Below are 57,671 nucleotides of genomic sequence, written 5' to 3'. Positions count from 1 at the left end.
GGTGCTCCCGGAGAGTTCCCGCCGCCTCGCTGCGGGAATCCAGGGGGCCACGCTGATCGAACTGCCCGGAGCAGGGCACATCCTCGACGCGGACAACCGGGCGCTCTGGCTCGGCCACGTACGCCGTTTCCTCGCGTCTCTTGGCCCTATTTCCGCATGACCACTATGGACGCGCAGGGCCAGGCCGTTGCGCCGCATGGTCCCATGGGAAAGCACCGCGGCGGCCTGGCCGTCCTTGCCCTAGCCACCTTCATCGTGGTCACCACGGAGATGCTCCCTGTCGGTTTGCTGTCCGCGATCAGCACGAGTCTGGAGGTGTCCGAGTCCCAGACGGGGACGCTGCTCACGGCCTATGCCTTCACGGTGGCTATGACTGCGACCGCGTTGACTTCCTGGACCGCGAGCTGGCCGAGGAAGCGTCTTCTTCTCGCGGTCGTGGGGATCTTCGCCGCGGGTGCGGTCCTCTCCGGTGCGGCGACGAATTTTGCGCTGCTGGCTGTCGCCCGGCTCGCCTGCGGTGCCGCGCACGGCGTGTTCTGGTCCATCGTGGCCGGCTACGCCGCAGCCCTCGCCCCTCCGGAACGACCGGGCCGAGCAACGGCGGTCGTCTTCGCCGGAAACTCCGGAGCACTGGTCCTCGGCGTCCCCCTGACCGCTGCGTTGGGCGACGCCGTGGGCTGGCGAGCAGCCTTCTGGCTGGTGGCCTTCGCCGCGCTGCTGATGCTGACAGTGGCCATGAGGGTGCTTCCTCCGGTTCCAGGAAATCCACTAGGAGCCGGCCGAGGCCCTCATGCACTGCGCCTGCCTGGTCTCCTTCCGTCGGTGATGACCACGATGGTGCTCGTGCTTGGCCACTTCACGCTGTACAGCTATGTCACCCCACTGCTCCACAGCATGGGGATACCGGACGGCGCCGGAGTGAGCGCGCTCCTGGCGACGTACGGCGTGACAGGGCTCGGCGGCACGTGGCTTGCGGGTCTCTGGGTGGACCGCGCGCCGTCCGCCGCCATATTCGGAACCACTGGAGCGATGGCGCTGGCGATCGGCCTGTTGGCATTCGGAGCTTCGCTGACGCCCGTCGCCGTTGCGGCTGTCGCCGTCTGGGGGATGGCCTTCGCAGCCGCACCGGTGTGCTTGCAGGCGACAGTTCTGCGCATCGCCGGCACAGCTCACGACACAGCCTCGTCCTGGTACGTCGCCGCCTTCAATCTGGGAATCGGTGGAGGTGCCCTGGCCGGTGGCGCTGCGCTTGCCATCGCCGGAGTTCGAGCGCTCGGCTGGGTGGCGCTCGCAGCGGTCTCCACAGCCGCGGCGATAGCGTGGCGCTCAAGCAGACACTGGTGCATGCAGGACCGGAACGTCGCGCCCTGACGTCGACGAGACATAAGTTGCGCAGATAGGGGTGCTCATGGGCGGCGGTTCAGGCGTTCGTCCCAGCGGTGGGTGGTCCATGCCCGCCGGATCAGGCTGCGGACGGTGATGATGGTGTCGGCCAGGTCGAAGAAGGCGTCGATGACGGTGGTGCGCCGTTCGTAGCAGCGGGCGAGGCGGTGGAAGGCGTTCTGCCAGGCGTGGGTCCGTTCGACATGCCACCTCTGGCTTGCCTGGATCGGTACCTTCTTACCCTTGTGGGCGATGCGGCCATGCAGACCGCGTTCGTCGAGCAGGGCGCGGGTCTTGTCCGAGTCGTAGCCGGCGTCCAGGTGCACGATGATGTCGTCGGGCAGCGGTCCCAGGTCGTCCAGGCGGTCGAGGGTCGGGGCGAGCAGCGGGAAGTCGTGACGGTTCGCTCCAGCCAGCACGCGGCCCAGCGGGATGCCATAACCATCCGTCATGCCGGAACGCTTCAGGCCCTGTTTGCCGCGATCGACCGGTGATCGCCCTGCGACCTCTCCGCCGCCGGGGGCTTTGGTGATGGAGCCGTCGACGGCGATCTGGTCGAGGACGAGGCCGACAACCCTGTCGTAGGACTCCAGCGCGATCTGCTTGAGTCTCGCGAAGACGCCCAGCCGGATCCACTCGTCGCGACGGTTGCGGATCGTGGTGGCCGAGCAGGTCGTGTCAGCGATCGCCTGGTAGGAGCAGCCGAAGCGCAGCATCTGCAACATCTTGTCGAAGACGATCCGGTCGCCGATGCGCGGGCGGTGGCAGCCCAGCGGATGGGTCGGCGCGTAGGCCGACCGCTCAGGCAGCAGGGCGGCGAATTGGCCCCAGAGCGGTTCGATCAGCCATGATGGCAGTACAGGCACAGATCTCCCCAGTGATCACAGAGCGTCGCACCTCCATGATCACCAAGATCTGTGCCTGCATTGCTACCGGGATCTACAACCGCGCCTATGTGCGCGACCTCTAAGTCGTCCGGGGCCGGTTGAGGCGCATCGGCCACGTCCGCCTGTCGCCTCACCCCGCCAGGTGCCGGCCGCCCCCGCCGGCGGCAGTCACCCCGCCAGGTCCATCGCCTCCGCCGCTGCCTCCTCGGACCGCTGCTCGAACTGCGTCCGGTACAGCTGCGCGTAACGTCCCCCGGCGGCCAGCAGTTCTTCGTGTGTGCCACGTTCGACGATGTGGCCCGCCTCGACGACGAGGATGAGGTCGGCGGTGCGGACCGTGGAGAGGCGGTGGGCGATGACGACGGCGGTCCTGCCCTCCAGTGCCTCCGTGAGCGCCTCCTGGACGGCCGCCTCCGAGGTGTTGTCGAGGTGGGCGGTGGCCTCGTCGAGGATGACGACGCGCTGGCGGGCGAGGAGGAGGCGGGCGATGGTCATGCGCTGGCGCTCGCCGCCGGAGAGGCGGTAGCCGCGTTCGCCGACCACCGTGTCCAGGCCGTCGGGCAGGGAGCGCACGAGCTCGTCGAGACGGGCGCGGCGCAGGGCGTCCCACAGTTCGTCCTCGGTGGCGGTGGGGCGGGCGAGGAGCAGGTTGGCGCGGACGGTGTCGTGGAAGAGGTGGCCGTCCTGGGTGACCATGCCGAGGGTGGCGCGCAGCGAGGCCGCGCTCAGGTCGCGGACGTCGACGCCGCCGACGCGGACGGCACCCTCGTCGACGTCGTAGAGGCGCGGCAGCAACTGGGCCACGGTCGACTTGCCGGCGCCGGAGGAGCCGACGAGGGCGACGGTCTGGCCGGGTTCGGCGCGGAAGGAGACGCCGTGCAGGACCTCGGCGCCGCTCCGGGTGTCGAGGGAGGCGACCTCCTCCAGGGAGGCGAGGGAGACCTTGTCGGCGGCGGGGTAGCCGAAGCGGACGTCGTCGAACTCGACCGCCACCGGCCCCTCGGGCACCTCACGCGCGTCGGGCTTCTCCTCGATGAGCGGCTTGAGGTCGAGCACCTCGAAGACCCGCTCGAAGCTGACGAGGGCGCTCATCACCTCGACGCGCGCCCCGGCGAGTGCGGTGAGCGGCGCGTAGAGGCGGGTCAGCAGGAGTGCGAGGGAGACGACGGCGCCCGGCTCCAGGCTGCCGCGCAGGGCGAACCAGCCGCCGAGGCCGTAGACGAGGGCGAGGGCGAGCGCCGAGACGAGGGTCAGGGAGGTGATGAAGACGGACTGGGACGTCGCGGTACGGACGCCGATGTCACGGACGCGGCCGGCGCGGTCGGCGAACTCGGCCGCCTCCTCCTCCGGGCGCCCGAACAGCTTGATCAGGGTGGCGCCGGGTGCGGAGAACCGCTCGGTCATACGGGTGCCCATCGCCGCGTTGAGGGCGGCCGCCTCGCGCTGCATACGGGCCATGCGGGTGCCCATGCGCCGGGCCGGCACCACGAACACGGGCAGCAGCACCAGCGCGAGCAGGGTGATCTGCCAGGACAGGGTGAGCATGACGGCGAGCGTGAGGACGAGGGTGACGAGGTTGCTGACCACCCCGGACAGGGTGTTGCTGAAGGCCCGCTGAGCGCCGATGACGTCGTTGTTGAGACGACTGACCAGCGCTCCCGTACGAGTGCGTGTGAAGAACGCGACCGGCATGCGCTGCACATGATCGAACACAGCCGTCCGCAGATCGAGGATGAGCCCCTCCCCCAGGGTCGCCGACAGCCGCCGGGCCAGGACGCCGATCGCGGCCTCCGCGACGGCGATGAGCGCGATGAGAAGCGCCAGTCGTACGACGGTTCCCTCGTCGCCGTCCGACACGATCGCGTCGACGACGTGCCCGGCCAGCACCGGGGTGGCGACGGCCAGCAGGGCGGTCACCACCCCGAGCACGACGAAGAGTGCGATCCTGCGGCGGTGCGGGCGCGCGAACGCGCCGATGCGGCGCAGGGTCGCTGCGTTGAAGGGTCGGCGTTCACGCTCGGCGTTCATGACGCTGTGCAGCTGCGTCCACGCGGTGGTCTCCATGCTCATGGAGCAGAACTTAGGACCTCAAGCATCATTGAGGTCAATCCCCGCCGACCGTCCCCCCGCGCGAAGGACCCGATGACCGCACGCAATCAGCCGTCCCCGCTCCCGCAACCCGTCGTTGGCGTGATGCCGACACCCTGTCCTGATGTGACAGCGGTACCCCTCCCCGAACGGCGGCGCGTCCCCCTCCGCCAGATCCTCTGCCTGCTCCCGCTCCTGCTCGTCACCGCGGTCGCGGTCCAGCACCGGTCGGTGCTCGCCGAGGGCTTCGGTCATCTGCGGACGGCCGAGTGGCCGTGGCTGCTGGCCGCGGCCTGCGCGACCTGTCTGACCTGGGTCGCGGCGTCCTTCACCCGCCAGGGCGCCGTCATGGAGCGGCTCCCGAGACGCCGGCTGCTCGCCACGCAGTTCGCGGCCGGCGCGGCGAACCATCTCCTGCCCACCGGCCTGGGCGCGAGCGCGGTCAACCTACGGTTCATGACGATGTGCGGGGTGCCCCTGGCGCGCTCCTCGGCCGCCCTCGCCCTGTATCTGCTCGCGGAGAGCGTCGGCCGGGTCGGTCTGCTGGCCGTGCTGCTCATCGCCTTCCCCGACGCGCTGCGGCTCGGCACGCTCCTCCCCGACGACGCGCTCGGCCCCCTGCTGCTCGCCCTCGCCGTCGTCGCGGTCGTCGCGGTGACAGTCCTCACCCTCGTACGCCGTCTGCGCACGGCCCTGTGCTCCTTCCTGCGCACCGCCCTCTGCGAGGCCCGCTCGGTCCACACCCGCCCCTCCCGGGCACTCGCCCTGTGGGGCGGCTCCCTCGCCTTCCCCGCTCTCCAGGCCACCGGCCTCGCCGCGGTCGGCCAGGCCCTGGGCCTGCCGGTACCGCCCGCCCACATGGCGGTCGCGTACCTCGCCGCGACGGTCGCGGTCGCCCTCGTCCCCACCCCCGGCGGCATCGGCTCGGTGGAGGCGGCCCTGATCGTGGCCCTGGTCGCGGCGGGCGGCCCGGCCGCCGTCGCCACGGCGGTGGTGCTGGCGTACCGGATCATCACGGTGTGGGTGCCGTTGGTGCCGGGGGCGTTGACGCTGGGGGCGCTGGTGCGGTGGAAGGTGATCTGAGTCGCGCGAGACGTGCCCCAAAGGCGGGCCGGTGTCGTACGGATCCGGCCATGACCAGGCACAACGGACGGACGGCCGACGGCTGAAGGCGTTCGGGCGGTACGAACTCGCGTGCTGGATACGGCAGGATGAACGGTCACGTCGGTCGGTGGGCCGGCGTGACCGCACATCCCGGAATCGAGCAGGTGAGTACGTGACGAGACTTCACAACCGGCCGTCGGCGGATTTGTTGGCCGCGGATCGTCTTCCCGGAGGTGACCGGTGACGCGCGCGCTGACCCTGGACGATTTCATGCTCGCCGGAGTCGCCCTGGCGACGGGCCTGCTGAGCGCCTTCCTGCTGCGGACGCTGCTGCGCTGGCTGGGGAAGAAGGCCGACAGCACCCGCTGGAGCGGTGACGACGTCATCGTGGACGCGCTGCGCACGGTCGTGCCGTGGGGCGCCGTCCTCGGCGGTGCCGCGGCGGCGGGCGCGGTGCTGCCGCTGATGCGGACCGTTCAGCACAACGTCAACCAGATACTGACGGTGCTGTTCATCTTCGTGGTGACCGGGTCGGCGGCCCGGGTGATCGCAGGGCTGGTGCGGACGGTGACCCAGTCCCGCTCCGGTGTCGCGGGGTCGGCCACGATCTTCGTCAACATCACCCGGGTGCTGGTCCTGGCGATCGGCTTCCTGGTGGTGCTGCAGACGCTGGGCATCTCCATAGCGCCGATGCTCACCGCCCTCGGTGTCGGCGGTCTGGCGGTCGCCCTGGCCCTCCAGGACACCCTCGCCAACCTGTTCGCGGGCATCCACATCCTCGCCTCCAAGACCGTCCAGCCCGGCGACTACATCAAGCTCAGCAGCGGTGAGGAGGGCTACGTCGAGGACATCAACTGGCGTCAGACGACCGTCCGCGCGCTCTCCAACAACCTGGTCGTGATCCCCAACGGGGAGCTCGCGAAGACGAACATGACCAACTACATGCGTCCCGAGCAGCAGCTGACGATCCTGGTGCAGGTCGGTGTCGCCTACGACAGCGACCTGGACCACGTCGAGCGCGTGACCGTCGAGGTCGTCGCCGAGGTGATGAACGAGATCACCGGCGCCGTCCCCGATCACGAGCCGCTGGTCCGCTTCCACACCTTCGGCGACTCCCGGATCGGGTTCACCGTCATCCTCGGCGTCGGCGAGTTCAGCGACCAGTTCCGCATCAAGCACGAGTTCATCAAGCGCCTGCACCGGCGCTACCGCGAGGAGGGCATCCGTATCCCGGCGCCCACCCGCACGGTGGCGTTGCAGCAGGGCACGGTGGTGATCCCGCACCAGCGCGGCGCCGAGGAGACGGAGGCAGCGCCCTCGGCGCGCTCCGCCCGCCTCGACTGAGATCACCACAGGCCAGGGCGCCTCACGAGCGTCGCCGAGTTGTCGTGGTGGCGCCCGAGGAAGGCGCGCTCCACGGCGTGGAAGGCGTCCTCACCGATCAGCTGCCGCAGGGCATACCGGACGAGGACGCCGCCGAGGCGCGGCGACCACTTGCCCGACCGTCCGAGCGGACGATCCGGTTGCCCGGAAAGCGGTTCCCAGCCGATCTTCTGGACCTGTGTGCGGTCCCCTGTCGAGTCGTGGTCGCACACGAGATATCTTGATGTCGAGCAATGTTGCAGACGTGGAGCGGAGCACCCGGTGACTGACTCGACCATCATCTACACGCACACTGACGAGGCCCCGGCCCTGGCGACGTATTCCTTCCTGCCGGTGGTCCAGGCTTACGCCTCGCAGGCGGGTGTCACTGTGGATACCCGTGACATCTCCCTGGCCGGGCGCATCATCGCGGTCTTCCCGGAGTACCTGACCGAGGACCAGCGGATCCCGGACGCCCTGCACGAGCTGGGCGAACTGGCCAAGACGCCCGCGGCCAACATCATCAAGCTGCCGAACATCTCGGCGTCGATCCCGCAGCTCAAGGCCGCGGTCGCCGAGCTGCAGGCGCAGGGCTACGCGCTGCCGAACTACCCGGACGACCCGAAGACCGACGAGGAGCGGGACATCCAGGCCCGCTACGACAAGATCAAGGGCTCCGCGGTGAACCCGGTCCTGCGCGAGGGCAACTCCGACCGCCGTGCCCCCGCGTCGGTCAAGAACTACGCCAAGAACCACCCGCACCGCATGGGCGCCTGGACCTCCGAGTCCAAGACCAACGTGGCGACCATGGGCGAGAACGACTTCCGCTCCACCGAGAAGTCCGTCGTGATCTCCGAGGCCGGTTCGCTGCGGATCGAGCTGGTCGGCGACGACGGCACCACCAAGGTGCTGCGTGAGTCGGTACCGGTCACCGAGGGCGAGGTCGTCGACGCCTCCGTCATGCGCGTCGCCGCACTGCGCGAGTTCCTGACCGCGCAGGTCGCCAAGGCCAAGGCCGAGGGCGTGCTGTTCTCCGTGCACCTCAAGGCCACGATGATGAAGGTCTCCGACCCGATCGTCTTCGGCCACGTGGTGCGCGCCTTCTTCCCGAAGACCTTCGCGCGGTACGGCGAGGCGCTCGCCAAGGCCGGCCTGACCCCGAACGACGGTCTGGGCGGCATCTACAAGGGCCTGGAGGCCCTGCCGGAGGGCGCCGAGATCAAGGCCTCCTTCGACGCCGAGCTCGCCGAGGGCCCGGAGCTGGCGATGGTCGACTCCGACAAGGGCATCACCAACCTGCACGTCCCGTCGGACGTCATCGTCGACGCCTCCATGCCGGCCATGATCCGCACCTCCGGCCACATGTGGGGGCCGGACGGCCAGGAGGCCGACACCCTCGCGGTCCTGCCGGACTCGTCGTACGCCGGTGTCTACCAGGCCGTGATCGACGACTGCCGTGCCAACGGCGCCTACGACCCGTCGACCATGGGCTCCGTCCCGAACGTCGGCCTCATGGCGCAGAAGGCCGAGGAGTACGGCAGCCACGACAAGACCTTCGAGATCCCGACCACCGGCACGGTCCGCCTCGTCGACCAGGCCGGCAACGTGGTGATCGAGCAGACGGTCTCCGCCGGTGACATCTTCCGCGCCTGCCAGACCAAGGACGCCCCGATCAAGGACTGGGTGAAGCTGGCCGTCACCCGCGCCCGCGCCACCGGCGACCCGGCGGTGTTCTGGCTGGACGAGACCCGCGCGCACGACGCCAACCTGATCGCGAAGATCAACGCGTACCTGCCGGAGCACGACACCGAGGGCCTGGACATCCGGATCCTCGCGCCGGTGGAGGCGACCAAGCTGTCGGTGGAGCGCATCCGCCGCGGTGAGAACACCATCTCGGTGACCGGCAACGTGCTGCGTGACTACCTCACCGACCTGTTCCCGATCCTGGAGCTGGGCACCAGCGCCAAGATGCTGTCGGTCGTCCCGCTGATGGCGGGCGGCGGCCTGTTCGAGACGGGTGCCGGCGGTTCCGCGCCGAAGCACGTGCAGCAGCTCGTCAAGGAGAACTACCTGCGCTGGGACTCCCTCGGTGAGTTCTTCGCGCTCGTCCCCTCCTTCGAGCAGTACGCGACGGCCACGGGCAACACCCGCGCCAAGGTCCTCGCCGACACCCTCGACCGCGCCACGGCGACCTTCCTCAACGAGGACAAGTCCCCGACCCGTCGCGTCGGCGGCATCGACAACCGCGGCAGCCACTTCTTCCTGTCCCTGTACTGGGCGCAGGAGCTGGCCGCGCAGACCGACGACGCGGACCTGGCGAAGGCCTTCGCCCCGCTCGCCGAGACGCTCACCGCGAACGAGCAGAAGATCGTCGAGGAGCTGATCGCGGTCCAGGGCAAGCCGGCCGACATCGGCGGCTACTACCAGCCCGACCCGGCCAAGGCCGCCGCGGTCATGCGCCCGTCGGCCACGTGGAACGAGGCGCTGGCGTCCCTCTGACGCACACGGCCTGACGGGCACGGCTGCGGCCCTGCCCCACGGCCACTTCTCGCCCCGCCCCGATCGGTGTACGTGCCGGTCGGGGCGGGGCTGTCTCCACCCACCACCTTCGCGGAGCCGCCCCATGCCCCCTGCCGCACCCTCCTTCGAGCTGCTGCCCGGTGCCGGTGACTCGCCGGTGATCCTGCATGTGCCGCATTCCGCGCGGGCGATACCGGCCGACGTACGGGCCGGGATCGTGCTCGACGACGAGGCGCTGGGGCGGGAGCTGGACCACATCACGGACGCGCACACCGCCGAGATCGCCGCGCGGGCGGCTCGGCTGTCCGGTGTGGCGCCCTGGCGGTTCGTGAACCGGCTGTCGCGGCTGGTGGTCGATCCGGAGCGGTTCCCGGACGAGCGCGAGGAGATGCTCGCCGTCGGGATGGGCGCGGTGTACACGCGGACCACGCACCGCGAGGCCCTGCGGCCCGCGGACACCGACCCGGAGCCGTTGGTCGCGCGCTACTTCCGCCCGTACGCGCGGGCGATGACGGACGCGGTGGCCGACCGGCTGGCCGCGGCCGGGCGGGCCGTGATCATCGACGTGCACTCCTACCCGACCGAGCCGCTGCCCTACGAGCTGCACGGCGCGGGGCCGCGGCCACCGGTCTGCCTGGGCACCGACTCCTTCCACACCCCGCCCGAACTGCGGGACGCGGCGCGTGAGGCGTTCGCGGAGTGCGGGGAGACGGGGCTCGACAGCCCGTTCAGCGGGACCTACGTGCCGCTGGAGTTCTACAGCAGTGACCCGCGCGTGAGCGCGCTGATGGTGGAGCTCCGCCGCGACACGTACATGACCGAGCCGGGCGGCCCGTCCGGCCCCGGCCTCGACCGGCTCGCCACGGCCCTCGCACGCCTGGTCACGGCCGTCTCAGGCTGACGGGCGCCGCCTCGTCAGGCCCGCAGCCACTCGGTGACGACCACCTCCCCGCCGGTCCGCAGCCGTAGGGCGAAGGGGCCGGTGGGGGGTGTGTCGGTGGTGAAGCGGCCCATCGGGTCGGCCGTGAGCGCGGCACCCGCGCGGGGGCCGTCGAGGACCTCGATCCGGGCCGACTGGGGCGGCAGCAGCTGGCCCATCAGGCCCTCCGAGGTCACCTCGACGTCCACGGTCAGCTCGCCCGTGTCGAAGGTCAGCATCCGGGGCACGTCGATGGCCCCGCGCACGGGGATCGCGTCGACCAGCGAGTCGAAGGTGAGCTCGGCGATGCGGGCGTCGAGATCGTGCAGCGCGTACGCCTCGACGGCGATCTGCCGTAACGGGGCCGGGACGGGGTCCAGGATGGCGGCGGCTTCGCGGAGTTCCCCCTCCAGACCCTCGTCGTTGTCGTTCATCTCGTTAGTGTCGTTCGTTTCGTTCATGTCGTTCACGAGGCTCCCCGTGCGTCGAGTCGGGCTCGCAGGCGGCGCAGGCAGCGCTGGCGCAGGGGGCCGATGCTGCCCACGGCGATGCCCAGCGCGGCGGACACCTCCTGGTAGCTGGGCGGTGGCGAGGCGATCAGGACCCGCAGCAACTGACGGCATCGGTCGCCGAGTTCCTCGAACTCCTGCCACAGGAAACGGATCCGCTCGGACTGGGCGGCTGCCTCCTCCGAGTCGATCAACGACTGTTCCGGCGTACGGTCCTCGCTGACCCGGTCCAGAAGCTGCGGATCGTCCGTGGGCGTCAGCCGCCTTAAGCTCTTGATCACCTTCAGGCACTCGTGCCGCGCGGTGCTAGCCAGCCACGACCCCGCCTTGTGCGGTTCGCGGATCCGCCCGAGGTTCTGGGCGAAACGGAACCACACGGTCTGGTAGACCTCGTGGCCGTCGGCGTCGGAGAGCCGGTGGGCCCGCACCACGGACCACACCAGCGGGCTCAGCCCTTCCACCAGCGCCTTCCAGGCCGCCGCGTCACCGTCGACGGCCGACTGGACGAGCGCGCCGACATCTGTACGGTCCACGGCCCCACCCCTCGTGTACGACATGTCATCGTACGCCGCGGCCGGGGCCACCCCGGCCCTCATGCGGAGGGCGCGAGCGGCGCGACCGGGACCGGACGCCAGGTGGGCGGACGCAGTGCCGGCACGTGCGCTCCCCGCACCTCGGCGAACTCCGCGTTCACCGCGAGGAGTTGCTGTCGGGCGGCACGCGGGTCCGTCTCCTTGTGCGCCGTCATGTGGGCGGCGACGAGCCCGGCGACGACGGGGGTGGCGAAGGAGGTGCCGCTCCAGTGGGCGAACCCCTCGAACATCACCTGGTCCGGCTTGCCCGTGACGGTCTCCCGTTCCTCCGTCAGCACCCCGGTGTGGCGCGGTGACTGGCAGGTGCAGGCGTAGGTGAAGCCGTACCGGCAGGCATCGTAGGTGGAGTGCTGGTAGACGTACGGCACGGGTGTGCCGAAGCCGGTGAGGGAGCTGGTGAGGCGCTCGCCGGGGGCGTAGACCTTCACCCAGGGGCCGTGGTTGCTGAAGCAGGCGCCGAACTCGCCGTCGCCCCGTAGCGCGCCGACCGACAGCACGGCGTTCTCGTAGCCGGGCAGGGCCGCGTAGGCGGCGGGCCAGAACGGGGTGGCGCTGGCGTTGTTGCCCGCCGCAGCGATCAACAGGGTTCCCTGGTCGCGGAGTTCGCGCATGAAGGCGTCCACACCGAGCAGCCCGTCGGTACGGCCGTTGGCGGTGCCCGCGGAGAGGCTGATGATGTCGGGCCAGCCGCCCGCGTCGACGGCCTCGAAGAGCTTCTCGCCGAACTCGGACTCCAGGATGGCGCCGGCGTCGTTGAGGGTGTTGCGGGAGGTGATGTTCGTGTTGGGTGCGACGGCGGCGACGAGCCCGGCGATGAACGTGCCGTGGCCGACGTACTGCTGGAGGATCCCGTCGTCGTCGCACTCCTTGACCTGGAGGTCGCCGTCGGTGTGGGCCAGCAGCGGGTAGGAGCGGTAGTCGCGCATGAGGCCGGTGTCGACGACGAGGACGCCGACGGCCGTGTCCGGGTCGTACGGCGCCTCCGCGGCCGCGGGGTTGGGCGGTTCGGTGGCGGGCACGGGCTCGTCGCCCGGGCAGGCGTTGACCGCGATCGACACGACGTGGTTGCGGCTGATCATGCGGCGGCCGGCCCGTCCCTCCGTCTCCCGGAGGGAGCGCAGGGCGCCCGCGACGGCGTGGTCACCGCGCCGGTCGCCCTGGCCGGGGTCGGCGACCTGGATGCGGGTGATGCCGGAGCGGTTGGTCACCGGGCCCGCGCGGCGCACCTGGTCCTGGTCCAGCTCGGGGGTGGCGGTGAAGTGCGCGCGGACGGTGTCCTCGACGACGCGGGCCTCCTCGCCGTCGCGGGCGAGTACGACGCCCTTCTCGTACATGAACTCGGCGGAGTCGTCCGGCCCCATGGCGAGAGGGACGTCCGGCATGGAGCGCTGGACCTGGTCGAACTGCTCGTGGAATCGCTGTGGTGCCATGGCGTGTCCTCCAGATGAGGCGGTGGTTCGTCAATCAGAGTCGCCGACCCGTGACTTGATACAGGTGGTGCGTGACCGGTCCGTGACGGACGCGGCCGGCGCTCGGGCGGCAAAACCGGGGCGCGGCCTGTGGGGAGCTTGTCCGGAGCACTACCATCCGTGGAGTGACAGCGGGAAACGACTCGGTTCTCGAACTGCTGCCGATGGTGTTCGCCGCCCCCAACGACGCGTTGGCGGGGGCGCGCGAAGTGCTCGACACCGATCCCTCGCCGTTGCACGCCTCCGTCGCCCACCAGGTGATCGGCATCTGGCAGCGGGACTGGGGCGACATGCGTCTCGCCCTGGACCATCTGCGGCGCGCCCGGGACCTCGCGGCCCGCGCGGACTCGGCCGAGCGGGAGGCGGACGTCCTCGGCACCCTCGGTGTGGCGCTGGTCCACGCGGGCCGCACCCGGCAGGGCCTCGACGCGTTCGAGCGGGGTGTCGAGCGCGGCTCGGGCCACACCCGCGCGCGCGTGCTGTACCGCCGGGCCTACGTGTGGTGGGTGCTCGGCCATCACCGTGAGGCGCTGGAGGACGTACGGCGGGCGATACCCGTGCTGCGGCAGGCGGACGACGTCATCTGGACGGCGCGGGCGCTGACCCTGCGCGCGACCGTGCACCTGGCGCTCGGCGCGGTGGACCGGGCGGACGCCGACTTCACGGCGGCCGAGGCGCTGTGGGACACCACCGGCCAGGAGCACGACAAGGCCGACGCCGTGGAGAGCCGGGGGCTCGCCGCGTTCCGGTCGGGCGACATCCCGGCGGCGCTGCGGTTGCTGGACGACGCCGAGGAGCGGTACGCCAAGCTGGGCACGCCGACGTTCATGCTGCAGATCCGGCGCTGCGAGGTGCTGATGGCGGCCGGTCTCGCGCCGGAGGCGCTGGCCGAGGCGGACGCGGCGATCGGAGTGCTGGACGGGATCGGCGGGCAGTCCACGCGGAAGGCGGAGCTGCTGCTGGCGGCGGCGCGGGCCGCCCGGCGGGCGGGTGATCCGCACACGGCGATCGCGCGTGCGCATCTGGCGGTTCGGCTGTTCGCGGGACAGCGGCGCACCTGGTGGGAGACGCACGCGCGGCTGGTGCTGATCGAGGCGCGGGTCGCCGCCGGGCGCGGCTCGGGCCGGCTGGTCGCCGACACGGCGGCGGTGGCGGAGCGGCTGGCCTCCTTCGGGGCGCCGGCCGCGCCGGAGGCCTCGCTGCTCGCGGGCCGGATCGCGCTCGATCTGGGCTGGACGACGGACGCGGAGCGGCATCTGGCGGTCGCCGCGCGCAGCAGACACAGCGGGCCGCCCCTGGCGCGGATGACGGGCTGGGCGGCGCAGGCGCTGCGGGCGTGGGCGGCCGGGTCCGGCCGGGGTGTGCTGGAGGCGTGCCGACGCGGTCTGGACGTGCTCGACGACCACCGGATGACCCTCGGCGCCTCGGAGTTGCGGGCCCGCGCCACGGAGCAGGGGGCGGAGCTGGCGGCGCTGGCGCAGCGGGCGAGCCTCGCCGGGGGCGGGCCGCGGCGGCTGCTGGTGTGGAGCGAGCGCTGGCGGGCCACGGTACTGGCCGCGCCGCCGACGCGGCCGCCGGCCGACCCCTCGCTGCTGAGCGGGCTGACCGCGTTCCGGGAGATCGCCTCCCGCGCGGAGGCCGCCCGGATGGAGGGCCGCCCGGTGCCGGCGCTGGAGCGGGAGCAGCGGCGCCTGGAACGGGAGGTGCGGTCCCGGACGCTGCACATGCGCGGTGACGCGCCGGGGGACGGCAGCCGGTTCGACGCCGGGCGGCTGCTGGAGCGGCTCGGCGACGGTGACGGGCGGTTGGTCGAGCTGGCCGTGCTCGACGGGCGGGTGCAGGTGCTGCTGTGCGGGCGGGGACGGGTCCGGCGGTTCGAGGCCGGTCTGCTCGCGGAGGCGGAGGCCGAGGCCGAGCATGTGCAGGCCGGGCTGCGGCGGCTGGCGCACCCCGGGGCGGAGGCCCGGCTGCCGCTGGTGGAGGCGGCGGGGCGACGCCTGGAGGAGCTGCTGCTGGGTCCTGCCGCCGCGCGGCTGGGCGACGGGCCGGTCGTGGTCGTACCGCCGGGGCGGCTGCACCGGGTGCCGTGGGCGCTGCTGCCGTCGCTGCGGGAGCGGGTGGTGAGTGTGTCGCCGTCGGCGGGGAGCTGGCTGCGGGCGCGCGAGACGGAGCCGCCGCCGGGTGGGCGGCACGTGCTGGTGCGGGGCCCCGGCCTGGCCACGGGAGGCGCGGAGGTGCCGGAACTGGCGGGCCGCTACGGTACGCCGACCGTCCTGGAGTACGACGACGCGCGTGTGCCCCGCGTCCTGGACGCGCTCGACGGGGCCGCGCTGGCGCACATCGCCGCGCACGGCACGTTCCGCGCGGACAGCCCCCTGTTCTCGTCCCTGCGGATGGCCGACGGCCCCCTCATCGTCCACGACTTCGAACGCCTCGCCCGCAGCCCGTACCGGATCATCCTCTCCTGCTGCGACACGGCCCGCTTCGCCTCGGTGGGCGCGGACGAACTCCTCGGCCTGGTCACCGCGTTGCTCCCGTTGGGCACGGCGGGGGTGGTGGCGAGCACCGCCCCTGTCAACGACGCCGCCGTGGTCCCGCTCATGCTCGCCCTCCACAAGGGCCTGACCACCGGCCAGTCCCTCGCGGAGGCCCTGCGTGACGCCCGCACCACGCTCCCCGAGGACGCCGTTCACCAGGCGACGGGGTGGGCGTTCACGGCGTTCGGAGCGGCCTGAGCGGGGCGGTGTGAGCGGGGCGGTGTGAGCGGCTGGGGGTCAGGCTGACTGTGCGTCCGGCTGTTCGAGCAGCCACGGGAGTGCTCCGCGGTCGCTCGCGCCGAGGCGGGTGTAGGCGCTGTAGAGGTGGTTGCCGACGGTGCGGACGGAGAGGGTGAGGCGTTCGGCGATCTGCCGGTTGGTCAGCCCGGCGGCGGCGAGGCCGACGATCTGCCGCTGGCGCGCGGTGAGTTCGCCGAGGACCAGGGCGGACAGGGCCGGCGTGCGGGCGCCCTGACAGCGTCGGACCAGGGCGACGGCACGGGTGCGGGAGGCGCGGGAGGCGGCGGGGTCCCGGTGCGCCCGTACGGCCTGGGCGTACGCCTCGGCCGCGAACAGCAGGAAGCCGCGCTCCTCCAGGGCCCGCGCGGCCCGGTCCAGGGCGGGACCGTCGGTACGGGCCAGCGCTTCGGCGTGGCGGGCGAAGACACTGCCGACGGGGAGCCGACCGACGGCACGCTCGGGGGCGCCGAGGCGGACGGCGTCGTAGGCGTCGGCTTCGGTGATCCTCTCCAGCGCGGTCGCGATGTCGCCCCGGGCGGCCGCCGACCACGCGGACCAGGCGGGCGGTTGCCGGCAGGTGCTGGTCACCTCGCCCGACTGGGCGGCGGCCAGGACCAGTTCCGCGTGGCACTCCTCGTCCTCCGGTGCGTGCCGGGCCCACGCCGCCGCCTCGCGCAGTTCTCCCCGCAGCCGACAGAAGCGGGCGCGTACGGCCGCGTAACCGGCGGGCACCGGCGCGCCCTCCTCGGCGAGCCACTCCCCCACCGGGGCCGGCAGCGGGCGTACGTCGGCGGAGTCGATGCGGTGTTCCAGTGCGGCCTGTTCGGACTTCAGGGCGAGGGAGCGGTCGGCCGGGGGGCGGGCGAGGCGCCGCGCGCGCAACCGGCCGGCCGCGGCCCGCAGAGCCGGTCCGTGCAGGGGGTGGGCGAGGCGGACGGTTCCGGCGTCGTCGACGTGGACCAGGCCGTGGGACTCGAGGTGTTCGAGGACGCGGAGGTCGCAGGTGTCGACGTCCACGGGGAGGGGTTCGGCGAAGGCCAGCCGGTCGAGGGTCTCGCGCTCATCGGGTTCCGTGCGGTCCAGGACCGGCGCGGCGTGTTCCCGGAGGGCCGTCGTCAGGGGGACCGGGCCGCGCCAGGCCCGTTCGCCGGTGTCGGGGTCCCGCGTGAGGCGTCCCCGCTCGCGCAGCGCGCCCAGCAGGTGCCGCAGCAGCCGTAGGTCGCCCCCGCACAGGCGGTGCAGCCGGTTCGCGGTGAGGGGGTCCACGGGGCCGCCTGCGCCCGCGGTCAGCAGGTCGTCCGTCTCCTCCCGGGGCAGCGGTTCCAGGGCCAGGCGCGGCAGCAGCTCACCGGTCCACAGCCGCGTCACCGCGCCGGGGGCGGTCACGCCGTCGGTGGCGACGACCAGCAGGCGGGTGCGTCCGTGCACCGCGAGCTGGTGGACGAGCGCGGCGGAGTCGTCGTCGAGCAGGTGGGCGTCGTCGACCAGCAACAGCCGTACGCCGGAGAGCAGTCGGACCGCGCGGGGCAGTGAGACGTCGTCGGGCAGGAGGTGCGCGAACGCGGCGAAGGGGATGTGCCGGCTCTCGGGCGTGCCCGCGACCCCGGCGCAGTCGGCACCGCGTACGGCCTCGGTGACCAGCCGGGTCTTGCCGCAGCCCGCGGGGCCGGTCACCACGAGGCCGCTCCGTCCGCCCGCCGTGCACCGGCGGACCAGTTCCAGCTCCTCCTCCCGTCCGGTGAACGGCCAGGCCGGCTCCAGCGTCTTCGCGTCCCGCGGGAAAGTCGTCACGGTAACGGGAGTGCGCATACTCATTCCTGATACAGGGCGACTTGAGTAGCCCCCGACTCAGGCGCCCGGGCGGCCGACGACGGCACTGTGGAGCCATGACCGGACGCTACTGCTCCCTCGCGCAGCAGCCGGCCCCCGCGTTCGCACCGGGGCTGGCGGCCGAGCGGCTCGGTGCGCTCATCGGGGGACGTCCGATGTGGGTCAACGGCACGGTCCTGCACTACTTCTTCTTCGACGGCGACACCGACGGCTCCGTGATTCCCGTACCGGGAACCGGGGAGGTACGGCGGGTGTCGTGGGTCGGCGCCAAGGAGCAGCGGGACGTGGTGCGCGAGTGCTTCAAGGAGTGGCAGGACCTCGGTGTCGGGCTCGCCTTCACCGAGGTCGAGGACCGCTCGGAGGCCGAACTGCGCATCGGGTTCCAGCTCGGCGACGGCTCCTGGTCGACGGTCGGCAGGGACGCGCTCCAGGTCGGCCTCAACGAACGCACCATGAACTTCGGCTGGGACCTGACCGCGCCCGGGGAGCGCGGGACGGCCCTGCACGAGATCGGTCACGCGCTGGGCATGCTGCACGAGCACCAGAGCCCGTTCGCCGGGATCCACTGGGACGACGAGGCCGTGTACGCCGATCTGGCGGGCCCGCCGAACTTCTGGAGCCGGGACAGGACGTTCTTCAACATCCTGCGCAAGCTGGACCCGGCCGAGGTCAACGGCTCGGTCTGGGACCCGCTGTCCATCATGGAGTACCCCTTCTCGTCGGGGCTGATCCTGGAGCCGGAGCAGTTCCGCAGGGGCGTGCACCCGCCCGGCACGCTCTCGCCCCTCGACAAGGAGTTCGTGCTCCGCTGGTACCCGCCGACCGGCCCCTCCCGGCCGCCCGCGCTGGTGCCGTTCCGCTCGGTGCCGCTGCGGCTCGCCCCGGGCGGGCAGGCCGACTTCACCGTCGAGCCGACGGAGACCCGCGACTACACCGTGGGCACCTTCGGTGACGGCGACACCGTCGTCGTGCTCTTCGAGGAACGGGACGGGGACCCCCGCTTCCTCGCCGGACAGGACGACGGGGGCGCCCCGCACAACGCCACGATCAGGACCCGGCTCGTGAAGGGCCGCCGCTACTTCGTCCGCGTGCGCCTGTACTCCAGCTGGGGGTCGGGCGAGACGGCGGTCATGTGCTGGTGACAGCACGGACCGGCCGCACGCGGGCGGTTGGACCACAGTCCGGCGCCGGGGGAACGGTCGCGGACGTCACCTTCGGGGGAGGGTGACGTCCGCGACCACGCCACGCGGTGTGGCATCACGCGGCGTCGACGTCCCGCGCGTCCGGGTGTGCGAGGCCGAGGTGGTCGCGCAGGGTCGTGCCCTCGTACTCGGTGCGGAAGACGCCCTGTTCCTGCAAGAGCGGTACGACCTTGTCGGCGAACTCGTCGAGGCCGCTCGGGGTGATGTGCGGGACGAGGATGAAGCCGTCGCTCGCGTCGGCCTGGACGTACTCGTTGATGGTCCTGGCAACGGTGGCCGGTGAACCGATGAAGTTCTGGCGGTTGCCGGTCTCGATGACCAGGTCGCGGATGGACCAGTTGTGGGCGGCCGCCAGCTCCCGCCACTCACGGGCCGTGGCCAGCGGATCGCGGTACATGCGGACCTGGGCGCGGCCGCGGGAGACGGTGTGTTCGCCGAGCAGCGGGTCGATGTCCGGGAGCGGTCCGTCCGGGTCGTACGAGGAGAGGTCCCGGTTCCAGACCCACTCCAGGTGCTTGATGGCGGTCGCCCCGCTGACCTGCTGGCGGCGTACCTCGTGGGCGATCTCCTCCGCCTCCGCGTCGGTGTCGCCGAGGACGAAGCTCGCGGCGGGCAGGATGAGCAACTGGTCGGGGCGGCGGCCGTACCTGGCGAGGCGGGACTTGACGTCCGTGTAGAAGGCCCGGCCGGTGTCGAGGGTGGCGTACCGGCTGAAGATGGCGTCGGCGTCGGCCGCGGCGAACTCGCGGCCCTCGTCGGAGTCGCCCGCCTGGAAGATCACCGGGCGGCCCTGGGGGCTGCGCGGGACGTTGAACCGGCCGTGGATGTCGAAGTGCCGGCCCTCGTGGACGAAGGCGCCGGCCTTGGCGTCGCTGAGGAAGGTGCCTGTGGCCTGGTCGGCGACGATCTCGTCGCCCCGCCAGGAGTCGAAGAGCTCGTGCGCCGTGGCCAGGAACTCCTTGGCGCGGGAGTAGCGCTCGTCCTGCGGCAGGAAGCCGCCGCGGCGGAAGTTCTCGCCGGTGAAGGCGTCCCAGGAGGTGACCACGTTCCAGGCGGCGCGGCCGCCGGAGAGGTGGTCGAGGGCGGCGAACTGGCGGGCCACCTCGTAGGGCTCGTTGAAGGTGGAGTTGATGGTTCCGGTCAGGCCGAGGTGCTCGGTGACGGCGGCGAGCGCGGAGAGGACGGTGAAGGTGTCGGGGCGGCCGACGACGTCCAGGTCGTAGATCTCGCCGCCCTGTTCGCGGAGCCTGAGTCCCTCGGCGAGGAACAGGAAGTCGAACTTGGCGCGTTCGGCGGTCTGCGCGAAGTGGGCGAAGGAGCTGAACTCTATGTGGCTGCCGGCCTTCGGGTCGCTCCACACGGTGGTGTTGTTGACGCCGGGGAAGTGCGCTGCCAGGTGGATCTGCTTCAGCGGCTTGCTGGTCATGTCGGTGCGGGTCCTTCCGGCTCAGGCGGCGGCGTAGCGGTTGGCGGGCCGGGGCAGGCCCAACAGGCCGCGCAGGGTGTCGGCCTCGTAGGCGCGGCGGAAAGCGTCACGGCGCTGGAGTTCGGGGACCAGGTCCCGGGTGATCGCCGGCAGGTCGTGGCCCACGACGGCGGGCCGCAGCCGGAACCCGGTGAGGCCGGCCGCCTGGAACTCCTGGAGCACGTCGGCGAGTTGCGTGGGCGTCCCGGCGAAGATCCGGGCGTCGCTGGTGTACGGCTCTCCGGCGAGCGCGTCGAGGCGTGCGCGTCGGTCCTCCGCAGCGGCCTGATCGTCGTCCAGGAAGACCACCAGGTCCCCGAAGACGTGCAGCGGCTCGCCCGCGCGGCCTGCGCTCTCCTGCTCGGCGCGGATCTCCGCGACGATCGCGCGGGCCTGGTCGGTGTCGTGCGGGGTGATGTAGCCGACGTCGGCCGCGCGGGCCACCAGGCGGTACGGGACGGTGGCGTGGGCGAGGGCGGTGACCAGGGGCTGGCCCTGCGGCGGGCGGGGGGTGATGGAGGGGCCCTTGACGCTGAAGTGCGCGCCCTCGAAGTCGATGTAGTGCAGCTTGTCCCGGTCGATGAAACGGCCGGTGGCGGCGTCGCGGATCTCCGCGTCGTCCTCCCAGCTGTCCCAGAGGCGGCGAACGACCTCGACGTGGTCGGCGGCCTCGTCGAAGAGGTCGCTCACCACGGCCGACGCCTCGGGGCTGTCGTAGGCCTCGATGCGCGGGATCGTACGGCGGCCGAAGTGGGCGGCCTCGTGGGGGCGGGCGCTGATCTGCACGCGCAGACCGGCGCGGCCGGTGCTGACGTAGTCGAGGGTGGCGATCGCCTTGGAGATGTGGAACGGCTCGGTGTGGGTGGCGACGACGGTCGGCACGAGGCCGATGTGCCGGGTGAGCGGGGCGACGCGGGAGGCGATCAGGACGGCGTCCAGTCGACCGCGCACCTGGTCGGTGCGGTCGTCGAGGTCGAGGAAGTGGGAGGACTGCGGTCCGAGGCCGTCCTCGATGGTCACGAAGTCGATCAGGCCGCGCTCGGCCTCCGTGACCAGGTCGGTCCAGTATCCGGCGGTGAACAGGTCCCGGGGGCGGGCGACCGGCTCACGCCAGGAGGCGGGGTGCCAGCCGGTGCCGTCGAGGGCGACGGCGAGGTGCAGAGGAGAAGGGTGCGTCGAGGACACGGGTGGGTGCCTTCCTGGAGGTCCGTACGAGATCGCCGGCCCCGGACAGGACACGGGGCGCGGCGTTGGGCGACCGCAGGGAGATGGGGGTCCCGCCGGCCGAAGGCTGGGGGGAGGGTCAGGAGCAACAGAGCGCGCCGGCCACGCGCTGGAGATCGATGTGGGGCCGGGAGTGGAGGTGGACGGCGTGGGTCATCCGGGTCACGTCCACCACTCCTTCCTTCTGGTCGCGCGCTTCGGCGCGTCACACATCTCGTCGTCGGTCACAACGGCCGGACCTCGCCGCCTGTTCCCCGTTGAGCTGTTTTGACGGAGTATCGGTGAGCGGGGGCGGTGCCTCGGCGAGAGACACGGCGGGGCCTTGGGGTTCACTCATGGCGGGCTCCGGCGGAGTCGGGCGCCCCGGGACGGCGGCGGGCCCCGAGCGGCTACGGCCGAAGGAGCAGGCGGGTGAAACCGCTCGGCGGCACGGAGCGACGCACGGGAGGGCACGGAACCGGGGGCTCTACGGGGATCAACGGCACACCGCCGAAGCGGTGTGGTGCGGAGTGCGGGGCTGGAAGGACTTCAGCCCCGACAACGGGCACGGCCCGGTGCCTTGGCCGATCGCATGTCAACGTCGGCCCACTGGGTGGAACGCCTCAGGGTCGGTTGACCTGCGGCGGAGTGCTGTCTCCGCCTGCCGCGTGGGCGTCCCAGTCCAGGATCTGGACAGCCGATCCGGCGGCTTCCAGGCCCCGGCACTGGGCGTCGTGGCGGCGGGCGATGCCATCGAGGTCGAGGTGCGCGCCGAAGGCCGGACGAGCGGCGAGACGGCGGGCGTAGGCCCATACGGCGGGGTGGTCGGCGATGCGGTGCACCGCGGCGGCGTCGAGGTGGTGGCGGTGCACGGTGTCGAGTTCCACCAGGGCGACCCACAACTCGACGTCGGCGAAGGTGACCTGATCACTGATCAGGAACGCGAAACCGGTGAGGCTCCGCTCCAGCGTGTCCAGGGTGGTGAGCAGCTTGTCGAGCGCGGCGGCGCGGTGCGCCGACTCGGTGCCGGGCGCTCCGGCGCGCTGCGCGGCCTCCTCGATGCCCTCCGCGCACAGCCGTTCCACGGCTTCGATCTCCGACTCGGTGCCGCACGGGTACAGCGAGGGGCGTCCGCCGCCGAAGCCGCGGGCCAGGTCGCGGGTGATGTCGGGGGCGTGGGTGCTGACGATCCGCCCGGACCAGTCGTCGCTGAGCACCGGCCCGAGGGCCGCTCCGGTGTAGCGGTGCGCGCTGGCGTCGTACAGCGGACGCAGCGCGGAGTGGCCCCCGTCGGGACAGTCGGGGACCGGGGGCAGGAGGGTGACCGGACAGGCCGCGTCGAGGCCCAGGAGGCTGTGGGTGACGGCGATGCGCAGGCCGGGCGCGGTGGCGGGCGACAGGTGGAGGCGGTAGCGGCGCGGCACGGCGTAGTGGCCGCTGCGTGCGTCCCGGCCGATCCGGCCCCGGAAGGCGGGGGCGGGCTGCTGGGACGGGTGGGCGGCCAGCGGTGTGAAGGACATGACTCTCCCCGGAGGCGGGCGCGCGGACGTACGCGCGGCGGAAGCGACGTCGAGCAGGGGTGCGGGGCGTGGCGCGGCTTTGCCGCCTGAGGTCAGCCCCGGGGGCCGATCGCGCTGCAGACGCGCTGCAGGTCGATGTGACGGCGGGAGGTCAGAAGAGGGGTCGGCCCCGGTGTACGGCTCACGCCGTCGGTGACCTGCTCAAGGCGCCCCATGTTTCCCTACCTGTTCACTAGGATTCCCTTGGAGTGTCGATCCGCCTCGAGCCGCAGTCAAGGGGGTGTCCACGGAGTGGGTTCGTGGCCGTGGGTTTGTGGCGGTGGATTCGTGCGGTGTCACCCACATGCATGACCCGGCTGATCGACGGGGATGCAAGGGGGCGGGTGGGACACCCCTCGCCGACGACGTCGCCGAGGGCCGTGCGCTCACCTGACGAGACTGTCGGACGACCGGAAGGCCCCGCATGGTTGAGGAACACCGGGAAGCGGCGGAGAAGGTGAGGACCCGTGGCGAGTGAAGTCCACGTCGAGGACGGCCCGTTCGGTCCCGAAGCCCGTCCCGACGGCCCCCGCGCGGAGCAGACCGTGCTGTACCTGCACGGAGACCCCCGGCTCGCGGGCACCCCGCAGGACGCCCTGCCCGCCGCCCGTGAACTCGCCCGCGCCACCGGGTACTCCGTGCTGTGCGCCGACTACCGTCGGCGTTTCCCCGAGGCGCTGGAGGACGTGTACGCCGCCTGGGAGCACTGTCGCGGCCGGGGCCCGGCCGCGGTCGCCGGCGAGCGGCTCGGCGGCGCCCTGGCGGCCGGCCTGCTGCTGCGCCTGCGCGACGAGGGCGCGCCGCCGCCGTCCTGCGCGGTGCTCATGTCGCCGTTGCTGGACTTCACGCTGGACGCGCCGAGCCTGCTGCTCAACGCGGCCGCCGACCGCACGGTGGACGCGGAGACCCTGCCCGTGCGCGCGGCCGCCTACGCGGGTGTGACGGAGCGCAGGAATCCCCTGCTGAGCCCGCTCCACGGCAACCTCCACGGTCTGCCCCCGCTGCAACTGCACGCGGCGGGCACGGAGGTGCTGCTGGACGATGCGCTGGCCTTCGCGACCCGGGCGGCGCACTCGGGCGTGGCGGTGGATCTGCGCATCCACGAGGACTCGTCGGCGCAGCGGCTGCGCCAGGTGGGGGCGGCGGCGGAGTTCCTGCGCATGTGGTGCCGCCCGGCCCGTCTCAGCGTGGCGCGAGGGGCCTCTCTGCTCGAGCGCTGAGGGCTTCCGGGGGGAGGGGTGGGCGCTGAGGCCTTCGGTCGCCGCCGCCCGTCCCCATCGCCCCAACACGCCCAAGTTTTCCCTGACTTCTCCCCGAGGGTTCCCAGCACCGGGCGCGTAAACAGAAGCGACGTCGCCGACGGTGCGAGGGGCACGAGGAGCGAGGAGCAGGGGACGACATGAGATTCCTGGAGCGGGAGCGCGCCGCACTCACCAAGCTGCTGCCGGGGCTCGACGACAGTCTGAGCGCCGTACCGCTGATGTCCCTGGAGGCACCGGAGAGCCCGGGGATCCGGCTGTTCCGGGAGAGCGGGGGCCCGGGGCTGCTGGCCCCGCAGTCGCTCCAGGGGCGGGGAGCCACCGCGCTCGACGCCGTGCGGGTACAGCGCGCCCTGGGCAGCCGCTCCCCCTCCCTGGCCGTGGCCACGACGATGCACCACTTCTCGATGGCCACCCTCGTCGGCCTCAGTGACACCGGCGAGGGACTGGAGTGGATGCTCGTCCAGGCCGTCGCCTCCGAGAACCGTCTCGTGGCCTCCGGGTTCGCCGAGGGCCGCAGCGGCACCGGCATCCTCTCGCCGACCATGTCCGCGACCCCCACCCCCGAGGGCGTACGGATCACCGGTGTGAAGCGGCCGTGCAGCCTGGCCCGCTCCATGGACCTGCTCACCGCCAGCGTCATGATCCCCTGCGAGGACGGCGGGGGCCGTGAGCTGGCCGTCGCGCTGATCCCCGCCGACAGCCCCGGGCTCGACGTCAGCGGCTTCTGGTCCAGCAGTTACCTCGCCGGTGCCGAGAGCGACCAGGTCATGCTGGACAACGTCCTCGTGCCTCCGGAACTCCTGGTGCGCACCGCGTCCCCGGCCGGGGCGCGGCTGGACGAGGTGCAGACCATCGGGCTGGTCTGGTTCGAGCTGTTGATGACCGGCAGCTACCTCGGCGCGGCCAGCGCCCTGGTGGAGCGGGTGCTGCTGAACGACCGGGTGCCCGACGCCGAGCGGGTCGGGCTCCTCGTCGCCGTCGAGGGCGCGATGGCCGCGGCGGAGGGGCTCGCCCGGCGCGTGGACGAGGGTGCTCCCGACGAGTCCACCCTCGCCGACTCGCTGTACGTCCGCTACACCGTTCAGGACGCGCTCACCCGGATCGTCCCCCGCGCGGTCGAGCTGCTCGGCGGACTGAACTTCATGGCGTCCGACGAGGTCGGCTACCTCGCCGCCTGTGCCAACGGCCTCGCCCTGCATCCCCCGTCGCGCACCCGGATGACAGGCCCCTTGGCGGCGTATCTGGCCGACGCACCCTTGACCGTCGCCTGACGGTCACCTCCCCTGCGCGGCACATCGCGACCGCCTGACCGATGTGCCGGGTTCCGCCCGCGGGGCGAGCCACGCCGGGCCGGCGCCCGCAGTCTCCGACCAGACCCATCGCGACACCGGGGCCGACACCCCGGCCCCACCCGCCCAGCCGTCAGCCAGCGCAGGCCAGGCGACTGTGCCCCGTGATCCGGCACTTGCGACCACCGGGATGGCCGACGCGCCACGGCCGACCCACCCCGACGCACCGAAACACCCACGCCGCCACCCCGCGCCCCTACTCAGCGCGTCCTCGCAAAGGGCAGGCGACCGCGCCCACTGAACCGACACAGAGCGCCCTCGACCCGACGCAGACCGAGCCACCCACCCAAGAGCCACCGTCAGGCGCGTCACCCACCGAGGGCGGGCGCCCGGCCCGCCGCCACGTCTGCTCCACCCCGGCACCGCACCTCACGGGCGCGCCTCCACACGCCCGCACCGCGCTGCGCGCCCCCGTGCCGTCGCCGCCCGCACGCACTCACCCACCCGACCGAGGGGAACATCGTCATGCCCGAACCCCGCTCGCCCCACCGCACCGCACCGCCCAGAAGGAAGCGGCCGACGCTGCTGCTCACCGGCGGTTCCGGGGTGCTCGGCCGAGCCCTGATCGAAGAGCTGTCGCCGCGCTTCCGGCTCGTGTGCCTGCGGCACCGCACCGCCGTCGACGACCCTCGGGTCGAGGAAGTCCGCGCGGACCTGCTGGAGCCCGGACTCGGCCTGTCCGACGCCGAGTCGGGGCGGCTCGCCGCCGAGGTGGACGTGGTCGTGCACTCGGCCGCCGCCACCAACTGGAAGGCCGCGCCCGAGTCGATCCGGCGGGCCAACCTGGACGGCACGCTGACGATGCTCGGCCTGGCCGCCCGCGCCGACGCGCCGTTCTACCACCTGAGCACCGCCTTCGTGGCGAACCCGCTCGCCCCCGAGGAACAGGAACGCTTCCCGGGCGCCGCCGCCTACCTGGCCTCGAAGACCGAGGCCGAACAGGCGGTGCGCGAAGCACCCGTGCCCGGGGCGATCCTGCGCCCCTCGGTGGTCATGGGCGACTCCGTCACCGGCCGTATCGCCGGCACGCAGGGGCTGACCCGGGCCCTGGGCGCCATCGTCAAGGGTCAGGTGCCGGTGCTGCCGGGGACGCCCGACGCCCGGATCGACATGGTGCCCCAGGACGTGGTGGCCCGGGCCGTGGGCGACCTGGTGCGCGGCGAGGTCACCGACGGCGAGTTCTGGCTGACGGCCGGCGCCGAGGCGCTGCTGCAACGCGAAGTCGTCGACTCCTGCCTGGAGTTCGCCGAGCGGCACGGACCGCGGCCGCACCCGCCCCGGCTGATCCCGCTGGAGTCGGTGCACCGGCTGCTGCTCCCGCTGATCGAGGGGCCCGCCTTCCCGGAGGCGCTGCGCCGCCGCTTCCAGACGTACGCCGAACTCCTGCTGGTCTTCCAGCGCGCGCTCCCCTTCGAGTCCTCCCTCGGTGCGCCGCACTGCGGCTCGGCCCTCACGAAGGCCGACCTCCGGGAGGCGCTGGTGCGCAACCTGGCCGCCTGGTCCACCGGCCCCGGGGGCCTGCGCGGCCGTCGGCAGCGGACCCGGCCCACCCCGGGGCAGGCGGACCAACACACCGTAGACACAGGGAAGTTGGCGTCATGACGGCCACCACCCCCACCACGACCACCACCCACCCCACGGCCGCCACCGAAGCCGCCCCGTCCGGCACCCGTGTCGCCCGCCTCTACCGCGACCACCTCGCCGCCGGCCGCGCCGTCCTCGGCACCGTGCTCGGCGGGATGGTGGAGACCGCGTCCGAGGGTGCCTGGGTGTTCACGGAGGACGGCCGGCGCTATCTCGACTTCGGCGGGTACGGCGTGTTCATCCTGGGCCACCGGCACCCCGCCGTGACCGCGGCCGTGCACCGTCAGGTGGACACGCATCCGCTGGCGAGCCGGGTCTTCCTGGAGCCGGTCGCGGCGCGCGCCGCGGAGGCCCTGGCCGGGCGCACCCCGGACGGCCTGAACCGCGTGCACTTCGTCAACTCCGGTGCGGAGGCGACCGAGGCGGCCCTCAAGCTGGCCCGCGCCCACGGCCGCACGGCACTGGTCAGCACCGCCGGTGGTTACCACGGCAAGACCCTGGGCGCGCTGAGCGCCACCCCCAACCCCACCTACCAGCGGCCCTTCGAACCCCTGCTGCCGGACACCACGGTCGTCCCGTACGGCGACGCGGGCGCGCTCGCGGAAACGCTGGCCCCGCTCGGCGAGCGCGCGTGCGTGATCGTCGAACCGGTGCAGGGCGAGGGGGGCGTACGGATCCCCCCGCCGGGATACCTGGCCGAGGTGGGCCGGCTGTGCGCGGCGCACGGCGCCTTCCTGGTCGTGGACGAGATCCAGACGGGCCTGGGGCGGCTCGGCTCGTGGTGGGGGCTGGACGGCGAGCGGGTACGTCCGGACGCGCTCCTCGTCGGCAAGGGGCTGAGCGGCGGTGTCGTCCCGGTGGCCGCCATGGTCGCCACCGACGAGGCCTACCGCCCCTTCTCCCGCGACCCCTACCTGCACACCTCCACGTTCGCGGCCTCCCCCATCGCCTGCGCCGCCGCGCTCGCCGCGGTCGAGACTATCGACCGGGAGAACGCCGTCCCCCGCGCCCGCGCGATCGGCCTGCGGCTGCTGCACGGCGTACGCGCGGCCTGCGCCCCCCACCTCGGGGGCCTGGTGGGCGAGGTGCGGGGCCGGGGCCTGCTGATCGGTCTGGAGTTCACCGCCGAGCAGGCCGTCGGCGAGATGATCCTCGAACTCGTCGGCCACGGCGTCCTGGTGAACCACTCCCTCAACGCGGGCCGCGTCCTGCGGCTCACCCCGCCGGCCGTCGTCGGCGAGGACGAGGTGCGGCTGTTCCTGGCCGCCCTGACCGAGGCGCTGCGCGCGGTCGCGGCCCGCATCGGCTGACCACGCCGTCCCCCCAACCCCGTCCCACACTGGAAACCGGAGAGGTACCTCATGCGTCACGTCACCGTACGGATGACCGCTCACGACGTGGACCCCGAGACCGCCTACCAGCGCATCCGTGACTTCCGGCGCTACCCGGAGGTCACCGAGACCGTGCGCGAGGTCGTGGTGCATCCACCCGGCCCGGACGGCACGGTGGTGTCGGACTGGACGGTGCGTTTCCGCAACGGCCTGATGTGCTGGCGGGAGCGCGACGCCTTCCACCCGGAGGCGCTGGCCCTCGGGTTCACCCAACTCAGCGGCGACTTCGAGGTGTTCGAGGGTACGTGGCGGTGCGAGCCCAGCGCCGCGCACGGCACGGACGTCATCTTCGAGGCCATGTTCGACCTGGGCATCCCGACCCTGGCGGAACTCCTCGACCCGGTGGCCGAGTCGACCCTGCGCGGCAACATCGAGCGGATCCTCACGGGACTGCTCGGCCCGGTCACCGCGGCCGACGCCCCGCTCGCCGACACCGCCGCGCCCGCCCATGGCTGACGTCTCACTGGCCCCGCAGTACGCGGCGGGCTGGGACGCCCTGCGGGACGAGCCCGGCCCGGACACGGTCCGCTGCCTCGGCCTGTACGCCAAACTGTCGGCCGGCGTCACGGTGGTCACCGCCCTCGACACCGGGGGCCGGCCCACCGGGATGACGGTGTCCGCGCTGACGTCCCTGTCGGCCCGGCCGCCCCTGGTGCTGGCCTGTCTGCGCGGCAGCTCCCGCACCCTGGCGGCGCTGCGGGACCAAGGCACCTTCGCGGTCAGTCTTCTGACGGAAGATCAGGACGATCTGGCCGAGCGCTTCGCCGACCCGTCGGTGCCGCCCGCCCTGCGGTTCACGGACGTCCCCGTACGACACGTCCTCGGCCTGCCCGTTCTCGCTGGGGCGCTCGCCTGGTCGGTGTGCGTCGTCGTGGACGTCCGCCCCTACGGCGACCACCACGCGGTCGTCGGCCGCGTACGGGCGCTGCACGTGGGCGGCGGACGTCCGTTGCTGTGGCACGACCGTACGTTCCGCACCCTCACCTGACCGCCACCCCCACCGCGTCACCCCAGCGCCGGGCGCCCGGCCGGAGACCCCGGCCGGGCGTTCGGCGCATCCGGGTCCCGTCGAGCGACACATCCAGCAGCACATTCGGCGACACAGCGAACAACAGGAGGTCCCATGTCCCTGCCCCGTGTGCCCGGCCTGAACGACGACAGCGCCGTGACCGAGCTGTCCCGCATGCCGGAGCGGATGTCCGGCCAGACACAGTCCGCCGCCCACCGCCTGGGCGCGGCCCTCGACGGCGACCCGGCCGAGGACGACTGGGGCCGGCCGCCGGACGGGGAGCGTCCCTTCCCCGTCGTCCTCGTACACGGCACGCTCGGCGACCGGGAGTCCGTCTGGCGGGAGGCGGCCCCCGCCCTCAGAGCGGCCGGGCACCGGATCTTCCGCCTGAACTACGGGGAGTTGCCGACCCTGCCGCGGCTGTACGGGCTGGGCGACGTCCGGGCCTCGGCACGGGAGATCGCCGCCTTCGTCGACCGGGTACTGGCCGACACCCGGGCGCAGAAGGTGAACCTGGTCGGCCACTCCCAGGGCGGGATGCTGCCCCACTACTACCTCAAGTACCTGGGCGGGGCGCCCAAGGTGCACCACGTCGTGGGGATCGCGCCCAGCAACCACGGCGTCACCGTGGAGGGGCTGACCGCGCTGGTCCGCCAGGCGCCGGGCGTGCGGGAGGTCGCCGAGGAGCAGCTGCTGTTCCGGGTGAGCCCCGCCTTCACGCAGCTGCTGCACGACTCCGAGTTCGTCACGGAGCTGGTCGCCCCGGGCGACACCGTGGCCGGCGTGCGCTACACCGTCATCTGGTCGACCCGGGACGAGGTGGTCAAGCCTCCCGAGTCGCAGCGGCTCACGCCGGCCGCGCCGGGCCACCCGGTGACCGACCTGTGCCTGCAGGACCTCGCCCCGGGCAGCCGCACCACGCACCTGGCGCTGCCGTACGACCCGGTCGTCGTACGGGAGGTGGTGCGGGCACTGGCCGGCTGAGCGGACGTACGCACGCACGCACAAGACGGTGGGGTGAGGCCGAGGCCTCACCCCACCGCCGTCTCACGGGCTGGGTCCGTTACGCCGTGCAGCGGACGTCAGTGCGCCGTGCAGCGGCCCTTCTCGCCCTGCCAGAAGCACACCTGGCCGAACACGTCGAACCCGGCGACGCCGTTCGGGTCGATCTTGTCGAACCGGGGCTTGGGGATCTGCAGGCCGTTGATGCCGTCCCCGGCGAGCGGTCCGCTGGTCACCGTGCGGTCGGGGACGGGGCTGCCCTCCTTGAGGTCACCCTTGAAGTACAGGCTGCCGACGTCACCGGTGTTCCAGGTGCCGACGCCGTTGCCCTCCACGGAGAACGTCGGGACCGGCACGCCACCGAATCTGCCGGTGCCCTCCACCTCGAAGACGATGTCGGTCAGCTCCGGCGCCGCCCCGTTGGGCGAGCGGCAGTCCCGGTAGCCGATGTGCCCGGTGACCTGCGCCTCCCGGACGATCAGGCCGAGGGGCGGGCTGAAGTTCACCTCGGCGTCCAGTCGGCACACGAGATCGGGTACCGGGGCCTGTGGTCCGGCCGGGGCGGCGTGGGCGGTGGGAGCGAGGAGCCCCAGACCGGCCAGGAGGACGGCGGGCAGGGCGGCCCTGCGCGGACGGCTCCGCGGAGTGGTCGGATGCTGGGTCGTGGCGAGCCTCACGGGTGGGGTTTCCCTTCTGTCGGTTGTCGCGTCGGACGGGGCGTCGGGTGTTGTTCCGGTGGTGTGCCGGTGGTGGTGCCGGCCGTCGGGGTCACGCCGTGACGCTCCCCGAGCGGAGCACCTCGCTGGCGGAGCCGAGGTGCCGGGCGAGGTCCCGGTAGGACTCCAGGACCCCCGTCTCGGTGTACGGAATCCCGCGCTCCGCGCAGAACTCCTTGACCAGGGGGTAGGCGTGCCGCAGCGCGGAGCGCGGCATGCCGGGGAACAGGTGGTGCTCGATCTGGTAGTTGAGGCCGCCGTAGAGGAAGTCGCCGAGGAAGCCGGTGGGCAGGGTGCGGGAGGTGAGCACCTGGCGTTCCAGCCAGCTCCACTCCCCGCCCACCCGGGTCGGCAGTCCCTTGTGGTTGACGGCGAACGCCAGTCCGAGCAGATAGCCGAGGACGCCCTGGTGCACGGCGAGGAACAGCAGGACGCTCGGCCAGGGCAGGAGCACGAAGAGGGCACCGAAGAACAGCACGGCGTGCAGGGCCATCAGGCCGCCCTCGAGCCAGGGGCGGCGTACGGCGCGCCGGCGCAGCGCGATGACGCCGGCGACGCGCAGCACCACGCCTTCGAGGCCGAGCAGCGGGAAGAACAGATGGCGCTGGTGGGCGGCGACGAAGCGGGCGAGGCCCTTGCGGTCCCGGGCCTGTTCCGGGGCGAAGATCGCCGTGCGGCGCAGGATGTCGGGGTCGAGTTCCAGGTGGTTGGGGTGGTTGTGGTGCCGGTTGTGGTGCTGGACCCACCAGCCGAAGCAGACGCCGAGCATCAGGTTGCCGTGGATGAGGCCCAGGGCCCGGATGGTCTTCTGGGACCGGCTGATCTGCCGGTGGCCCGCGTCGTGCAGGAGGAAGGCGAGCTGCTCGTGCCAGACGGCGAGCCAGAGCGCCGTGAGGGCCACCTGCCACCAGGCGCCGCCCGCGAGGACGAGCGCCGCCCAGCCGACGGCGTTCATCAGCCACACCACCGCGATGGCGGTGACGTACTGGCCGCGGCGGGCCCGCATGAGCCCGGCCTCCGTCACGCGCCGGGTGAGTTCACGGAAGTCCTCCTCCGCCGCGCCGGATTCCCGCGGTGCGGAGTCGACTGCCGGAATGTCGGTCATGGAGTGCCACCGGGCCTTTCGCTGTGGGGGGTGCGCGAGGGTTCACGGGGGGTTCGCGGGGGTTGCCGCGTGGCTCGCGGGAGTTCGCGAGGGGTGCGCGGCGGTGCGCTTCGTGGGTTCACGGCGCGAGACCCATGTCGGCGAGGCGGGCCCGCTGGGTGGCCTGCGCCCACTCCGCGGCGGTCAGCATCCGCTCCTCGGGCGTGGTGTCCACGAGACGACGGCCCGGCCACACCTCGTAGTCGCCGGCGAGGTCCCGGTGCTGCTCCAGCCCCTGCTGGTAGAGCTGTTCGCGCCGGAAGGTGAGCTGCTGCACGGGCAGTTGCGTCCACAACTCCATGCCGGAGGCGACCAGTTCACGGATCCGGTTCAGGTCCTCGGGATGCCGCCGCAGATGCCGCCGTACGATCGTGGTGCCGACGGAGAGATGGCGGATCTCGTCGATGCCGGCCGCCCGCTCGATCTCGGCGGCGGGTGCGTCGAAGGGCCGCCACTTGCGTTCGCTCAGTTCGGCGGTGGGTGCGAGGACGCCCTCGACGAGGACGGTGAGGGTGACGACTCCGCCGATGTAGTCCCGCCCGTCGCGCAGGACGCCAAGGCCGAACTTCTCCAGCGGGTTCAGGACCGCGTCCCGGTCGGCGCCCGCCAGCGACTCCATGGTGGCCGCCAACTCGGATGCCGGAACGCCGAGTTCGAGGAGGTGGCCCCGGAAGGCGTAGGCGTGCCGGGCCTCGTCGACCAGCTGGGTGGTGAAGAAGTCCATGCCCGCGAGGTCGGGGGCGTTCGCGACGAGGTGGGAGATGGCACGGGCGGCCTTCTCCTCCGCCATGGAACGGAAGGCGAGCTCCTGCATCACGGCCTGCCGCAACGGACCCTCGCGGAACATGTGGTCCGGCACCGGCACGTCCGGCGAACGGCCCATCGGGTCCCCGCCGAGCGTGCCCTCGGGCACGGCCCGGAACCAGTAGCCCAGGTCGCAGCCCTCCGGCGTGAGCTCGGTGTGCAGGGCGCCGTCCAGCAGGCTCGGGGCGCGGTGCCGGTCGGCCTCCGCCGGGACGTTCCCGGTGACGGCCGGGCCGTGCGCGATGGATGTGGTCATCTCAGCCTTTCTCTCAAGGACAGGGGACAGCAGGTGGATTGGGGAGTGCTCAGACAGCCTTGGTCAGGCGCATCAGCCGCCATACGGCGCCGACGCTCACCCCGCCCTGGAAGGCCAGGTACTCGGGTTCGATCAGCTGGGGGCGCCACTTGAGCTTGAAGGACTCCTGGCTGGCCGCCGGGTACACCGCCTGCCCCTTGGCGGCGAGCAGTTCGAGGCAGCGGCGCAGGGCTCCACTGGTCGGCCCGAACGCGCAGGCGTCCGGCCGGAGTTGCACGAACGGGGTGAAGCCGAGGTGCAGCCAGCCGCATCCTTCCTCCTGGAACGTGCGCAGCGCGGTGGCGAACACCAGCTCCACCGTTCCGGGCGGGGCGTCGGGCAGACGGCGCGTCAGGTCGTAGAGCCGGCCGGGGCGTTCACCGAAGACGGGCGAGTACGACACGTAGCCCACGGTCCGTCCGGCATGGATGGCGGTGAACAGGCGGCGGTGGGGTGCTCCGGGTCCGCCGCGTTCGCCGATGAGGAAGTCGAGTTCCTTGACGTGCCGGCCCTTGCCGCGCAGCCAGGCCCGGTCCACGGCGTCGAGGGCCGGGGCGTCTCCCTGGTCGGCCTCGGTGACGGTCACGCCTTCCCGGCGGGCCCGGTTGACCATGTTGCGCACCTTGACCATGCGCTGCCCGCCGAGGCCGTAGCCGTCGAGGTCGATGCTGAACGAGGCGCCGAACTGGTTGACGACGAAGCCGTGCTGTGCGTGGAGTTCGGCCGCCGCGCGCGACAGCTGGACCCCGGTGACCCGACGCCCCTCCGCGGCGGCTCGCGCGAGCAGAGCGGTCAGCAGCCGCTCCCGGTCCCCGTCGGCGCAGACCGGCCCGCCGAGCTGGAACAGGTGCCGCCGGCCGCCCTCCCGGTAGGGGACGAAGCCGTCGACGCCGTCCGTCTGGAAGCGCCGGTTGCCGCTGTTGAGGGCGAGAAAGGCGCTGCTGTGGCCGCCGTGGCGGCGCAGCATGTCGTACGCCTCGGTGTCGGTCACGGTCTGCCGGGCCCGGGCCTCGCGGGTGCTCATCGGGTCGCCGCCTGGTGCCAGGGCACGGTCGCGAAGTCCCGGAGCGCGGTCTGGACGGCGGGGTGGGGCAGCGGCTCGAAGGAGACGGTGAACGACTTGGGGAAGTTCCCGAACAGGGCGCGGTCGCCGAAGAGATGGATCGGCAGGACGAGCAGGGCCCACTCCCAACCGAACACCAGCACCCAGAGGCCGAGGACGGCGCCCTGCACGCTCAGGCTGTGCATGAGGTTGTAGAGGACGTAGTAGACGCGGTGGATCCGCTGGTCGGGGCTGCGGTGGTAGGCGACGGCGCCGGGGACGTACCCGATGAGGTCGACGTAGAGGAAGAGGGCGGCCGCCGCCCACCAGCGCACCTCGTCGAGGTGGGCGAGGAAGAAGCCCGCGGCGACGAGCAGCCCGAAGAGGTACTCCAGGCGCAGCAGCCGGTAGGTGGTGGGCGTGTGGCAGAGGTTGTGACCGTCCACGCCGTCACCGCCCGCCGGCTTGCGCGGCCGGCCTGGTCGCCGTCACCAGGATCATGCTCTGCTTCTCCAGGCCCGGGTACGCGGCCAGGTGCGGGGCGAACCGTTCGAGGGCGTACGGCAGGGCGAGGAGGTCCGCGACCCGTGCCTGCCAGCCGCGTTCGCCCCACCACTGCTCGGGGTCGGCGAGGCGCCACACCCAGGGCGTGCCCGAGCCGGAGAGGGCGTCCAGCCAGGGCCTGACGAAGGGCGAGTCGGCGGTGTCGGCGTTCAGGCACTCGGCACCGAGGGTGCTGCCGGGCGCGGACAGCTCGCCCGCGGTGGCGACCAGACGGTCCACGGCCTCGGGCGCGAGGTAGAAGAGCAGCCCCTCGCACAGCCAGGCGGTGGGCCGCTCGGGGTCGAAGCCCGCGGCGAGCAGCGGTTCGCGCCAGTCGGCGAGGAGGTCGGCGGCGACCGGGGTACGGCTCGACGCGGCCGGGGTGTGCCCGGTCAGGACCCGCTCCTTGAAGGCGTGCACGGCCGGCAGGTCGACCTCGAAGACCTGGGTGCCGTCGGGCCAGTCGAGCCGGTAGGCCCGGGTGTCGAGGCCGGCTCCGAGCAGGACGACCTGGCGGCGGCCGTCGCGCGCGGTGGCGAGGAGGTGGTCGTCGAAGAAGCGGGTGCGCACGGCCAGCCAGTCGGGCAGTACCTGCTGGAGGAGACCGTTTCCCGGCGGTGCGACCGCCGTCCCGGTGCCGGTCAGGAACTCCGCGGCGAGGGAGTCCTGGAACAGCGCGTCGCCGCGGGCGGATTCCTCGGCCCGCATACGGACGGTCCACAGGGCCGTGCTCGAGACGCCCTCCAACGGGGCGGCGGCGGAGGGGGTTTCGTGCTGCGGCAGGAACATGGGCATGAGTGATCCTCGGTAAGTGACTTCTGCGGTTGGGGTGGTTGTCGCGGGCGCGGGCGTGGTCGCGGGCGTGATGTCGGATGCTGTCGTGGTCAGCGGGGTGGGCGGCGACGGTCGAGGAACAGGGCCGCTGCGCCGAGCGCCATGAGGCCTCGGGACGGCGCCCAGGGGCGCTGGCCGCCGAGGGACGCGGGGGTGTACGGCTCGTTGACCTGGAGGGCGAAGCGGCGGTTGGCGGCGTCGGCGAGCAGGCCGCGCCACTGTTCCGGGCCCGTGGTGACGGCCGTGAGGAGGTCCATGGTGTTGCGGGCCACCTGGTCGACGGAGAAGTACTCCCGCAGCAGGGCGAGGATGATGCCGCGCGCCTCCGCCTTGAAGACCTCCGCGAGGGCGATGTCCGGTGCGAGGCACCGCACGGAACCCTCCAGGTTCGCGAAGGACTTGCCGAGCAGGGAGATGGCGGGCGCGGATCCGATGCCCCGCCTGGTCGCCTTCTCCAGCACGGTGGTGAGGGACACCCCGAAGTTGATGTCCTCCAGGGAGGCGGTGGCGACCTTCGGCACCAGGGCCGCCATGTCGGAGGCGAAGGCGGGCAGGTTGGACCAGGGGGTGACCCGGCCCATGTCCGCCCAGGCCCAGGCCAGTCCGTGGCCGTCGTTCTGGGCGATGGACATCAGCAGTGGCAGCAGGCGCAGGCTGGTGCGGCGGTCGAGTCGGCCGACCATGCCCCAGTCGATGAGGGTGGCGGGGCCGCCGGGCTGGGCGAAGACGTTGCCGGCGTGGGGATCGGCGTGGAACATCCGGTCCACGAAGTAGCCCCGGTACATGAACCGCAGGAGGTCCTTGCCGATCTCCATGCGCTCGCTGTCGCGGAACCTGCGGCGGTCGAGGTGGCGTACGGAGGCGCCGGGGGCCAGCGACTGCACCAGCACCTTGGGGGTGGCCTGCAGGACGCGCGGCACGGCCAGGGTGGGGTAGCGGCGGATGTTCTCGCGGGCCTCGTCCATGTTGCGGGCCTCGCCGGTGAAGTCCAGCTCGGGTTCCATGGCGTCGAAGATGGAGTCGAGCATGGCCTCGACGTCGATGACCTCGTTGAAGCGGGGGGCGGTGCGGGCGACGATTCTGGACGCCTTGCGCATCAGCGCCATGTCGGCGCGGACCGCGTCCCGGATGCCGGGCCGCTGCACCTTGATCACGGCGGGGCGCCCGCCGGGCAGCAGTACCTTGTAGACCTGTGCGAGGGATGCCGCGCCGAGTGGGCTGGTGGTCTCGACGTCGTCGAAGCGCAGCTTCCAGTCGGGGCCGAGCTCTTCCCTCAGTACCGGTTCGAAGACGGAGAACGGCTGGACGTCGACGCGGTCGTGCAGGTTCTGGAGCTCGGCGATCATGGCCGGTGGCACCATGTCGGGGCGTGTGGACAGGATCTGACCGAGCTTCACGTAGAACGGCCCGAGGCTCTCCAGCGCCTGCCGTACGGCCCGCGCCCGCCGTGCCCCTTCCCCCGCGAACGCCGCCTCGTCCTCCTCCGCCGACGACCGCCCCTTGCCGAACCGCCGCCGCCCCCGCGCCACCTGTCCGACCTCCTCGGCGACAAGGCTTCCCAACACCTTGACGACCAGCCGGAGTCGGGGTCCTAGGGGGGTGGGCATGGGTGACCTCCTGAGTTGTGGGTGGGATCGGTGAGTGGTCTTCGACATGCGGGGCCTGGTGGGGTGGCGGGGGCGACTCGGTGCCCTGGGCTCCTGCGGGGCAGGGGTCGTTGGGCGGGGAGGTGGCAGGAGGCAGGCCATGCGCGCTGAGTCCGTGGGCCGTCGCCCCCGGGAGCAGCCGATGCCGAGGCCGGCCGGGCATGAACACCCTGACGGGATCCCGGAGGCGCGGCCACCGGGCCGGGTCCCCGCCGACCACCGGACCGGGGCTTTGGGGCCACGACCGGGCTCCCGCCGACCACCGGACCGAGGCCTCGGGGCTACGAGCCGGGCACCGGACCGAGGCCTGGGGCTACGACTGCCGCCGACCACCGGACCGAGGCCAGGAGGCCACGCACCGGGCACCCGCCGGGCACCGAGCCAAGGCCTGGGGGCTGAGGCAGCCGCCTGGCACCGAGCTGGGGCCCGAGGGTCCCGAGCCAGGCACCCGCCGGGCACCGAGCCAAGGCCTGGGGGCTGAGGCTGCCGCCGACCACCGGACCGAGGCCAGGAGGCCACGCGCCGGGCACCCGCCGGGCACCGAGCCGAGGCCCTGGGGGCTGAGGCTGCCGCCTGGCACCGAGCTGGGCCCGAGGGCCACAAGCTGGGCATCCTGACGGCTGCGGCCGATCCCGAGGGCCACCCGGACCGACGCCCGTCCACCGAGGCCGTACGGCCCCGCCCCCACCGCATGCGCCCCGGCGCGCCCGTTCTGCTGAACCCGCACGGCCGTGCCCGCGTCTTCGCCCCGGGCAGGGGCCCGCCCGACCGACGACGCGACGCCCACCCGCACACGGGCACCGCTCACCCGGCCGGAATCGGCACTGTCGCCCGGCGGGACCAACCATCAGCCCCGCCGGCGCTCGCGCCCGCAGCCCGCCGCGCCAGAACTCGTGCGGTGGGCGACGCCATTGCCCCGGGCCGGAGGTCAGGTAGGCACCCCGGCGGACAGCCGCACCCACCCCCCACCACGAGGACCCGCACGGAGGCAGGCGCCGTCGCCCAGGCCGGAGACCGGGAGGCCCCCGGAGGGCAACCCGAGCCATCCCCCCGCCAGGACCCGCACGCACGCCGACGCCCCAGCCGGACGGACTGGCAAGCACCGAAGTACAGCCCAAGCCATCCGGGAGGGCAACCCGAGCCATCGCCCCCACCAGAACCCAGCCGGGCCGGCGCCATCCCCCCGGCCGGGAACGGGAGGGCGCCCGGAGTCACGTCGCCTTGCGGCCCGCTCCTGTCACCGCGCCGGTGACGTGTTGGACGTTCTCCAGGACGCTCGCCAGGGAGGCGATGAGTTCGGTGAGCTGGGCGATCTGGCGGGGCAGGGCGGCGAGGCCCTCGGCTGCTTCCGCCGCGCCGGAGACCACGGACGAGGCGCCACCCGCGACCTGGCCGAGGGCGCCGAGGGGGTTCGCGCCGCCGACCGCACCGGTGAGTGCGGCCAGCGGGTTCGCCGCGGCCGCCCCGGAACCGATCGCGGCAAGCGGGTTCACCCCGCCCGCGAGGGCCGCCAGCGGATTGGCGCCCGCGACCGCGGCCAACGGGTTGCCGCCCGCCAGCGCTGCCAGCGGGTTGCCCGCCCCCGCCGCCGCGTTCGCGGCGCTCGCCAGGGCCGCGACGGGGTTGGCCACACCGCCGAGGGCGGACAGCGCGCTGACCGTGCGGAGGACGTCCGCCGGCAGCCCGTTCAACGCCTGATAGGACGGCCCGGGATTGAGCCAGTCCCGGGAATTATGATCGTCTCCCTTCCGGTCGAGGATCTCGTCGAATGCCTTCTTCGTACTGTCGGCGATGTCCCCGATGAGATCCTTGATCGTGTCCTGTGTGTTGTTCTTCGCCACGGTCACTGCCCTTTCATTTCACCGGCACCCTGAAACCCCAGGGCGCGCTTTCATGAACTCCCGGGAAAGGAACTCCGGGAAAGGAACTCCCAGAAGATGGAGATCCGGGAAATTGAATTCCGGAGAACAGGAGATCCGCTAGGCCGCCGCACCGTCCAGAGCCTGCGCGCAGACGAGCCGCAACCGCGCCCTCCCCCGCGTGAAGGCCCCTTCCGCCGCCTTCACCGAGATCTGGTGCATCCGCGCGAACTCCAGCGTGGAGATCCCCTGCGCGCGGGCCAGCACCACCTGCCTCTCCCGTCCGCGCAACTGGTCGGCCTGGCCCAGCAACCAGCGCCCGAAGTCCTTGTCGCAGACGCCCTCGTCCGGCAGCTCGGGCCCGCGTACGTCCGCCGCGCGGGTCAACAGCCGCCGCCTGCGCTCCTGTTCGCGGTAGTGGTCCACACACAGGCGCAGGGCGACGGAGGTCAGAAAGGGCCCGATGCGCGCCCGGTCCAGGTTGCCGTGGGCGGCGGCCCGCAGCATCGCCTCCTGAACCAGGTCCTCCGCGTCCTGCGCGTTCGGCAGCCGCCTGCGGACCAGCCTCATGAGGCGTTCGCGGTGACCGGCGATCACATCCCAGGATAATTTCCTCTGGAACTCATTCGAACAATTCACGAAATCCCCTCCACCCGTCATGCGAAAACTGTCCTGCGACCGACACCGACAAACGAGGGAAGGGAACGTCCACTCTTCCGCATGAAGATGGGCGGATGACGCCTTGACGCCTTCCGGTTCGTGCTAGAAATACCCAAGAAAAAAGCGGTCGACAGGTTGGTTTCTTCGGGGAAACGTCACACCGCAGGGGAAAGCCTCACGGAGGCATACAGGGAAAAAAGTCAGGGCCCTGTCTCACATGATGTGAGACAGGGCCCTGAGCTGGGCGAACTGCCCGACGTTCCTGTCGGGACGACAGGATTTGAACCTGCGACCCCTTGACCCCCAGTCAAGTGCGCTACCAAGCTGCGCCACGTCCCGTTGCACCTCACGCGGCGGACCGCGTGAACACGCAGGTAAACACTACCGCACGCCCGCCGTGCCCCGACAATCGCGGCAGCCGGCCGCGGACCCGGCCGGCGCGGGAGGCCCCGACACGGACCGCGCCGAGCGCCGGGCGCCGGGGCGGCCCACCTCTCACCCTCCGGCGAGGTCGTCAAGAACGGAAACTCCTCGGCGACCGCCGCGGGGCGGCGAAGTGCACCCCTATTCGGACATGCCGCACCAACGGATCCCCACCCCTGGACCAACCATGTTTCGCCGATGTGTGATCAGCGTGAACTGGCGCGTCAAGTAGGGGGATTGGGCTGTTTTCCGACCCCCGGGGCCACGCCGATGATTGACCGGATCACGACGGCACCACACTGCCGAGGTCGTTCAACATTGACCCGCGAGTAACAACAGCACGCGCTCCGGCCCCTCATGCCCTCCCGGCGGATTCCGATTCGCCGTTTTTGTTGTCCCGCCCCCCCACCGTGCGGTTTCACCTGATTCGGAGAATCATGACGCCCGCTGTGCGCTCCGAGGACATGATCATCGGCATCACCCCGTTCGGTGAGCCCGACCCCAGGCTCGCCGCGGCGGTCGCCCGCGCCGGCGGGCTCGGCGTACTGGACCTGGCGACCGGCGACCGAAGAGCCCGGGAGGCCCTGGCACGCCTGATCCGCACGGGCCCCGGCCGCCCCTTCGGGGTCCGCGTCGGCCCACAGTGCCGCCTGGACCCGGCGGACCTCCCCTCCGACCCCCACGCCTACGACGCAGACGCCCACGGACCAGCCACCTCCCGCCCCGGAGCCGCACAACCCCGCAACGGCCTCCATACGATCGTCCTCGCCCCGGACGCCGCGTGGCGGGTGCGGGACGTGGCCGCGCGGTACCGCGTGCTGGTGGAGGTCACGGACCTGGGCGGTGCGCGGGAGGCGGTCCGTGCCGGGGCGCACGGGCTGATCGCGCGCGGCAGCGAGTGCGGCGGCCGGATCGGTGAGCTCGGCACGTTCGTCCTGCTGCAACAGCTGCTCGGCGCGCCCGATGTGCGGCTCCCGGTGTGGGCCTGCGGTGGTATCGGCCCCCGGACGGCCGCCGCCGCGGTGGCGGGCGGGGCGGCCGGCGTGGTCCTGGACAGCCAGCTCGCGCTGCTGGCCGAGTCCGCGCTGCCGGAGCAGGCCGCGGCGGCGCTGCGTTCCCTGGACGGCTCGGAGACCGTCGTCCTGGCCGGTCACCGCGTGCTGCTCCGCCGCGGCCCGGACGCCCCGCGGATCCCGGCCGACGACCCGGACGCGGTGGCGGCGTCGCTGGGCGCGCAGGACTCGCGGACCCAACTGCTGCCGGTGGGTCAGGACGGCTTCCTCGCCGCCCGCTTCGCCGGCCGCTGGGGCGACGTGGGGCGGACGGTGCGCGCCCTGACGGACGCGGTGCGGGACGCCGTGCGCGACGAGGGGCCGGCCGGGGCGCTGACGGCGGACTCGGCGATGAGCCGGGCACTCGGCACCCGGCTGCCCGTCGCCCAGGGGCCGATGACCCGGGTCAGTGACGGGGCCGCGTTCGCCGCCGCCGTCGCCGGGGACGGCGCGCTGCCGTTTCTCGCGCTGGCGCTGGCGAGCGGCGAGCAGGCGCGGGAGATGCTCACGCGGACCCGGGCCGCCGTGGGCGACCGGCCCTGGGGCGTGGGTGTGCTCGGCTTCGCGCCGGAGGACGTACGGACCGCGCAGTTGGAGGCGGTACGGCAGCTGCGGCCCACGCACGCGATCATCGCGGGCGGGCGTCCGTCCCAGGCTCAGGCGCTGGAGCGGGACGGGATCCGCACCTTTCTGCACGTGCCGTCGCCGGGTCTGCTGGGGCAGTTCCTGCGGGCCGGGGCGCGCAGGTTCGTGTTCGAGGGGGCCGAGTGCGGCGGGCATGTCGGGCCGCGCGGCAGCTTCCCGCTGTGGGAGGCGCAGTCGGCGGTCCTGGAGGACTTCCTGGAAGAGCACCCCGACGTCCCCGCGGCCGACCTCGAGGTGTTCTTCGCGGGCGGTGTCCACGACGAGCGCTCGGCGGCGATGGTGGCCGCGCTCGCCGCGCCCCTCACCGCACGCGGGGCGGCCGTCGGTGTCCTCATGGGCACGGCGTACCTGTTCACCGAGGAGGCCGTGGCGCACGGCGCGATCCGGCCGCTCTTCCAGCGCCGGGTGCTGGACGCGGACCGTACGACGCTGCTGGAGACCGCGCCCGGCCACGCCACCCGCTGCGTGCCCAGCCCGTTCACCGCCGACTACCGCGAGCACGAGGCCCGGCTGCGGGCCGGCGGCGTACCCGACCGGGGGGTCTGGGAGGAGTTGGAGCGGCTCAACGTCGGGCGGCTGCGCATCGCCAGCAAGGGCGTCGAGCGCGACGCGGGCGGGGCGCTCACGCCCGTGGACGAGCGACGGCAGCTCGCCGAGGGGATGTTCATGGCCGGGGAGGTCGCCGTACTGCGCTCGGCGACCACCACCGTCGAGGCGCTGCACCGCTCGGTGACGACGGGAGCGGCCGACTTCCTCTCCGCGCGGGCCGAGGCCCTGCGCACGCGTCTGGGCGTCGGCACCGTCGCGGAGCCCGCGGCGCCCGCCCCGCTCGACGTCGCCGTCGTCGGCATGGCCTGCATGTTCCCGCAGGCGCCCGACCTTCCCGCCTTCTGGGCGAACGTCCTCGGCGGCCACGACGCCGTCACCGAGGTGCCGCCCGAGCGCTGGGACCCGGACGTCCACCACACCCAGGGCGCCACGGCCTCCAAGTGGGGCGGCTTCCTCCCCCCGATCCCCTTCGACCCGCTGCGCTACGGCATCCCGCCCACCTCACTCGGCGGCATCGAGCCGGTCCAGCTGCTGTCCCTGGAGGCCGCCCGGCGCGCCCTGGAGGACGCCGGGTACGGCGACGGCGGACGGGACTTCGACCGCTCGCGCACCTCGGTGGTGTTCGGCGCGGAGGCGGGCAGCGACCTGTCCAACGCGGCGACGCTGCGTGCCGTGCTGCCCTCGTACTACGGGAAGGTCCCCGACGGCCTCGACGAGCAGTTGCCCCGGCTGACCGAGGACTCCTTCCCCGGCATGCTCGCCAACGTCATCTCCGGGCGCATCGCCAACCGCCTGGACCTCGGGGGCGCGAACTACACGGTGGACGCGGCCTGCGCCTCGTCGCTGGCCGCGGTCGACGTGGCCTGCAAGGAACTCGTCGGCGGCACCAGCGACGTCGTACTGTGCGGCGGCGCCGACCTGCACAACGGCATCAACGACTACGTCCTCTTCTCGTCCGTGCACGCCCTGTCCCCCACCGGCCGCTCCCGAGCCTTCGACTCCTCGGCCGACGGCATCGCGCTCGGCGAGGGCGTCGCCTGCGTCGTGCTGAAACGGCTCGCGGACGCCGAGCGCGACGGCGACCGGATCTACGGTGTGATCAAGGGAGTCGGCAGCGCGAGTGACGGCCGCTCGCTCGGGCTCACGGCACCGCGTCCCGAGGGCCAGCGGACCGCGCTGGAGCGGGCCTACCGCAACGCGGGCGTCTCTCCTGCCGATGTCGGGCTCGTCGAGGCGCACGGCACCGGGACCGTGGTCGGCGACCGTACCGAACTCACCGTGCTGAGCGAGGTGTTCGACGCGGCCGGGGCGCGGCCCGGCGGGTGTGTGCTCGGCTCCGTCAAGTCGCAGGTCGGCCACACCAAGTGCGCCGCCGGACTCGCGGGCCTGATCAAGACCGTGCTGGCGCTGTACACCGGCGTCCGCCCGCCCACGCTGCACGTAGACCGTCCCAACAAGGCCTGGGAGGAGGGCGCCAGCCCCTTCGTCTTCCACCGGCGGGCGCTGCCCTGGGCGGCTCCGGCGGAGCAACGCCTCGCGGGGCTCAGCGCGTTCGGCTTCGGCGGGACCAACTTCCACGTGGTGCTCGCCGCCCACGCGGACGGCGTACCGCCGGAGCACGGTCTCGACGCGTGGCCCGCCGAGCTGTTCACCTTCCGTGGCCGGGACACGGCGGCGGCGCACCGCGCGATCGAGGAGCTGTTGAAGGCCGCCGAGGCCGACGGCCGGCCCTGGCGCCTACGCGACCTCGCGCTGAGCGCGACCCGCCGCTCCGACCGGTGCGACCCGAGCCGCGAGCCGGTCCGGGTCGCCGTCGTGGCGACGGACGTGGAGGGGCTGATCGGCCGACTGAGGCGAGCACTGGCCGGGGAGCACGATCCGGCGCGGGGGATTCATCTGGCGGGACGCACGGCGGAGGAGCCTCCCGGCAAGGTCGCCTTCCTCTTCCCCGGTCAGGGCAGTCAGCGGGTCGGCATGCTCGCCGACGTCTTCGTCGCCTTCCCGGAGTTGCGGCACTACCTCGAACTCGGGCGCGGCCACGCCGACGTGCTCTATCCGCCGGCCCCCTTCGACGACGCCGTGCGCGACCGGCAGCGGGAGGCGCTGACCGACACCCGGGCCGCGCAGCCCGCACTCGGCATCGCTGGGCTCGCCGCGCACGCCCTGCTCACGACGGCGGGCGTGCGCCCCGACATGGCGGCCGGGCACAGCTACGGCGAACTGGTCGCCCTGTGCGCGGCCGGGGCCCTCGACCCCGGGACCCTGCTGGAGCTCAGTACGGAGCGGGCGGCGGCGATCCTCGCGGCCGCCGGGGACGACCCGGGTGCCATGGCCGCGGTGTCGGCCGGTGCCGAGGACGTCGTAGGGGCGCTGCGGGCGGGCGACGTACCGGACTCGGTGGTCGTCGCCAACCGCAACGCGCCCGGGCAGACCGTGATCTCCGGCCCGGTGGACGCCGTCAGCGACGCGGTGCGGCTGCTGCGCGAGGCCGGGTTCGGTGCCCAGCGCATCCCGGTGGCATGCGCCTTCCACAGCCCGCTGGTCGCCGGCGCCGCCGACCGGTTCGCCGAGGCGCTCGCGGCGCGCCCCGTACGGCCGCCCGAGTTCCCGGTGTGGGCCAACCGCACCGCCGCCCCCTACACCGCCGACGCGGACGCGGTACGGGCCGAGCTCGCCGCCCAGATCGGCGCCCCGGTCGCCTTCGTCGAGCAGGTCGAGGCGATGTACGAGGCGGGCGCCCGCGTCTTCGTCGAGGCGGGCCCGGGGTCCGTGCTGACCCGGCTGGTGGGGCAGATCCTCGGCGACCGCCCGCACCGCGCGGTGGCGTGCGAGCCGCGCCCGGACAGCGGACTGCGCGGCTGGCTCGACGCCCTGGCCCAACTCGCCGTCGCGGGGCTGCCGGTGCGCACCGGGTGGCTGCTGCGCGGCCGGGACACCGTCGACGCGGTGCGTACGCCGGTGCCGAAGCGGCCCGGCTGGACGGTCGACGGACAGCTGGTGCGCACCGCCGCCGGAGAACTCCTGCCCGGTGCGCTCGCACCGGCCCGACGAGTCGTGGAGACGACTGTGACGACGAACCCCCCACCCGGCGTCCCGTCCGACCGGGACGCCCTGATCGCCGAGTTCCTGCGCACCAGCCGCGAGATGGTCGCGGCGCAGCGGGACGTGCTGCTGACGTACTTCGGGGCGGTGCCCGGGGAGCGGATCGCCGCGCCGGCCGCGCCGGTCGCGGTCGAGACGCCGGTCGCTCCCCCGGTGGCCGCGCAGATCGCGCCCGCTGCCGTGCCGGAGCCCGAGCCGGCCCCGGGCCCCGAGTCCCCCGGGGCGACGGACGTGGAGCGGATGGTGCTGGAGATCATCAGTGAGCGCACCGGCTACCCCGTGGACATGATCGAGCCCGACCTCGATCTGGAGGCGGACCTCAGCATCGACTCGATCAAGCGCGCGGAGATCGCCGGTGAGCTGGCCCGGCGCCTGGGCGCCGGGGACGCCACGGACCTCGCCGGTCTGGACGACGCCGAGCTGGAGGAGCTGGCGAAGGCGCGGACGGCGGCGGCGGTGACGGCGTGGCTGACGGCACGGCTGGGCGTGCCAGGGGGTCCGGCGGCCCCGGAGCAGCGCCCCGCCGACACCGCCGCACCGGCTCCCCGGCACCCGGCCGACACCGCCGCCCAGGCCCCGGACGAGCCCCCCGCTCCCCACGTGACCGGCGACGCGCCGAAGCGGTACCTCGTGCGACCGGTCCCCCTCGCCCAGGGCGGCTCCGCCGACCCCGCCGCCGTCCTGTCCGGCACCCGGTTCGTGGTCCTCGGCGACGGCCCGGGGGGCGTGGCCGAGGAGGTTCGGGCCAGGCTGGTCTCCTACGGTGCCGATGTCGTCGTACGCGCTCGGGAGCACCTGCTCACGGAGGCGGACGGCGCTGACGCTGTCGACGGGGTGCTGTACCTCGCCCCGCTCGCGGCCGACGGCGCGCCGGTGCTGCCCGACGCGTTCCCGGTGCTGAAGGCCGCGTTGGCCCGTGGGCCGCGCCGGCTGCTGGCCGTCCGGTCCGCCGACGGTGACGCGCCGGACCGGGGGGCGGCGGGGTTGCACGGGCTGTTCCGTACGGTGGCGCGGGAGTACCCGGACCTGGTCGCGCGGGTCGTCGACCTCACCGACACCGCGCCCGGGGCCGTCGCGGAGGCGCTGGTCGCCGAGCTGACCGCCCCCGAAAGGGCCCCGGTCGTCCTGCGCACGGCGACCGGACGCCACGGCCTGGAGCTCGTCGAGACGCAGCTCGGCACGCTGGGCAGCACGGGTGCCGGGCCGGCCGGAGACGGGGCCGCCGAGGCCGCCGCGCTCGGCCTGGACCGCGACTCGGTGGTTCTGCTGGCCGGCGGGGCGCGGGGCATCACCGCGCGGTTCGCCGCCGCGCTCGCGGCCGCCTCCCGGTGCCGGATCGAGCTGCTCGGCCGGACCCCCGCCCCCGACGGGCCCGAGGACCCGGCGACCGCCGGTGCCCGCACCGCCGCCGAGCTGCGGACGGTACTCGCCTCCCGAGGTGGCCTGACTCCGGCCGAGATCAACCGTGCCGCCTCGCTCGTCCTCGCCCAGCGGGAGATCACCGCCACGTTGGAGGAGCTCACCGCGCTCGGCAGCCGCGTCCGCTACCGCTCGGTGGACTTCCGGGAGCCGGAGGCGGTGCGCCAGGCGGTCAAGGAGATCCACGCCGAGCACGGACGCCTCGACGGTGTGGTGCACGCGGCGGGTGTGATCGAGGACCGGCTCATCGCCGAGAAGACGGCCGAGTCCTTCCAACGCGTCTTCGGCACCAAGGCGGCGGGCGCGGGCGCCCTGTTCACGGCGCTGGAGGAGTTGCCCGAGGGGCCGGCGTTCGCAGTGCTGTTCGGCAGCATCTCCGCCGTCCTGGGCAACCGGGGCCAGGCGGACTACGCGGCCGCCAACGACGCCCTGGAGTCCCTCGGCACCGCGTGGGCCGTCCGCACCGGGCGCCGGGCGCTGACCGTGCACTGGGGGCCGTGGGCGCCCGGCGACGGCCACACCGGCATGGTGGGCCCCGAACTGGCCCGTGAGTACGCCCGGCGCGGCATCCGGCTGATCGACCCGGAGGAGGGCACGGCGGCCCTGTTGCGGGAGCTCGCCTGGGGCGATCCGTCGGCCACGTCCGTCGTCTACACCGCGTCGGGCTGGTGACCGCAGCTGTGACGCACCGTCAAGTTCCGGTCGCGGTGGTGGGGATGGCGGTGCTGCTGCCCGGCGCCGCCGACCTGGACGGGTACTGGAGGAACCTGCGGGACGGCGTGGACGCGATCGGTGAGGTGCCGGACGGGCGCTGGGACCCCGCCTACTACCGTCCCGGTGCCGCCTCCGAACCGGCCGTCGCGGACCGGGTGTACGCCCGGCGGGGCGGGTTCGTGGACTCGCTGGCCGAGGTGGAGGTCACCCGGTTCGGGATCATGCCCAACTCGGTGGCCGGCACCGAGCCCGACCAGCTCATCGCGCTGCACGTGGCCGCCGCGGCCCTCGACGACGCGGGCGGCGCCGACCGCCTGCCCGACCGGGGGCGCGTCGGTGTCGTCCTCGGCCGGGGCGGCTACCTCACTCCCGGCCTGGTACGGCTGGACCAGCGGGTGCGTACGGCGGGCCAGCTCGTCCGCACGCTGGGCGAGTTGCTGCCCGACCTGACGCCCGGCCAACTCGAACGCGTCCGCGCCGCGTTCACCGACCGCCTGGGCCCCGACAGCCCCGAGTCCGCCATCGGCCTGGTGCCCAACCTCGCCGCTTCCCGGGTCGCCAACCGGCTCGACCTGCGCGGGCCCGCGTACACCGTGGACGCGGCGTGCGCCTCGTCGCTCGTCGCGGTCGACCAGGCCGTGGGCGAACTGGCCACCGGGCGCTGCGACCTGATGCTCGCCGGGGGCGTCCACCACTGCCACGACATCACGCTGTGGAGCGTGTTCTCCCAACTGCGCGCCCTCTCCCCCAGCCAGCGCATCCGCCCCTTCCACCGGGACGCCGACGGCATCCTGATCGGCGAGGGCACGGGTGTGGTCGTCCTCAAGCGGCTGGCCGACGCCGAGCGCGACGGCGACCGGATCTACGCGGTGATCCGGGGCACGGGAGTGGCGAGCGACGGACGCGCGGCGGGCCTGGTCAATCCCGACCCCGGCGGCCAGGCCCAGGCCGTGCGCCAGGCCTGGCGGGCCGCGGGGCTGGACCCGGCCGAGCCCGGCTCCGTCGGCCTTCTGGAGGCACACGGCACGGCGACACCGGCGGGCGACACGGCTGAACTGACCACACTGGCCGAGGTGTTCGGACCGGCCGGGAGTCAGGCGGGCGGGCGTGCGGTGATCGGCTCGGTGAAGTCGATGATCGGCCACACCATGCCCGCCGCCGGAGTCGCCGGACTCGTCAAGGCGGCCCTCGCCCTCCACCACGGAACCCTCCTGCCGACCCTCCACTGCGACGACCCCCACCCGGCGCTGGCGGCGACACGGTTCCGCACGCTGGAGACGGCGACCCCGTGGGAGACGTCCCCCGACCGTCCCATCCGGCGTGCCGCCGTGAACGCCTTCGGGTTCGGCGGGATCAACGCGCACGTGGTGCTGGAGGAGGCCCCGAGGCCCACGCAGCGACAGCCGCACGGGTTCGCGGCCCTCACCCCCTCCGCGCACACGGCCGAACACCGACCGGCGCCGGTCCTCGACGTCACCGAACCCGAGCCCGTGCTGCTCCTGGCCGCCGACGGACCCGACCGGCTCGCGGCCCTGCTCGACGCCGACGACACCTCCGTACGCGCCTCCGGTCTCGACCCCGCCCTCCCGTATCCGGACGCCGGCCGGACCCGGGTCGGCATCGTCGGGCCGACCGCCAAGCGGCTCGCCCTGGCCCGTCGGGCGGTCGCCAAGGGGCGGGGCTGGCACGGCCGGAGCGACGTCTGGTTCCGGCCCGGCCCGCTCCTGGGCACCGGGGCGTCCGAGGCGGGGAAGCTGGCCTTCGTCTTCCCGGGCCTGGAGGGCGAGTTCACCCCGCAGGTCGACGACGTCGCGGCGCACTTCGGGCTCCCCGGACCACCGGTGCGACGGGGCCGGGTCGACGACGTGGGCCGGCACGGATTCGGTGTGGTCGCCGTCGGCCGGCTCCTGGACGCGGCGCTGCGCCGTACGGGCGTCGTACCGGACGCGGTCGCCGGGCACAGCGTCGGCGAGTGGACCGCGATGACGGCGGCCGGGCTGTACTCCGGGGACGAGGTCGACGCCTTCATGGCGGCCTTCGACCCGGACTCGGTGAGCGTGCCGGGTCTGGCCTTCGGCGCGCTGGGCGCTCCCGCGGAGCGCGTGCTCGCCGCCCTGAAGGAGGAGTGGGCGGGGGCCGGGCTCGTGCTGTCCCACGACAACGCGCCCGGCCAGTCGATGGTGTGCGGGCCGGACGCCGCGGTCGAGGAGTTCGTACGGTCGTTCCGCGCGCGGGGTGTACTCAGCCAGGTGCTGCCGTTCCGCTCCGGTTTCCACACGCCGATGCTGGAGCCCTACCTGGGCCCGATCAAGGAAGCCGCCCGGCGCTTCCGGCTGCACCGGCCCACCGTGCCCGTGTGGTCCGGGACCACCGCGGCGCCCTTCCCCGACGACGAGGCGGAGATACGGGCCCTGTTCGTCCGGCACCTGCTGGAACCCGTCCGCTTCCGACAGCTCACGCAGGCCCTCTACGCGGCAGGACACCGGACGTTCGTGCAGGTCGGCCCCGGGCAGCTCGGCTCGCTGATCGGCGACACCCTCGGCACCCGCGACCACCTCGTCGTCCCCGCCAACTCCCCCCACCGCACCGGCCTCGCCCAACTGCTGAGGGTGACCACCGCGCTGTGGACGGCGGGCGCGAGCGTCGCTCCGGCGCTACGACGACCCGCGCACGCCCACGCCTCGGCGACACTCGGCGCCGCCGCCCCCACCTCGGTGCGGACACAACGGCCGCCCGTACGGCTCGACCTCGGCGGCGCGCTCGTCTCCCTCGCCCCGCGGCCCCTCGCCGAGCTGCGCGCCGAGCTCGGCGCCACGCATCCCGGCCCGGCATCGTCGTCCCCGGCCCCGGCCGGTGCCCGAGTCGTCGTGGGCGCCCCCGGTGCGGTCGCCCCCTCACCGCTGGACACGCTCGCCGGACGCCATCCGGTCGCCGCGGAGCTCAGCGCGCTCCTGCGCGACACGGCGGACACGGCGGCGGCGCTGATCACCGCGAACGGACGCCGCGCGGCACCGGCCCTGGCTCCGGCTCCGGCTCCGGCTCCGGCTCCGGCACAAGTCCAGGCCGTCACACCCGCCGTCTGGCGCACGACCGTCCGCGTCTCCCCCGACACCATGCCCTACCTCCTCGACCACTGCTTCTTCCCTCAACGCCCCAACTGGCCGGACATCACCGACCGTTGGCCCGTCGTCCCGGCGACGACGATCGTTCAGCACCTCATGGACGCGGCGCGCGAGGCGGCCCCGGGGAGCGTGCCGGTCGCCGTGCACGGGGCGCGGTTCGAGGAGTGGCTGACGGCGACGCCGGCCGTGGACGTACCGGTCACGGTGAAACCCGACGGCCCGAACCGCCTCGCCGTCTCCTTCGGCCCCCGCGCCCGTGCCGTCGTGGAACTGGCCCCCGCCTACCCGGCGCACCCGCCCGCCCCCTGGCACACCGACCCCGCCTCGGAGCGCACCCCGGACCACACGGCGGCGCAGCTCTACGGTGAACGGTGGATGTTCCACGGCCCGGCGTTCCAGGGCGTCACCGAGCTGACCGCGATCGGTGAGAGGCAGGTGCGGGGCGTCATCACCACCCCGCCCGCGCCGGGCGCCCTGCTGGACAACGTGGGCCAGATCCTCGGCTACTGGATCATGGCGACCCGCACCGAGCGGACGGTCGTGTTCCCGGTCGGGATGCGGGAGATGCGGTTCCACGGGCCGCACCCGGCGCCGGGTACCGAGGTGGCCTGCCTCGTGCGGATCACCTCGCTCACCGACACCGTCCTGGAGGCCGACGTCCAGCTGACGGTCGACGGCACGGTGTGGGCGGAGCTGTACGGCTGGCAGGACCGCCGCTTCGACAACGACCCGAAGACCCGTCCCGTCGAACGCTTCCCGGAGCGCAACACGCTCTCCGAGGCCCGGCCGGGCGGCTGGTCGCTGCTGCACGAGCGGTGGCCGGACCTGGCCTCCCGCGAGCTGATCATGCGCAACTCACTGGGCGGCGAGGAGCGTTCGGAGTACGCCGGGCACGCCCCGCGCGGGCGCCGGCAGTGGCTCCTGGGCCGGATCGCGGTCAAGGACGCCGTACGCCAGTGGCTGTGGGACCACGGCGAGGGCCCGGTCTTCCCTGCCGAACTGCGGGTCCACAACGACGAGTTGGGCCGCCCGTACGTCACCGGAACGCACGGCCGGACGCTGCCCCCACTGGACGTTTCGCTGGCCCACCGTGCGGAGGCGGGCGTCGCGATCGTACGTCCGCACACGCCCGGCCCCGGCCCGGGCATCGACATCGAGGAGGTCACCGAGCGGGCACCGGAGACCTTGGACGTCGCCCTCGACGCGGACGAACTCCGGCTGCTCAAGCGTTTGTCGACCACCACCGGCGATTCCCGGGCGCTGTGGTTCACCCGCTTCTGGACGGCGAAGGAGGCGGTCGCCAAGGCGGAGGGCACCGGATTCGGCGGTCGGCCGAGGGACTTCGCGGTGCTCGACGCGACTCCGGACGGCGACCGGCTGACCGTCTCGGGCCGACTGGAACGCGCCTACACCGTGCACTGCGCCCCGGCCGCCAACCCGCCCGGCCTGCCGGAGCGGGCCTATGTCGTGGCCTGGACGACGGGCCCCACCGAAGCGAAGGAGTACGACCGATGAGCCCCCACACCCCCGTCACCGCCGACGAGGAGTCCGTCCTCGCCGACATCACCGGCATGCTCGCGAAGCTCCTGGAGGACGAGTACGGCCTCGACGACGTCGAGATCGGCATGGCCACCACGTTCAACCGCGACCTGGAGCTGGAGAGCATCGACCTCGTGGCGCTGGCCGGTCTTCTGCAGGAGCGGTACGGCGAACAGGTCAACTTCGCGGAGTTCCTGGCCGGGATGGAGTTCGAGGAGATCATCGAGCTGACGGTCGGACGGCTCGTCGAGTACGTCGTGACCAGTCTGAAGGCGGCGGGGGCGAGCTGACGCATGGCGACGGTCGACACCGGCACCGTCCGGTTGCACGTGCAGCGGATCGGCCCCCGGGAGGGCCGCGAGCCCGTCGCCACGGTGGTGCTCGTGCACGGACTGCTCACCGACAGCCTGGCCAGCTACTACTTCACCGTGGCACCGGCGTTCGCGGCGGCCGGCCTCGACGTCGTCATGTACGACCTTCGGGGTCACGGCCGCAGCGAACGCCCGGCCCGCGGCTACACCCTGGACGACAACATCGACGACCTGGAGGCGCTCCTCGACCGCCTGGACGTGACCGGCCCGGTGCACCTGGTCGGCAACTCCTACGGCGGCACCATCGCCTTCGGTTACGCCGCACGCCACCCGGAGCGGGCCGCGAGCGTCTGCCTGATCGAGTCCGAACCCGCCACCGCCGCCTGGGCCGTGAAGCTCGGCGGCATCCTGCACCGGGTGCTGACCCAGCTGGCGTACAACGAGCCCGACGCCCTCGCGTGGATCACCGCGAACCGCGGTCACAACACCGCGCGCCTGGCCAAAGGGGCAGCCCGCCTCGCCCGTGAGACCACCCTCGGCCAGGACATCCCGGCCAGCAGGGTGCTGACGGAGGACCGGATACGGGCGGTGCGCTGTCCGGTGCTCGGTGTGTACGGCGGCGACTCCGACCTCGTCGAACTGGCGCCCCGGCTGGAGTCGTTGCTGCCGGACTGCCGGACGGTGGTGGTGCCGGGGCACGAGCACTCGGTCCTGGTGGAGGCGTCGGGTGTCGTGGGCGGGGCCGTCCTGACCCTGATCGACCGGGCCCGCGAGGCACGGGCGGGGGCGGAGGCGCGGTGAGCGGATTCCTGTTCGTCGTACCGCCGTTGACCGGGCACATCAACCCGACGGTGGGTGTGGCCGCCGAACTGCGCGCCCGGGGGCACCGGGTGGCATGGGTGTGCGCCGATGCCCGGCTGGTGCGGGGGCTCGCGGGGGACGATGCCGAGGTGTTCGCCTGCGCCGGGGCCCCGGAAGGGAGCCGGCCGCCCGAGCTGCGCGGGCCGGAGGCGCTGAGGTTCCTGTGGGAGTGGTACCTGCTGCCGCTGGCCGAGGCGATGGCGCCCGGGGTGCGCATGGCGGTCGCGGAGTTCCGGCCCGACGTGGTGGTCGCCGACCAACAGGCCTTCGCGGGCGCGCTGGTGGCGGAGCGGCTGGGGGTGCCCTGGGCGACCTCGGCGACCACGTCGGCCGAGTTCACCGACCCGCTGTCGGGGCTGCCCAAGGTCCGCGAGTGGCTGGACGAGCGGCTGGCGGACCTGCGGGCCACCATCGGGGACCCGGCGGGCACGACCGATCCTCGGTTCTCACCTCATCTCGTACTCGCCTTCAGTACACCGGAGTTGGCCGGACAGAGGGCGGGCGTCCGCTGGGCCGGCCCCTCGATCGCGGCCCGTCCGTCCCCGTCCGAGTTCCCGTGGGAGTGGCTCGACGCCGGCCGGGCCACCGTGCTGGTCACGCTCGGCACCGCGAACACCGACGTCGGCGGCCGCTTCCTGGACGTGTGCCGGGACGCCCTGCGGGAGCGGGCGGACCGGGTGCAGGGGGTGATCGTGGACCCCGGGGGCACGCTGGGAGCGCCGGGCGACGACAAGGACGTCCTGGTCGTGGCGTCCGTACCCCAACTCGCCCTGCTGGAGCGGGGCGTGGACGCGGTGGTCTGCCATGCCGGGCACAACACCGTGTGCGAGGCGCTCTGGCACGGGGTCCCGCTCGTGGTGGCGCCCATCCGTGACGACCAGCCGGTCGTGGCCGGGCAGGTCGCGGACGCGGGCGCCGGGGTGCGGGTGCGGTTCGGCCGGGTCGGCGCGCGGAAGCTGGGCGCGGCCCTCGACACCGTGCTGGACGAGCCCGACTGCCGTACGGCGGCCGACCGGATCCGTACGGCGTTCCGCGCCGCCGGCGGGGCCCGTGCCGCAGCGGTCCATCTCGACGAGCTGGCCAGGGAGTTGTGATGAGCGACGACACCAAGCCCACCCGAGCCGATGGGGACGACACCAAGCCCGCCGCGCGGATCGCCGCGCTGCGCCCCGCCTACCGGGCCGACCTGGCCCACGGCGTGGAGCGCTTCTTCGAGCCCCGCCGCACCACCTGCCCCTGGTGCGGCTCGGACCGGCTGACCACCCGCCTGCGCACCACCGACCTGCTCCAGCACAAGCCCGGCCGCTTCGTCCTGGACCGGTGCGAGGGGTGCGGGCACACCTTCCAGAACCCGCGCCTGAACGAGGCGGGTCTGGAGTTCTACTACCGCGACTTCTACGACGGCCTGGGCGAGAAGAAGCTCGGCGACACCTTCGGCGGACGTACGAAGATGTACCGCGGCCGCGCCGAGTCGATGCTGCCGCACGACCCGGCGCCGAAGCGCTGGCTGGACGTCGGCACCGGTCACGGCCACTTCTGCGCCGCCGCCCGTGACGTCCTGCCGGACACCGTCTTCGACGGGCTCGACTTCACCGACGGCGTCGAACTCGCCGAACGCGAGGGCCGGGTGGAGCGCGGTCACCGGGGCAGCTTCCCCGAGCTGGCGCCCGAGCTGGCCGCCGGCTACGACGTGGTGAGCATGTTCCACTACCTGGAGCACAGCACCGACCCCGACCGGGAGCTGCGGTCCGCTCGGCAGGTCGTGCGCCCCGGCGGTCACCTGCTCATCGAGGTGCCGGACCCGCAGAGCCGGTACGCCCGCGTCCTCGGCCGCTGGTGGCTGCCCTGGCTCCAGCCGCAGCACCTGCACTTCGTCCCGGTCGGGAACCTGCGGCACCGGCTCGCGGAGCTGGGCTTCACCGTCGTCGCCGAGCAGCACGCCGAGCCGCACGACCCGGTGGACCTGCTGGCCGCCGTATGGCTGGCGCTGGACCACACGGCCCCGCGCGACGACGCACCGTGGCTGCCTGAGCCGCCGGGCGCCCTGCGCCGCACGGTGCGCGCCGCGTTGCTCGTCGCCGGGATTCCCGCCCTGGTCGTGGGCACCCTCCTCGACCGGTTCGCGGTGCGGCCGCTGGCGCATCGGCTGGGCCTGTCGAATGCCTATCGGATCGTGGCCAGGCGCGATTGATCGTGCTGCGCCAGGCCGCTGCATCCCAGCGACGATCAAGCGACGGGTGGCGTCCCGTGCGTGTGGAACGACTCGATGGTCTTCAGACCCCAGGCCTGGCCCTTCTTGCGCTCCTCCTCGGTCCAGGTGATCAGCGGCCAGTCGGGTGCCAGCACCAGCCGGGTGAGCGGGTTGCACAGCTCGATGCGGTTGCCGCCGGGCTCGTAGACGTACAGGAAGAACGTCTGCTGGATGGCGTGCTTGTGCGGGCCCGTCTCGATGAACACACCGGTGTCGATGGCGAGGTCGGCCGCCCGCAGGATGTCCTCGCGGGTGTCGGTCGCGAACGCGATGTGGTGCAGCCGGCCGGTGGAGCCGGTCCAGTCCGAGGTGTAGACGACGTCGTACGACTTGTCGGTGTACCTCAGCCAGCGCGCCGCGATCCGGCCGCTGTCGAGCCGGATCTGCTCGGTGGGGCGGGCGCCCAGGACCTGTTGCTGGAACTCGGCGTTGGCGAGCACGTCGGCGGCGAGGAAGTTGACGTGGTCCAGACGCCGGACTCCCACGCCCCGGTTGGGCTTGGCCTGCGGCTGGTTCTTGAGCGCGGGCCTGAGCTCGTCGGGGGCCCGGTAGTACTCGCTCTCCCAGTACAGGGCGTGTTCGTGGCCGTCCGGGTCGGTGGTGACGTACAGCTTGCCGAGTCCGGGCTCGTCCTCGGCCCAGTGGCCGGTTCCGCCCGCCTCCTCGATCGCCCCGACCCGGCGCTGGAGGGCCTCCTCGCTGGAGGTGCGCAGGGCGAGCCGGCCCAGGCCGGGCTGCTCGCGGGCGGTGAGCACCAGGCTGTGGTGCTCGTAGTCGTCGAAGGTGCGCAGGTAGACGGTGTCGCCGTCCTGCCCGTTGGCGGTGAGCCCCAGGTAGTCGGTGAAGAAGGCGACACTGGCGTCCAGGTCAGGGGTGAACAGTTCGGCGTGGCCGATGTGGGCGATGTCGCCGAGCGGCGGAGTCATCGTCGACCTCCTCGGGGTCGTGGGGGGATCGGTGCCGTCCCGGCGGACCGGGGGAACACGGTGCCGTCGAAGATCTTGCGGGCCGTACGGACCACGGCGGTCCGGCGCGCCGAAGGCAGTCCGTCGGCGGTGGTGTCCAGGCTGCTCTCGATGTCCAGGAATCCCGTGGGGTGTTCGATGCGGACAAGGTCGCCGGCGTCGTCCAGCGTGGCGATCTCCGCGCCCACACCGCCGTCGAGGCGCAGGCCCGCGGCCACACCGGCCGCGCCCAGCACCCCGATCGCCGTGTGGCAGCGCACCGGGATGAAGGTGCGGGTGGTGACCGCGCCGCCGTGGCGGGGCGGCGCCAGGAGGGTCAGCTTCGGCACCGTGGCGTCCGAGACGTCACCGAGGCCCATCAGCGCGCCCGCCGCCGACCTGATCGTGCGGAGCCGGCCGGCGAGGGCCGCGTCCTCCTCCAGGTCCCGGGGTGACTCGTAGCCGGTGACGTCGAGCGAGGCGGCCGCGATCAGCACGGTCGGCATGCCGTTGTCCACGCAGGTCACGGGCACGCCGTCGATCACGTCACGGATGTTGCCGGTGGGCAGCAACTTCCCCGCGCCGGGCGGGAACTCGATGAGCACGGGGGCCGCCGTCCCCGGCACACCCGAGATCTCGGCGTCCCCGGTGTAGTCGACCCCGCCGCCAGGGGTCGGGAAGGTCGCCGTGGCGAGGTCGCCGGTGTTGACCATGCGGATACGGACGGAC

Annotated in this window: 44 protein-coding genes and 1 tRNA gene (2 of these 45 cut by a window edge); 21 read left to right on the top strand and 24 right to left on the bottom strand. The window is 73.1% G+C overall.

Features of this window, described 5'->3' with window-relative positions; all coding sequences use genetic code 11:
- Together ACGFNV_RS03545 and ACGFNV_RS03540 are read left to right on the top strand one after the other, a co-directional pair.
- A protein-coding gene (locus ACGFNV_RS03545; RefSeq protein WP_393619024.1) for an alpha/beta fold hydrolase crosses the window boundary here: on the top strand, positions 1–160 show its 3' portion. The gene continues 650 nt to the left of window position 1, outside the view; only the last 160 of its 810 coding nucleotides appear in the window; its start codon lies beyond the left edge, outside the window; it ends in the stop codon at positions 158–160.
- Between the two features lie 44 nt (positions 161–204).
- Positions 205–1,371 carry an MFS transporter gene (locus ACGFNV_RS03540; RefSeq protein ID WP_393619022.1) on the top strand — a complete coding sequence of 389 codons (1,167 nt, stop codon included), beginning with the start codon at positions 205–207 and terminating at the stop codon, positions 1,369–1,371.
- 35 nt (positions 1,372–1,406) lie between these two features.
- On the opposite strand, the gene ACGFNV_RS03535 is transcribed toward ACGFNV_RS03540, so the two are convergent.
- Both ACGFNV_RS03535 and ACGFNV_RS03530 read right to left on the bottom strand, forming a co-directional pair.
- The gene (locus ACGFNV_RS03535) at positions 1,407–2,249 is read right to left on the bottom strand and encodes an IS5 family transposase (protein WP_393619020.1); all 843 of its coding nucleotides are present in this window, start codon (positions 2,247–2,249) and stop codon (positions 1,407–1,409) included.
- Positions 2,250–2,438: 189 nt separating this feature from the next.
- Complete coding sequence (locus tag ACGFNV_RS03530; protein WP_393620003.1) at positions 2,439–4,334, bottom strand: ABC transporter ATP-binding protein; 1,896 nt, start codon at positions 4,332–4,334, stop codon at positions 2,439–2,441.
- Positions 4,335–4,463: 129 nt separating this feature from the next.
- On the opposite strand from ACGFNV_RS03530, the gene ACGFNV_RS03525 reads away from it, so the two are divergent.
- Together ACGFNV_RS03525 and ACGFNV_RS03520 are read left to right on the top strand one after the other, a co-directional pair.
- Entirely contained in the window at positions 4,464–5,441 is a 978-nt protein-coding gene (locus ACGFNV_RS03525; RefSeq protein WP_393620001.1) for a YbhN family protein, read from the top strand.
- Between the two features lie 261 nt (positions 5,442–5,702).
- Positions 5,703–6,806 carry a mechanosensitive ion channel family protein gene (locus ACGFNV_RS03520; RefSeq protein WP_393619018.1) on the top strand — a complete coding sequence of 368 codons (1,104 nt, stop codon included), beginning with the start codon at positions 5,703–5,705 and terminating at the stop codon, positions 6,804–6,806.
- Between the two features lie 2 nt (positions 6,807–6,808).
- Here the strand turns inward: ACGFNV_RS03520 and ACGFNV_RS03515 are convergent, their stop codons facing one another.
- Complete coding sequence (locus tag ACGFNV_RS03515; RefSeq protein ID WP_393619016.1) at positions 6,809–7,057, bottom strand: hypothetical protein; 249 nt, start codon at positions 7,055–7,057, stop codon at positions 6,809–6,811.
- 49 nt (positions 7,058–7,106) lie between these two features.
- On the opposite strand from ACGFNV_RS03515, the gene ACGFNV_RS03510 reads away from it, so the two are divergent.
- Both ACGFNV_RS03510 and ACGFNV_RS03505 read left to right on the top strand, forming a co-directional pair.
- Entirely contained in the window at positions 7,107–9,323 is a 2,217-nt protein-coding gene (locus ACGFNV_RS03510; RefSeq protein WP_393619014.1) for an NADP-dependent isocitrate dehydrogenase, read from the top strand.
- Between the two features lie 124 nt (positions 9,324–9,447).
- Complete coding sequence (locus tag ACGFNV_RS03505) at positions 9,448–10,245, top strand: N-formylglutamate amidohydrolase (RefSeq protein WP_393619012.1); 798 nt, start codon at positions 9,448–9,450, stop codon at positions 10,243–10,245.
- A gap of 14 nt (positions 10,246–10,259) precedes the next feature.
- Here ACGFNV_RS03505 and ACGFNV_RS03500 read toward each other — a convergent pair whose 3' ends face one another.
- The 3 genes from ACGFNV_RS03500 to ACGFNV_RS03490 are packed head-to-tail and all read right to left on the bottom strand — an operon-like array spanning position 10,260 to position 12,795.
- A complete protein-coding gene (locus ACGFNV_RS03500) occupies positions 10,260–10,697 on the bottom strand; it encodes a hypothetical protein (protein ID WP_393619010.1) in 438 nt (145 codons plus the stop codon).
- Positions 10,698–10,729: 32 nt separating this feature from the next.
- Positions 10,730–11,305 (bottom strand): sigma-70 family RNA polymerase sigma factor, encoded by a 576-nt coding sequence (locus ACGFNV_RS03495; protein ID WP_133925459.1) that lies wholly within the window; start codon positions 11,303–11,305, stop codon positions 10,730–10,732.
- Positions 11,306–11,364: 59 nt separating this feature from the next.
- Complete coding sequence (locus ACGFNV_RS03490) at positions 11,365–12,795, bottom strand: S8/S53 family peptidase (RefSeq protein ID WP_393619009.1); 1,431 nt, start codon at positions 12,793–12,795, stop codon at positions 11,365–11,367.
- A gap of 203 nt (positions 12,796–12,998) precedes the next feature.
- On the opposite strand from ACGFNV_RS03490, the gene ACGFNV_RS03485 reads away from it, so the two are divergent.
- Complete coding sequence (locus ACGFNV_RS03485; RefSeq protein ID WP_393620000.1) at positions 12,999–15,569, top strand: CHAT domain-containing protein; 2,571 nt, start codon at positions 12,999–13,001, stop codon at positions 15,567–15,569.
- Between the two features lie 39 nt (positions 15,570–15,608).
- On the opposite strand, the gene ACGFNV_RS03480 is transcribed toward ACGFNV_RS03485, so the two are convergent.
- The gene (locus ACGFNV_RS03480) at positions 15,609–17,420 is read right to left on the bottom strand and encodes a LuxR C-terminal-related transcriptional regulator (RefSeq protein ID WP_393619008.1); all 1,812 of its coding nucleotides are present in this window, start codon (positions 17,418–17,420) and stop codon (positions 15,609–15,611) included.
- A 77-nt stretch (positions 17,421–17,497) separates the two neighbouring features.
- On the opposite strand from ACGFNV_RS03480, the gene ACGFNV_RS03475 reads away from it, so the two are divergent.
- Positions 17,498–18,583, top strand: a complete 1,086-nt coding sequence (locus ACGFNV_RS03475) for a M12 family metallopeptidase (RefSeq protein ID WP_393619007.1) — start codon at positions 17,498–17,500, stop codon at positions 18,581–18,583.
- Between the two features lie 115 nt (positions 18,584–18,698).
- Here ACGFNV_RS03475 and ACGFNV_RS03470 read toward each other — a convergent pair whose 3' ends face one another.
- The 5 genes from ACGFNV_RS03470 to ACGFNV_RS03450 all read right to left on the bottom strand — a co-directional run bounded on the left by ACGFNV_RS03470 (position 18,699) and on the right by ACGFNV_RS03450 (position 23,046).
- Positions 18,699–20,069, bottom strand: coding sequence for an NtaA/DmoA family FMN-dependent monooxygenase (locus ACGFNV_RS03470; protein WP_393619005.1), 1,371 nt, complete (start codon positions 20,067–20,069; stop codon positions 18,699–18,701).
- A 21-nt stretch (positions 20,070–20,090) separates the two neighbouring features.
- The gene (locus tag ACGFNV_RS03465; RefSeq protein WP_393619003.1) at positions 20,091–21,293 is read right to left on the bottom strand and encodes an LLM class flavin-dependent oxidoreductase; all 1,203 of its coding nucleotides are present in this window, start codon (positions 21,291–21,293) and stop codon (positions 20,091–20,093) included.
- 118 nt (positions 21,294–21,411) lie between these two features.
- On the bottom strand, positions 21,412–21,489 hold the full coding sequence (locus ACGFNV_RS03460; RefSeq protein WP_393619998.1) for a putative leader peptide: 78 nt from the start codon (positions 21,487–21,489) through the stop codon (positions 21,412–21,414).
- Between the two features lie 445 nt (positions 21,490–21,934).
- Entirely contained in the window at positions 21,935–22,831 is an 897-nt protein-coding gene (locus ACGFNV_RS03455) for a glutathione S-transferase C-terminal domain-containing protein (protein WP_393619002.1), read from the bottom strand.
- Between the two features lie 92 nt (positions 22,832–22,923).
- Positions 22,924–23,046, bottom strand: coding sequence for a putative leader peptide (locus tag ACGFNV_RS03450; RefSeq protein ID WP_393619000.1), 123 nt, complete (start codon positions 23,044–23,046; stop codon positions 22,924–22,926).
- Between the two features lie 291 nt (positions 23,047–23,337).
- Between ACGFNV_RS03450 and ACGFNV_RS03445 the strand changes: the two genes are divergently transcribed.
- From ACGFNV_RS03445 to ACGFNV_RS03415, 7 genes are all read left to right on the top strand, one after another.
- On the top strand, positions 23,338–24,090 hold the full coding sequence (locus tag ACGFNV_RS03445; protein WP_393618998.1) for an alpha/beta hydrolase fold domain-containing protein: 753 nt from the start codon (positions 23,338–23,340) through the stop codon (positions 24,088–24,090).
- 179 nt (positions 24,091–24,269) lie between these two features.
- Positions 24,270–25,403 (top strand): acyl-CoA dehydrogenase, encoded by a 1,134-nt coding sequence (locus ACGFNV_RS03440; RefSeq protein WP_393618996.1) that lies wholly within the window; start codon positions 24,270–24,272, stop codon positions 25,401–25,403.
- A 543-nt stretch (positions 25,404–25,946) separates the two neighbouring features.
- The gene (locus tag ACGFNV_RS03435) at positions 25,947–27,083 is read left to right on the top strand and encodes an SDR family oxidoreductase (RefSeq protein ID WP_393618995.1); all 1,137 of its coding nucleotides are present in this window, start codon (positions 25,947–25,949) and stop codon (positions 27,081–27,083) included.
- Positions 27,080–28,375, top strand: a complete 1,296-nt coding sequence (locus ACGFNV_RS03430) for an aspartate aminotransferase family protein (protein WP_393618994.1) — start codon at positions 27,080–27,082, stop codon at positions 28,373–28,375. The genes ACGFNV_RS03435 and ACGFNV_RS03430 overlap by 4 nt, the downstream gene beginning before the upstream one ends.
- Positions 28,376–28,426: 51 nt before the next feature.
- Positions 28,427–28,912 carry an SRPBCC family protein gene (locus ACGFNV_RS03425; protein WP_393618992.1) on the top strand — a complete coding sequence of 162 codons (486 nt, stop codon included), beginning with the start codon at positions 28,427–28,429 and terminating at the stop codon, positions 28,910–28,912.
- A complete protein-coding gene (locus ACGFNV_RS03420) occupies positions 28,905–29,444 on the top strand; it encodes a flavin reductase family protein (protein ID WP_393618991.1) in 540 nt (179 codons plus the stop codon). The genes ACGFNV_RS03425 and ACGFNV_RS03420 overlap by 8 nt, the downstream gene beginning before the upstream one ends.
- 135 nt (positions 29,445–29,579) lie before the next feature.
- On the top strand, positions 29,580–30,449 hold the full coding sequence (locus ACGFNV_RS03415; RefSeq protein ID WP_393618990.1) for an esterase/lipase family protein: 870 nt from the start codon (positions 29,580–29,582) through the stop codon (positions 30,447–30,449).
- 98 nt (positions 30,450–30,547) lie between these two features.
- Here ACGFNV_RS03415 and ACGFNV_RS03410 read toward each other — a convergent pair whose 3' ends face one another.
- The 10 genes from ACGFNV_RS03410 to ACGFNV_RS03365 form a co-directional block, all read right to left on the bottom strand.
- Positions 30,548–31,144: a hypothetical protein gene (locus ACGFNV_RS03410; protein WP_393618988.1), complete on the bottom strand. Its 597-nt coding sequence runs from the start codon at positions 31,142–31,144 to the stop codon at positions 30,548–30,550.
- Positions 31,145–31,235: 91 nt separating this feature from the next.
- The gene (locus tag ACGFNV_RS03405; protein WP_393618986.1) at positions 31,236–32,288 is read right to left on the bottom strand and encodes a fatty acid desaturase family protein; all 1,053 of its coding nucleotides are present in this window, start codon (positions 32,286–32,288) and stop codon (positions 31,236–31,238) included.
- A gap of 118 nt (positions 32,289–32,406) precedes the next feature.
- Positions 32,407–33,387, bottom strand: coding sequence for a VlmB-like protein (locus tag ACGFNV_RS03400; RefSeq protein WP_393618984.1), 981 nt, complete (start codon positions 33,385–33,387; stop codon positions 32,407–32,409).
- A 49-nt stretch (positions 33,388–33,436) separates the two neighbouring features.
- Positions 33,437–34,450, bottom strand: a complete 1,014-nt coding sequence (locus ACGFNV_RS03395) for a phosphatidylglycerol lysyltransferase domain-containing protein (RefSeq protein ID WP_393618983.1) — start codon at positions 34,448–34,450, stop codon at positions 33,437–33,439.
- Positions 34,447–34,914 carry a hypothetical protein gene (locus ACGFNV_RS03390; protein ID WP_393618982.1) on the bottom strand — a complete coding sequence of 156 codons (468 nt, stop codon included), beginning with the start codon at positions 34,912–34,914 and terminating at the stop codon, positions 34,447–34,449. Before ACGFNV_RS03390 ends, ACGFNV_RS03395 begins: the two co-directional genes overlap by 4 nt.
- A 4-nt stretch (positions 34,915–34,918) precedes the next feature.
- Complete coding sequence (locus tag ACGFNV_RS03385; RefSeq protein ID WP_393618981.1) at positions 34,919–35,806, bottom strand: SAM-dependent methyltransferase; 888 nt, start codon at positions 35,804–35,806, stop codon at positions 34,919–34,921.
- 89 nt (positions 35,807–35,895) lie between these two features.
- Positions 35,896–37,452, bottom strand: coding sequence for an ABC1 kinase family protein (locus ACGFNV_RS03380; RefSeq protein ID WP_393618980.1), 1,557 nt, complete (start codon positions 37,450–37,452; stop codon positions 35,896–35,898).
- A 1,250-nt stretch (positions 37,453–38,702) separates the two neighbouring features.
- On the bottom strand, positions 38,703–39,332 hold the full coding sequence (locus ACGFNV_RS03375; RefSeq protein WP_393618978.1) for a hypothetical protein: 630 nt from the start codon (positions 39,330–39,332) through the stop codon (positions 38,703–38,705).
- Between the two features lie 138 nt (positions 39,333–39,470).
- On the bottom strand, positions 39,471–39,947 hold the full coding sequence (locus tag ACGFNV_RS03370; protein WP_393618977.1) for an RNA polymerase sigma factor: 477 nt from the start codon (positions 39,945–39,947) through the stop codon (positions 39,471–39,473).
- A 328-nt stretch (positions 39,948–40,275) separates the two neighbouring features.
- Positions 40,276–40,349, bottom strand: a tRNA-Pro gene (locus ACGFNV_RS03365).
- 521 nt (positions 40,350–40,870) lie between these two features.
- On the opposite strand from ACGFNV_RS03365, the gene ACGFNV_RS03360 reads away from it, so the two are divergent.
- From ACGFNV_RS03360 to ACGFNV_RS03335, 6 genes are read left to right on the top strand one after another with little or no spacing between them, the layout of a single operon-like run.
- Positions 40,871–47,872: an SDR family oxidoreductase gene (locus tag ACGFNV_RS03360; RefSeq protein WP_393618975.1), complete on the top strand. Its 7,002-nt coding sequence runs from the start codon at positions 40,871–40,873 to the stop codon at positions 47,870–47,872.
- Positions 47,873–47,916: 44 nt separating this feature from the next.
- A complete protein-coding gene (locus ACGFNV_RS03355; protein ID WP_393619997.1) occupies positions 47,917–52,551 on the top strand; it encodes a beta-ketoacyl synthase N-terminal-like domain-containing protein in 4,635 nt (1,544 codons plus the stop codon).
- Positions 52,548–52,865 carry an acyl carrier protein gene (locus ACGFNV_RS03350; protein WP_133925486.1) on the top strand — a complete coding sequence of 106 codons (318 nt, stop codon included), beginning with the start codon at positions 52,548–52,550 and terminating at the stop codon, positions 52,863–52,865. The genes ACGFNV_RS03355 and ACGFNV_RS03350 overlap by 4 nt, the downstream gene beginning before the upstream one ends.
- Before the next feature lie 3 nt (positions 52,866–52,868).
- On the top strand, positions 52,869–53,687 hold the full coding sequence (locus tag ACGFNV_RS03345) for an alpha/beta fold hydrolase (RefSeq protein ID WP_393618974.1): 819 nt from the start codon (positions 52,869–52,871) through the stop codon (positions 53,685–53,687).
- Positions 53,684–54,841: a glycosyltransferase gene (locus ACGFNV_RS03340; protein ID WP_393618972.1), complete on the top strand. Its 1,158-nt coding sequence runs from the start codon at positions 53,684–53,686 to the stop codon at positions 54,839–54,841. The genes ACGFNV_RS03345 and ACGFNV_RS03340 overlap by 4 nt, the downstream gene beginning before the upstream one ends.
- Positions 54,841–55,938 carry a class I SAM-dependent methyltransferase gene (locus tag ACGFNV_RS03335; protein WP_393618970.1) on the top strand — a complete coding sequence of 366 codons (1,098 nt, stop codon included), beginning with the start codon at positions 54,841–54,843 and terminating at the stop codon, positions 55,936–55,938. Before ACGFNV_RS03340 ends, ACGFNV_RS03335 begins: the two co-directional genes overlap by 1 nt.
- A 35-nt stretch (positions 55,939–55,973) precedes the next feature.
- On the opposite strand, the gene ACGFNV_RS03330 is transcribed toward ACGFNV_RS03335, so the two are convergent.
- Positions 55,974–56,924, bottom strand: a complete 951-nt coding sequence (locus tag ACGFNV_RS03330) for a catechol 2,3-dioxygenase (protein WP_393618968.1) — start codon at positions 56,922–56,924, stop codon at positions 55,974–55,976.
- A protein-coding gene (locus ACGFNV_RS03325; RefSeq protein WP_393618966.1) for a 4-oxalomesaconate tautomerase crosses the window boundary here: on the bottom strand, positions 56,921–57,671 show its 3' portion. The gene runs 362 nt beyond the window's last position; 751 of the gene's 1,113 nt are visible here — the last part of the coding sequence; its start codon lies beyond the right edge, outside the window; its stop codon occupies positions 56,921–56,923. The genes ACGFNV_RS03330 and ACGFNV_RS03325 overlap by 4 nt, the downstream gene beginning before the upstream one ends.

This window comes from Streptomyces sp. NPDC048751 (genome assembly GCF_043198595.1).
GTDB lineage: Bacteria > Actinomycetota > Actinomycetes > Streptomycetales > Streptomycetaceae > Streptomyces.
Note: the sequence above shows the minus strand (reverse complement) of the source record. Positions and strands in the feature narration are given on the sequence as shown.

Excerpts from the sequence above, each read along its gene's own strand:
- ACGFNV_RS03380 (WP_393618980.1), bottom strand. The coding sequence starts at position 37,452 with ATGCCCACCCCCCTAGGACCCCGACTCCGGCTGGTCGTCAAGGTGTTG.
- ACGFNV_RS03425 (WP_393618992.1), top strand. The coding sequence starts at position 28,427 with ATGCGTCACGTCACCGTACGGATGACCGCTCACGACGTGGACCCCGAG.
- ACGFNV_RS03500 (WP_393619010.1), bottom strand. The coding sequence starts at position 10,697 with ATGAACGACAACGACGAGGGTCTGGAGGGGGAACTCCGCGAAGCCGCC.
- ACGFNV_RS03490 (WP_393619009.1), bottom strand. The coding sequence starts at position 12,795 with ATGGCACCACAGCGATTCCACGAGCAGTTCGACCAGGTCCAGCGCTCC.
- ACGFNV_RS03505 (WP_393619012.1), top strand. The coding sequence starts at position 9,448 with ATGCCCCCTGCCGCACCCTCCTTCGAGCTGCTGCCCGGTGCCGGTGAC.
- ACGFNV_RS03540 (WP_393619022.1), top strand. The coding sequence starts at position 205 with ATGGGAAAGCACCGCGGCGGCCTGGCCGTCCTTGCCCTAGCCACCTTC.
- ACGFNV_RS03420 (WP_393618991.1), top strand. The coding sequence starts at position 28,905 with ATGGCTGACGTCTCACTGGCCCCGCAGTACGCGGCGGGCTGGGACGCC.
- ACGFNV_RS03480 (WP_393619008.1), bottom strand. The coding sequence starts at position 17,420 with ATGCGCACTCCCGTTACCGTGACGACTTTCCCGCGGGACGCGAAGACG.
- ACGFNV_RS03485 (WP_393620000.1), top strand. The coding sequence starts at position 12,999 with ATGGTGTTCGCCGCCCCCAACGACGCGTTGGCGGGGGCGCGCGAAGTG.
- ACGFNV_RS03335 (WP_393618970.1), top strand. The coding sequence starts at position 54,841 with ATGAGCGACGACACCAAGCCCACCCGAGCCGATGGGGACGACACCAAG.
- ACGFNV_RS03460 (WP_393619998.1), bottom strand. The coding sequence starts at position 21,489 with ATGACCCACGCCGTCCACCTCCACTCCCGGCCCCACATCGATCTCCAG.
- ACGFNV_RS03435 (WP_393618995.1), top strand. The coding sequence starts at position 25,947 with ATGCCCGAACCCCGCTCGCCCCACCGCACCGCACCGCCCAGAAGGAAG.
- ACGFNV_RS03530 (WP_393620003.1), bottom strand. The coding sequence starts at position 4,334 with ATGGAGACCACCGCGTGGACGCAGCTGCACAGCGTCATGAACGCCGAG.
- ACGFNV_RS03405 (WP_393618986.1), bottom strand. The coding sequence starts at position 32,288 with ATGACCGACATTCCGGCAGTCGACTCCGCACCGCGGGAATCCGGCGCG.
- ACGFNV_RS03330 (WP_393618968.1), bottom strand. The coding sequence starts at position 56,924 with ATGACTCCGCCGCTCGGCGACATCGCCCACATCGGCCACGCCGAACTG.
- ACGFNV_RS03385 (WP_393618981.1), bottom strand. The coding sequence starts at position 35,806 with ATGCCCATGTTCCTGCCGCAGCACGAAACCCCCTCCGCCGCCGCCCCG.
- ACGFNV_RS03525 (WP_393620001.1), top strand. The coding sequence starts at position 4,464 with ATGCCGACACCCTGTCCTGATGTGACAGCGGTACCCCTCCCCGAACGG.
- ACGFNV_RS03355 (WP_393619997.1), top strand. The coding sequence starts at position 47,917 with ATGGCGGTGCTGCTGCCCGGCGCCGCCGACCTGGACGGGTACTGGAGG.
- ACGFNV_RS03455 (WP_393619002.1), bottom strand. The coding sequence starts at position 22,831 with ATGTCCTTCACACCGCTGGCCGCCCACCCGTCCCAGCAGCCCGCCCCC.
- ACGFNV_RS03350 (WP_133925486.1), top strand. The coding sequence starts at position 52,548 with ATGAGCCCCCACACCCCCGTCACCGCCGACGAGGAGTCCGTCCTCGCC.
- ACGFNV_RS03360 (WP_393618975.1), top strand. The coding sequence starts at position 40,871 with ATGACGCCCGCTGTGCGCTCCGAGGACATGATCATCGGCATCACCCCG.
- ACGFNV_RS03470 (WP_393619005.1), bottom strand. The coding sequence starts at position 20,069 with ATGACCAGCAAGCCGCTGAAGCAGATCCACCTGGCAGCGCACTTCCCC.
- ACGFNV_RS03415 (WP_393618990.1), top strand. The coding sequence starts at position 29,580 with ATGTCCCTGCCCCGTGTGCCCGGCCTGAACGACGACAGCGCCGTGACC.
- ACGFNV_RS03400 (WP_393618984.1), bottom strand. The coding sequence starts at position 33,387 with ATGACCACATCCATCGCGCACGGCCCGGCCGTCACCGGGAACGTCCCG.
- ACGFNV_RS03395 (WP_393618983.1), bottom strand. The coding sequence starts at position 34,450 with ATGAGCACCCGCGAGGCCCGGGCCCGGCAGACCGTGACCGACACCGAG.
- ACGFNV_RS03475 (WP_393619007.1), top strand. The coding sequence starts at position 17,498 with ATGACCGGACGCTACTGCTCCCTCGCGCAGCAGCCGGCCCCCGCGTTC.
- ACGFNV_RS03450 (WP_393619000.1), bottom strand. The coding sequence starts at position 23,046 with ATGGGGCGCCTTGAGCAGGTCACCGACGGCGTGAGCCGTACACCGGGG.
- ACGFNV_RS03440 (WP_393618996.1), top strand. The coding sequence starts at position 24,270 with ATGAGATTCCTGGAGCGGGAGCGCGCCGCACTCACCAAGCTGCTGCCG.
- ACGFNV_RS03345 (WP_393618974.1), top strand. The coding sequence starts at position 52,869 with ATGGCGACGGTCGACACCGGCACCGTCCGGTTGCACGTGCAGCGGATC.
- ACGFNV_RS03430 (WP_393618994.1), top strand. The coding sequence starts at position 27,080 with ATGACGGCCACCACCCCCACCACGACCACCACCCACCCCACGGCCGCC.